This window comes from Streptomyces sp. NPDC004435 (assembly GCF_042873895.1).
Lineage (GTDB): Bacteria > Actinomycetota > Actinomycetes > Streptomycetales > Streptomycetaceae > Streptomyces.
This window is the reverse complement of the sequence record NZ_JBIAMB010000004.1, coordinates 111,563-165,841: the sequence shown is the minus strand read 5'-3', so window position 1 is coordinate 165,841 and position 54,279 is coordinate 111,563. Positions and strand designations below refer to the sequence as shown.

Annotated in this window: 58 protein-coding genes and 1 pseudogene (2 of these 59 only partly in view); 24 read left to right on the top strand and 35 right to left on the bottom strand. The window is 72.0% G+C overall.

The genetic code is table 11. From position 1 onward, the window contains the following. Positions 1-14, bottom strand: partial view of a winged helix-turn-helix transcriptional regulator gene (locus ACFYT9_RS08610; protein ID WP_387270871.1) — the beginning only. It extends 382 nt beyond the left edge of the window; 14 of the gene's 396 nt are visible here — the first part of the coding sequence; it begins with the start codon at positions 12-14; the stop codon falls past the left edge of the window. 101 nt (positions 15-115) lie between these two features. Between ACFYT9_RS08610 and ACFYT9_RS08605 the strand changes: the two genes are divergently transcribed. From ACFYT9_RS08605 to ACFYT9_RS08595, 3 genes are all read left to right on the top strand, one after another. Beyond that, the gene (locus tag ACFYT9_RS08605) at positions 116-991 is read left to right on the top strand and encodes an NAD(P)H-binding protein (protein WP_389161867.1); all 876 of its coding nucleotides are present in this window, start codon (positions 116-118) and stop codon (positions 989-991) included. A gap of 123 nt (positions 992-1,114) precedes the next feature. Continuing rightward, positions 1,115-2,197 (top strand): EamA family transporter RarD, encoded by a 1,083-nt coding sequence (rarD, locus tag ACFYT9_RS08600; protein WP_389161865.1) that lies wholly within the window; start codon positions 1,115-1,117, stop codon positions 2,195-2,197. Between the two features lie 58 nt (positions 2,198-2,255). Continuing rightward, positions 2,256-2,882, top strand: a complete 627-nt coding sequence (locus ACFYT9_RS08595) for a DUF4291 domain-containing protein (RefSeq protein WP_389161863.1) — start codon at positions 2,256-2,258, stop codon at positions 2,880-2,882. 62 nt (positions 2,883-2,944) lie between these two features. Here the strand turns inward: ACFYT9_RS08595 and ACFYT9_RS08590 are convergent, their stop codons facing one another. Further along, complete coding sequence (locus ACFYT9_RS08590; protein WP_389161861.1) at positions 2,945-3,526, bottom strand: TetR/AcrR family transcriptional regulator; 582 nt, start codon at positions 3,524-3,526, stop codon at positions 2,945-2,947. Between the two features lie 116 nt (positions 3,527-3,642). On the opposite strand from ACFYT9_RS08590, the gene ACFYT9_RS08585 reads away from it, so the two are divergent. Both ACFYT9_RS08585 and ACFYT9_RS08580 read left to right on the top strand, forming a co-directional pair. Next, entirely contained in the window at positions 3,643-4,083 is a 441-nt protein-coding gene (locus tag ACFYT9_RS08585; protein WP_389161859.1) for a VOC family protein, read from the top strand. 49 nt (positions 4,084-4,132) lie between these two features. Then, positions 4,133-4,678: a VOC family protein gene (locus tag ACFYT9_RS08580; protein ID WP_389161857.1), complete on the top strand. Its 546-nt coding sequence runs from the start codon at positions 4,133-4,135 to the stop codon at positions 4,676-4,678. A 39-nt stretch (positions 4,679-4,717) separates the two neighbouring features. Here the strand turns inward: ACFYT9_RS08580 and ACFYT9_RS08575 are convergent, their stop codons facing one another. The 6 genes from ACFYT9_RS08575 to ACFYT9_RS08550 form a co-directional block, all read right to left on the bottom strand. Then, positions 4,718-5,146 (bottom strand): RNHCP domain-containing protein, encoded by a 429-nt coding sequence (locus ACFYT9_RS08575; protein WP_376605494.1) that lies wholly within the window; start codon positions 5,144-5,146, stop codon positions 4,718-4,720. 1 nt (position 5,147) lies between these two features. Continuing rightward, positions 5,148-5,489, bottom strand: coding sequence for an RNHCP domain-containing protein (locus tag ACFYT9_RS08570; protein ID WP_376605492.1), 342 nt, complete (start codon positions 5,487-5,489; stop codon positions 5,148-5,150). A gap of 243 nt (positions 5,490-5,732) precedes the next feature. Beyond that, on the bottom strand, positions 5,733-6,215 hold the full coding sequence (locus ACFYT9_RS08565) for a DUF1203 domain-containing protein (protein ID WP_389161855.1): 483 nt from the start codon (positions 6,213-6,215) through the stop codon (positions 5,733-5,735). A 147-nt stretch (positions 6,216-6,362) separates the two neighbouring features. After that, positions 6,363-7,526 (bottom strand): esterase-like activity of phytase family protein, encoded by a 1,164-nt coding sequence (locus ACFYT9_RS08560; protein WP_389161854.1) that lies wholly within the window; start codon positions 7,524-7,526, stop codon positions 6,363-6,365. 85 nt (positions 7,527-7,611) lie between these two features. Beyond that, on the bottom strand, positions 7,612-8,034 hold the full coding sequence (locus tag ACFYT9_RS08555; RefSeq protein ID WP_389161853.1) for a VOC family protein: 423 nt from the start codon (positions 8,032-8,034) through the stop codon (positions 7,612-7,614). A gap of 26 nt (positions 8,035-8,060) precedes the next feature. After that, entirely contained in the window at positions 8,061-9,167 is a 1,107-nt protein-coding gene (locus ACFYT9_RS08550) for a hypothetical protein (protein ID WP_389161852.1), read from the bottom strand. Positions 9,168-9,326: 159 nt separating this feature from the next. Between ACFYT9_RS08550 and ACFYT9_RS08545 the strand changes: the two genes are divergently transcribed. Next, on the top strand, positions 9,327-9,791 hold the full coding sequence (locus ACFYT9_RS08545; RefSeq protein WP_389161850.1) for a MarR family transcriptional regulator: 465 nt from the start codon (positions 9,327-9,329) through the stop codon (positions 9,789-9,791). Between the two features lie 88 nt (positions 9,792-9,879). Then, positions 9,880-10,518, top strand: a complete 639-nt coding sequence (gene lepB, locus ACFYT9_RS08540; protein ID WP_376603291.1) for a signal peptidase I — start codon at positions 9,880-9,882, stop codon at positions 10,516-10,518. Here the strand turns inward: lepB and ACFYT9_RS08535 are convergent. The 3 genes from ACFYT9_RS08535 to ACFYT9_RS08525 form a co-directional block, all read right to left on the bottom strand. Next, positions 10,500-11,021, bottom strand: coding sequence for a hypothetical protein (locus ACFYT9_RS08535; protein WP_389161848.1), 522 nt, complete (start codon positions 11,019-11,021; stop codon positions 10,500-10,502). The genes lepB and ACFYT9_RS08535 overlap by 19 nt on opposite strands. Positions 11,022-11,067: 46 nt before the next feature. Continuing rightward, on the bottom strand, positions 11,068-11,445 hold the full coding sequence (locus ACFYT9_RS08530) for a hypothetical protein (RefSeq protein WP_389161846.1): 378 nt from the start codon (positions 11,443-11,445) through the stop codon (positions 11,068-11,070). Between the two features lie 97 nt (positions 11,446-11,542). Continuing rightward, the gene (locus ACFYT9_RS08525) at positions 11,543-12,919 is read right to left on the bottom strand and encodes a PQQ-binding-like beta-propeller repeat protein (RefSeq protein WP_389161844.1); all 1,377 of its coding nucleotides are present in this window, start codon (positions 12,917-12,919) and stop codon (positions 11,543-11,545) included. Between the two features lie 130 nt (positions 12,920-13,049). Between ACFYT9_RS08525 and ACFYT9_RS08520 the strand changes: the two are divergent. The 4 genes and pseudogenes from ACFYT9_RS08520 to ACFYT9_RS08505 all read left to right on the top strand — a co-directional run. Next, positions 13,050-13,184: pseudogene (locus tag ACFYT9_RS08520) on the top strand (DUF664 domain-containing protein); the annotation flags it as partial. Between the two features lie 137 nt (positions 13,185-13,321). Then, positions 13,322-13,882 (top strand): hypothetical protein, encoded by a 561-nt coding sequence (locus tag ACFYT9_RS08515; RefSeq protein WP_389161843.1) that lies wholly within the window; start codon positions 13,322-13,324, stop codon positions 13,880-13,882. A 37-nt stretch (positions 13,883-13,919) separates the two neighbouring features. Continuing rightward, a complete protein-coding gene (locus ACFYT9_RS08510; RefSeq protein ID WP_389161842.1) occupies positions 13,920-14,246 on the top strand; it encodes a hypothetical protein in 327 nt (108 codons plus the stop codon). A gap of 5 nt (positions 14,247-14,251) precedes the next feature. Further along, the gene (locus tag ACFYT9_RS08505) at positions 14,252-14,701 is read left to right on the top strand and encodes a hypothetical protein (protein WP_389161840.1); all 450 of its coding nucleotides are present in this window, start codon (positions 14,252-14,254) and stop codon (positions 14,699-14,701) included. On the opposite strand, the gene ACFYT9_RS08500 is transcribed toward ACFYT9_RS08505, so the two are convergent. Next, the gene (locus ACFYT9_RS08500) at positions 14,690-16,039 is read right to left on the bottom strand and encodes an MFS transporter (RefSeq protein WP_389161838.1); all 1,350 of its coding nucleotides are present in this window, start codon (positions 16,037-16,039) and stop codon (positions 14,690-14,692) included. The genes ACFYT9_RS08505 and ACFYT9_RS08500 overlap by 12 nt on opposite strands. A 208-nt stretch (positions 16,040-16,247) precedes the next feature. Between ACFYT9_RS08500 and ACFYT9_RS08495 the strand changes: the two genes are divergently transcribed. Then, a complete protein-coding gene (locus ACFYT9_RS08495; protein WP_389161836.1) occupies positions 16,248-16,955 on the top strand; it encodes a helix-turn-helix domain-containing protein in 708 nt (235 codons plus the stop codon). A 12-nt stretch (positions 16,956-16,967) separates the two neighbouring features. Here the strand turns inward: ACFYT9_RS08495 and ACFYT9_RS08490 are convergent, their stop codons facing one another. Next, positions 16,968-17,708: a class I SAM-dependent DNA methyltransferase gene (locus tag ACFYT9_RS08490; RefSeq protein ID WP_389161835.1), complete on the bottom strand. Its 741-nt coding sequence runs from the start codon at positions 17,706-17,708 to the stop codon at positions 16,968-16,970. An 84-nt stretch (positions 17,709-17,792) separates the two neighbouring features. Beyond that, positions 17,793-18,305, bottom strand: coding sequence for a DinB family protein (locus ACFYT9_RS08485; RefSeq protein ID WP_389161834.1), 513 nt, complete (start codon positions 18,303-18,305; stop codon positions 17,793-17,795). A gap of 98 nt (positions 18,306-18,403) precedes the next feature. Between ACFYT9_RS08485 and ACFYT9_RS08480 the strand changes: the two genes are divergently transcribed. Both ACFYT9_RS08480 and ACFYT9_RS08475 read left to right on the top strand, forming a co-directional pair. Beyond that, positions 18,404-19,003 carry a hypothetical protein gene (locus ACFYT9_RS08480; protein ID WP_389161833.1) on the top strand — a complete coding sequence of 200 codons (600 nt, stop codon included), beginning with the start codon at positions 18,404-18,406 and terminating at the stop codon, positions 19,001-19,003. A 27-nt stretch (positions 19,004-19,030) separates the two neighbouring features. Beyond that, complete coding sequence (locus ACFYT9_RS08475; protein ID WP_389161831.1) at positions 19,031-19,885, top strand: hypothetical protein; 855 nt, start codon at positions 19,031-19,033, stop codon at positions 19,883-19,885. A gap of 5 nt (positions 19,886-19,890) precedes the next feature. On the opposite strand, the gene ACFYT9_RS08470 is transcribed toward ACFYT9_RS08475, so the two are convergent. Both ACFYT9_RS08470 and ACFYT9_RS08465 read right to left on the bottom strand, forming a co-directional pair. Then, complete coding sequence (locus ACFYT9_RS08470) at positions 19,891-20,085, bottom strand: DUF397 domain-containing protein (RefSeq protein ID WP_389161829.1); 195 nt, start codon at positions 20,083-20,085, stop codon at positions 19,891-19,893. Beyond that, positions 20,082-20,948 (bottom strand): helix-turn-helix transcriptional regulator, encoded by an 867-nt coding sequence (locus ACFYT9_RS08465; protein ID WP_389161828.1) that lies wholly within the window; start codon positions 20,946-20,948, stop codon positions 20,082-20,084. The genes ACFYT9_RS08470 and ACFYT9_RS08465 overlap by 4 nt, the downstream gene beginning before the upstream one ends. A gap of 146 nt (positions 20,949-21,094) precedes the next feature. Here ACFYT9_RS08465 and ACFYT9_RS08460 point away from each other — a divergent pair, with 146 nt between their 5' ends. The 5 genes from ACFYT9_RS08460 (at position 21,095) to ACFYT9_RS08440 (ending at position 25,583) form a co-directional block, all read left to right on the top strand. Beyond that, entirely contained in the window at positions 21,095-21,514 is a 420-nt protein-coding gene (locus tag ACFYT9_RS08460; RefSeq protein WP_389161827.1) for an ATP-binding protein, read from the top strand. A 260-nt stretch (positions 21,515-21,774) separates the two neighbouring features. Next, positions 21,775-22,659, top strand: a complete 885-nt coding sequence (locus ACFYT9_RS08455; RefSeq protein ID WP_389161825.1) for a helix-turn-helix domain-containing protein — start codon at positions 21,775-21,777, stop codon at positions 22,657-22,659. An 18-nt stretch (positions 22,660-22,677) separates the two neighbouring features. Further along, complete coding sequence (locus ACFYT9_RS08450; RefSeq protein ID WP_389161824.1) at positions 22,678-23,238, top strand: VOC family protein; 561 nt, start codon at positions 22,678-22,680, stop codon at positions 23,236-23,238. Continuing rightward, on the top strand, positions 23,231-24,046 hold the full coding sequence (locus ACFYT9_RS08445; protein ID WP_389161822.1) for a MerR family transcriptional regulator: 816 nt from the start codon (positions 23,231-23,233) through the stop codon (positions 24,044-24,046). Before ACFYT9_RS08450 ends, ACFYT9_RS08445 begins: the two co-directional genes overlap by 8 nt. A 232-nt stretch (positions 24,047-24,278) precedes the next feature. Further along, complete coding sequence (locus tag ACFYT9_RS08440; RefSeq protein WP_389161820.1) at positions 24,279-25,583, top strand: M28 family metallopeptidase; 1,305 nt, start codon at positions 24,279-24,281, stop codon at positions 25,581-25,583. Between the two features lie 69 nt (positions 25,584-25,652). On the opposite strand, the gene ACFYT9_RS08435 is transcribed toward ACFYT9_RS08440, so the two are convergent. Then, positions 25,653-26,846 (bottom strand): outer membrane lipoprotein carrier protein LolA, encoded by a 1,194-nt coding sequence (locus ACFYT9_RS08435; RefSeq protein WP_389161818.1) that lies wholly within the window; start codon positions 26,844-26,846, stop codon positions 25,653-25,655. A gap of 181 nt (positions 26,847-27,027) precedes the next feature. Here ACFYT9_RS08435 and ACFYT9_RS08430 point away from each other — a divergent pair, with 181 nt between their 5' ends. Further along, positions 27,028-27,252 (top strand): DUF2283 domain-containing protein, encoded by a 225-nt coding sequence (locus ACFYT9_RS08430; RefSeq protein WP_376595958.1) that lies wholly within the window; start codon positions 27,028-27,030, stop codon positions 27,250-27,252. Between the two features lie 15 nt (positions 27,253-27,267). Here the strand turns inward: ACFYT9_RS08430 and ACFYT9_RS08425 are convergent, their stop codons facing one another. Next, complete coding sequence (locus tag ACFYT9_RS08425; RefSeq protein ID WP_376595959.1) at positions 27,268-28,278, bottom strand: polyprenyl synthetase family protein; 1,011 nt, start codon at positions 28,276-28,278, stop codon at positions 27,268-27,270. A 218-nt stretch (positions 28,279-28,496) separates the two neighbouring features. Between ACFYT9_RS08425 and ACFYT9_RS08420 the strand changes: the two genes are divergently transcribed. Both ACFYT9_RS08420 and ACFYT9_RS08415 read left to right on the top strand, forming a co-directional pair. After that, positions 28,497-30,014 carry a peptide MFS transporter gene (locus ACFYT9_RS08420; protein ID WP_389161815.1) on the top strand — a complete coding sequence of 506 codons (1,518 nt, stop codon included), beginning with the start codon at positions 28,497-28,499 and terminating at the stop codon, positions 30,012-30,014. A gap of 9 nt (positions 30,015-30,023) precedes the next feature. Then, entirely contained in the window at positions 30,024-32,066 is a 2,043-nt protein-coding gene (locus ACFYT9_RS08415) for a CocE/NonD family hydrolase (RefSeq protein ID WP_389161813.1), read from the top strand. Between the two features lie 41 nt (positions 32,067-32,107). Here ACFYT9_RS08415 and ACFYT9_RS08410 read toward each other — a convergent pair whose 3' ends face one another. Further along, the gene (locus tag ACFYT9_RS08410; protein ID WP_389161811.1) at positions 32,108-33,475 is read right to left on the bottom strand and encodes an LAETG motif-containing sortase-dependent surface protein; all 1,368 of its coding nucleotides are present in this window, start codon (positions 33,473-33,475) and stop codon (positions 32,108-32,110) included. Positions 33,476-33,755: 280 nt separating this feature from the next. On the opposite strand from ACFYT9_RS08410, the gene fahA reads away from it, so the two are divergent. Beyond that, positions 33,756-34,982 (top strand): fumarylacetoacetase, encoded by a 1,227-nt coding sequence (gene fahA, locus ACFYT9_RS08405; protein WP_389161809.1) that lies wholly within the window; start codon positions 33,756-33,758, stop codon positions 34,980-34,982. A 27-nt stretch (positions 34,983-35,009) separates the two neighbouring features. Here fahA and ACFYT9_RS08400 read toward each other — a convergent pair whose 3' ends face one another. The 16 genes from ACFYT9_RS08400 to ACFYT9_RS08325 form a co-directional block, all read right to left on the bottom strand. After that, positions 35,010-35,834, bottom strand: a complete 825-nt coding sequence (locus tag ACFYT9_RS08400) for a carbohydrate-binding protein (RefSeq protein ID WP_389161807.1) — start codon at positions 35,832-35,834, stop codon at positions 35,010-35,012. Positions 35,835-35,874: 40 nt separating this feature from the next. Further along, positions 35,875-36,789 (bottom strand): AraC family transcriptional regulator, encoded by a 915-nt coding sequence (locus ACFYT9_RS08395; RefSeq protein WP_376595965.1) that lies wholly within the window; start codon positions 36,787-36,789, stop codon positions 35,875-35,877. Positions 36,790-36,935: 146 nt separating this feature from the next. Continuing rightward, complete coding sequence (nuoN, locus tag ACFYT9_RS08390) at positions 36,936-38,585, bottom strand: NADH-quinone oxidoreductase subunit NuoN (protein WP_376595966.1); 1,650 nt, start codon at positions 38,583-38,585, stop codon at positions 36,936-36,938. Further along, positions 38,582-40,168: an NADH-quinone oxidoreductase subunit M gene (locus tag ACFYT9_RS08385; protein ID WP_389161804.1), complete on the bottom strand. Its 1,587-nt coding sequence runs from the start codon at positions 40,166-40,168 to the stop codon at positions 38,582-38,584. Before ACFYT9_RS08385 ends, nuoN begins: the two co-directional genes overlap by 4 nt. Positions 40,169-40,173: 5 nt before the next feature. After that, positions 40,174-42,069: an NADH-quinone oxidoreductase subunit L gene (nuoL, locus tag ACFYT9_RS08380; RefSeq protein WP_387270955.1), complete on the bottom strand. Its 1,896-nt coding sequence runs from the start codon at positions 42,067-42,069 to the stop codon at positions 40,174-40,176. An 11-nt stretch (positions 42,070-42,080) separates the two neighbouring features. Beyond that, positions 42,081-42,380, bottom strand: a complete 300-nt coding sequence (nuoK, locus tag ACFYT9_RS08375; protein ID WP_376595969.1) for an NADH-quinone oxidoreductase subunit NuoK — start codon at positions 42,378-42,380, stop codon at positions 42,081-42,083. Beyond that, on the bottom strand, positions 42,377-43,240 hold the full coding sequence (locus ACFYT9_RS08370; RefSeq protein ID WP_376595970.1) for an NADH-quinone oxidoreductase subunit J: 864 nt from the start codon (positions 43,238-43,240) through the stop codon (positions 42,377-42,379). The genes nuoK and ACFYT9_RS08370 overlap by 4 nt, the downstream gene beginning before the upstream one ends. Beyond that, the gene (gene nuoI / locus ACFYT9_RS08365; protein ID WP_376595971.1) at positions 43,237-43,815 is read right to left on the bottom strand and encodes an NADH-quinone oxidoreductase subunit NuoI; all 579 of its coding nucleotides are present in this window, start codon (positions 43,813-43,815) and stop codon (positions 43,237-43,239) included. Before nuoI ends, ACFYT9_RS08370 begins: the two co-directional genes overlap by 4 nt. Next, positions 43,808-45,133, bottom strand: a complete 1,326-nt coding sequence (gene nuoH, locus ACFYT9_RS08360) for an NADH-quinone oxidoreductase subunit NuoH (protein WP_376595984.1) — start codon at positions 45,131-45,133, stop codon at positions 43,808-43,810. Before nuoH ends, nuoI begins: the two co-directional genes overlap by 8 nt. A gap of 29 nt (positions 45,134-45,162) precedes the next feature. Further along, the gene (locus ACFYT9_RS08355) at positions 45,163-47,643 is read right to left on the bottom strand and encodes an NADH-quinone oxidoreductase subunit G (RefSeq protein WP_389161800.1); all 2,481 of its coding nucleotides are present in this window, start codon (positions 47,641-47,643) and stop codon (positions 45,163-45,165) included. Next, entirely contained in the window at positions 47,640-48,989 is a 1,350-nt protein-coding gene (gene nuoF / locus ACFYT9_RS08350; RefSeq protein ID WP_376595973.1) for an NADH-quinone oxidoreductase subunit NuoF, read from the bottom strand. The genes ACFYT9_RS08355 and nuoF overlap by 4 nt, the downstream gene beginning before the upstream one ends. After that, positions 48,989-49,744, bottom strand: a complete 756-nt coding sequence (gene nuoE / locus ACFYT9_RS08345) for an NADH-quinone oxidoreductase subunit NuoE (protein ID WP_376595974.1) — start codon at positions 49,742-49,744, stop codon at positions 48,989-48,991. The genes nuoF and nuoE overlap by 1 nt, the downstream gene beginning before the upstream one ends. Beyond that, positions 49,741-51,063, bottom strand: coding sequence for an NADH-quinone oxidoreductase subunit D (locus ACFYT9_RS08340; protein WP_376595975.1), 1,323 nt, complete (start codon positions 51,061-51,063; stop codon positions 49,741-49,743). Before ACFYT9_RS08340 ends, nuoE begins: the two co-directional genes overlap by 4 nt. Continuing rightward, a complete protein-coding gene (locus ACFYT9_RS08335; protein ID WP_387270961.1) occupies positions 51,060-51,815 on the bottom strand; it encodes an NADH-quinone oxidoreductase subunit C in 756 nt (251 codons plus the stop codon). Before ACFYT9_RS08335 ends, ACFYT9_RS08340 begins: the two co-directional genes overlap by 4 nt. Then, positions 51,812-52,366, bottom strand: a complete 555-nt coding sequence (locus ACFYT9_RS08330) for an NADH-quinone oxidoreductase subunit B family protein (protein ID WP_007383964.1) — start codon at positions 52,364-52,366, stop codon at positions 51,812-51,814. Before ACFYT9_RS08330 ends, ACFYT9_RS08335 begins: the two co-directional genes overlap by 4 nt. A gap of 17 nt (positions 52,367-52,383) precedes the next feature. Then, positions 52,384-52,743 carry an NADH-quinone oxidoreductase subunit A gene (locus ACFYT9_RS08325; protein WP_007490928.1) on the bottom strand — a complete coding sequence of 120 codons (360 nt, stop codon included), beginning with the start codon at positions 52,741-52,743 and terminating at the stop codon, positions 52,384-52,386. A gap of 691 nt (positions 52,744-53,434) precedes the next feature. Between ACFYT9_RS08325 and ACFYT9_RS08320 the strand changes: the two genes are divergently transcribed. Then, on the top strand, positions 53,435-54,279 hold the 5' portion of the coding sequence (locus ACFYT9_RS08320; protein WP_376595977.1) for a C40 family peptidase. Its footprint extends 118 nt past the window's final position; only the first 845 of its 963 coding nucleotides appear in the window; its start codon is at positions 53,435-53,437; the stop codon falls past the right edge of the window.

The following is a 54,279-nucleotide window of genomic DNA, read 5'->3' as shown; positions in this document are numbered from 1 at the left end:
ACACTTACCTCCATGACAGTACCTTACTTCAAAGTGGGTACTTTCGATTGGTTAGTGCCCGTCGTACGGTGAGCGTACTGGCCCTCACCGCACCGACCCCCGAAGGAAGCCCCCCATGAGCATCGTCGTCACCGGAGCCACCGGACAGCTCGGCCGTCTCGTCGTGGACGCCCTCCTCGCCGACCCGGCCGTGCCCGCCGGTTCCGTCGCCGCCGTCGTCCGCGACAAGGAGAAGGCCGCCGGCCTCGCCGACCGCGGCGTCGAGCTGCGGATCGCCGACTACAGCCGTCCCGAGACGCTCGCGGGCGCCTTCGAGGCGGGCGACCGGGTGCTGCTGATCTCCGGCAGCGAGGTCGGGCGGCGGGTGCCGCAGCACGCCGCCGTGATCGACGCGGCCAAGGCGGCGGGCGTGGCCCAGCTCGCGTACACCGGCGTCCTGGGCGGCCCGGACGCCGACTTCGACCTGGCGGCGGAGCACAAGGAGACCGAGGCGCTGATCCTCGCCTCGGGGCTGCCGTACACCTTCCTCCGCAACGGCTGGTACAGCGAGAACTACACCGCGAACCTCGCCCCCGTCCTCGCCCACGGCGCCGTCGTCGCCAACGCGGGCGAGGGCCGGGTCGCCTCCGCCTCGCGCGCCGACTACGCCGCCGCCGCGGCCGCGGTGCTGACGGGCCCGGCCTCGGAGCACCTGGGCAGGGCGTACGAGCTGAGCGGCGACGAGGCGTGGTCGCTCGCCGAGTACGCGGCGGAGGTGGCGGCCCGCAGCGGCCGGGAGATCACCTACACGAACGTGACGGCCGCGGCGCACCTGGAGATCCTGACCGGCGCCGGTGTGCCGGAGTTCTTCGCGGCGATCCTCGTCGACGTGGACGAGGCGATCGCGCGGGGCGCGCTGGCGGTCAGGACCGGCGACCTGGCACGGCTGACCGGCCGCCCGACCACCCCGATCGGGACGACGATCGGGGAGGCGCTGGCCGCCGCGGAGTGACCACCGGCCCCACCGCCCCCACCACTCCCGAGGTCATGACCGTGTAGCAGTACGCACATGACAGCCTGCCCTGTGCGGCGCTACCTTCATCGGAACAGCGCGGCGCGGGGCAGGAGGCTTTTCATGGGCGGAAGAGGCATGGGCGGGAGGGGCACGGCCGGGACCGGCACGCCGGGCACGGGGGCGGGCACGGGGTCCCCCGGCACGGGGTCCCCGGGCGCGGACGGCGGCGCGGACGGCGAGACCCGGTCCGGTCTGCTCTACGGCGTCGCCGCGTACGCGATATGGGGCCTGGTCCCGCTCTACTGGCCGCTCCTGAAGCCCGCGAGCGCGGGCGAGATCCTGGCCCACCGGATGGTGTGGTCGTTCGCCTTCGTCGGCCTCGCCCTGCTGGTGCTGCGCCGCTGGGGCTGGGTGAAGGAGCTGGCGGCCGAGCCGCGCAAGCTGGGCCTGCTGACGATCGCCGCGACCGTCATCACCGTGAACTGGGGCCTGTACATCTGGTCGGTCAACAACGGCCACGTCGTCGAGGCGTCCCTCGGCTACTTCATCAACCCCCTGGTGACGATCGCGCTCGGCGTCCTCGTCCTGAAGGAACGCCTGCGCCCGGCCCAGTGGGCGGCCGTCGGCATCGGCTTCGCCGCCGTGCTGGTCCTGGCGATCGGCTACGGCCACCCGCCGTGGGTCTCCCTCACGCTGGCCTTCTCGTTCGCCGTCTACGGCCTGGTGAAGAAGCAGGTCAACCTCGGCGGCCTGGAGTCGCTGGCGGCCGAGACGGCCGTCCAGTTCCTGCCGGCCCTCGGCTACCTGATCTTCCTCGGCTCGCAGTCCACGCTCGCCTTCGGCTCCGAGGGCGCCGGCCACATGGCCCTCCTCGCCTCGACCGGCCTCGTCACGGCGATCCCGCTGGTCTGCTTCGGCGCGGCGGCGATCCGGGTGCCGCTCTCCACCCTGGGCCTGCTCCAGTACCTGGCGCCGGTCTTCCAGTTCCTCCTCGGCGTCGTGTACTTCCACGAGGCGATGCCGCCCGAGCGCTGGGCCGGCTTCTCCCTGGTCTGGCTCGCCCTCACGATCCTCACCTGGGACGCCCTCCGCACCGCCCGCCGCAGCCGCGCCGCGATGGCCCGAGCGGCCGAGGAAGCGGCGAACCACCTCCAGCCCCCGGCCGAAACCCCCCACCCGACAACGACCGACGCCCGCACCTGACCCCGCCCGCCCCGGAATTCACTGGCCGGAGCGACCCCGCGCGATCCACCCTGTCCCCATGTCCCCCACGCCCGCTCCCCTCCCCCGGGCCGGCCACGAGCCGACGCACCGCGTCCGCGCCCGGCACACCGCCACCACGGTGACCGTCTACCAGGCGTACCCGCCGGAGATCGGCCTGCCCGCCGCACGGGACGGCCGCTTCCCCCCGACCTGGAAGCGGGACCGGATGACGTGGATCAAGCCGTCGTTCCTGTGGATGATGTACCGCTCCGGCTGGGGCACCAAGCAGGGCCAGGAGACCGTCCTCGCCGTGGAGATCACCCGCGAGGGCTTCGAGTGGGCGCTGCGGCGCGCCTGCCTCTCCCACTACGAGCGGGGCCTGCACCCCGACCGGGCGACCTGGCAGCGCGAACTGCGCCGGGCGCCGGCGCGGGTGCAGTGGGACCCGGAGCGGGATCTGCGGCTGGCGCCGCTGCCGTACCGGTCGCTCCAGCTGGGACTCGCGGGCGAGGCGGCGGGGCTGTACGCGGACCGGTGGACGGTCTCCGTGCGTGACGTCACCGGGCTCGCCCACGAGGTCCACGCCCTGGTGCGCGCGGGCGATCTTCCGGGCGCGGAGCGGCTGCTGCCCGAGGAGGCGCCGTACCCGGAGGCGGAGGGGCTCCTCGACCGCGTCAGGACGTGACCGTCCGGCCCTGACCGTCCGGCCCCGCCGTCACGTCGGCCCCGGGCGCCCGCGTCCCGTCGTCACGCCGGGGTGCGGAGGCCTGACAGGAGGCGGTCGAGGGAGTGGGTGGCGGCCTCGGGGTCGCCGCCTCGGGCGATCCAGAGGGCGGCCTCGTTCATGGCGCCCGAGAGGAGCCGGGCCAGGGGTTCCACGGGCTGGTCCGCGATGATCCCCGCCTCGGCGAGTGCCGCCAGCGCCTCCGTCAGGTGCCGGGCCGAGGACTCCTCGTCCAGGGCCCGCCACTCGTCCCAGCCGAGCACGGTCGGCGCGTCGACGAGGAGGATCCGCCGCACCGCCGGGTCGGTCCCGGCGTCCAGGAAGGCCCGGCAGCCGGCCCGCAGCTGCTCCCAGAGGTCGTCGTGGCGCTCGGCGGCCGTCGCGACGCGCTCCCCCAGCTCCCGCTGGACCTCGGCGACGACGGCCCGGAAGAGGCCCGCCTTGCTGTCGAAGTGGTGGTACGCGGCGCCCTTGGTGACGCCCGCGGCCCGCGCCACCTCGGCGAGCACCACGTGGTGGTAGCCGTCGGCGGCGAAGCCGCGCCGCCCCTCGTCCAGCAGGGCCCGCCGCGTGGCCGCCCGCTGTTCCGCCCGGTTGACCGCCATCCCGCGCACCTCCCTCTCCGTTCCCCATTTTCACATACCCGGGGTATGCTCACAGCATGATTCGCATACCTTGGGTATGCGAAAGTGAGCGTCACGAGGGACTCGGAGGTCTCGCCATGACACACCCCACCGCCACCGCGCTCCGCGGCTTCTACCCGGTGCTCGCCACCCGCGACGTGGCCGCCGCCGGTGACTTCTACACCCGCCACCTCGGCTTCGAGACGACCTTCGAGGCCGACTGGTACGTGAGCCTGCGCCGCCCGGACGCCCCCCAGTACGAGCTGGCGCTGCTCGACCCCACCCACCCGACCGTCCCCGACAGCCACCGGGCCGCCCTGCGCGGCGGGCTGCTGCTGAACTTCGAGGTGGACGACGTGGACGCCGAGCACCGGCGGCTCGTCACCGAGGCCGGTCTCACCGAGGTGACGCCGCTGCGCACCGAGGACTTCGGCCAGCGCCACTTCATCGTGGCCGGCCCGGACGGCGTGCTGATCGACGTCATCACCGTCGTGCCGCCGACCGAGGAGTTCGCCGCCCAGTACACCGACGGCGTCTGATCGCCGATTCCGGTGGCGGGGCCCGTCCGCGTGCACAAGGCTCAGGAGGATGGAGAAAGAGCCCGCGTCACAGCCGCAGTCACAGCCGCAGTCACAGCCGCAGTCACAGCCGCAGACGCCGTCACAGCCGCAGCCCCTGCACTGGAAGCTCGTCGTCGACTGCGCCGACCCGCACGCCCAGGCCGCCTTCTGGGCCGCCGCCCTCCGGTACGAGGAGGAGGACCACGGCGGCCTCGTGGGGAAGCTGCTGGCCGCCGGGGCCGTACCGGCCGAGGTGACCGCCACCGTCCACGCCGGTGAGGCGGGGGAACGGCTCGGGTGGCACGACCTCGCCGCCGTCCGGCACCCGGACGACCCCGTGTCGGAGGAGAACGGCGCCGGCCTCGGCCGCCGGATCCTCTTCCAGCGGGTGCCCGAGCCGAAGACCGTGAAGAACCGCGTGCACCTCGACGTGCACGCCCCGCCCGGCACCCGGGACGCCGAGGTGGAGCGCCTGGAGAAGCTGGGCGCGTCCGTCCGGCGGCGGGTGGCCGAGCAGGGCGGCTCGTGGGTGGTGATGACCGACCCCGAGGGGAACGAGTTCTGCGTGCAGTGAGCGCGCGGAGCCCGTACGCCCCCGGGGCCGGTCGCCGGCTCACAGGGCGAGCAGCGCCCCGTGGGCCACGCCCGGCACGCCCGGGTCCCGGAGCGGCCGCAGGGCGAGCCGCATCAGGGCGAGCGCGTTGTCGTCGCCGGCGATCCGGTTGGCGCTGAGCTCGCCGCAGGACCGGCACTCGTGGACGAGCAGCCACTCCCCGTCGGGCCGGACGGAGACGCTCAGCGGCACCATCCGGCCCCGGCAGGCGGCGGCCCGGTCGCCGGGGACCCGGCCGTCCACGTGCAGGCTGGCCAGACAGTTCGGGCAGTGGTTGCGGTGCGCCGTGCCCGGCGCGGCCAGCGGGACGACGAGCCGGCAGCCGACGCACCGGAAGTCCTGCTCCCGGTGGCCGCTCCGCTGCTCGTGCAGCACGTCCTTGCGCCGCTGGGTGCGGCGGCGGGCGTCGGTGCGCGTACGGCGGGCCATGTCACAGGTCCCCGAACGCTTCGAGCGGGAACGGCGGCTGTGCCAGCGGCCGTACCGCCATCCGCATCAGGATGAGCCGGTTGTCGTCCTCGGCGACGGGGCTGGAGGTCAGCTCGTCGCAGCGCACGCAGCGGTGGACGATCATCCAGTCCCCGGTCCGCAGCACGGCGATGGAGATCGGTGTCATCCGCGCCTTGCAGTCGCTCGCCCCGCCCTCGACGTGGTCGTGGACGTGCCGGGAGTGCAGGCAGGACGGGCAGTGGTTGCGCCGCTGCCCGGCGGCGTGGGCGTGGACGGTGAGTCCGCACCACACGCAGGTGAAGGTGTCGATGGTGATGGTCACCCGGAGGCTCCTTGCCGAGGAATCGTCACTGGCAGCAGGAGTCGGCCGAGCGGGCCTCGCGGGGTCGGCGCCTAGGCGGCGGCGACGGTGGGGCTGGGGCGATGCGCGCTCGGCGCGGGCCGGGTCATAGATGCACCCTCTCGGTGGGCCCGGTGGGGCCCGGTCGTACGGCGGACGGTCGGCGGCCCGAGAGTAGGCAGCCCGCCCCGCCCGCCGCCACCGCTTTTTCCGGGGGCGGGTCCGCTACGGGCGCCGGACCTCGAAGAGGAAGCAGCCGTACTCGACGGCCCTGACGTGCACGAGCGCGGTCGCCCGGTCGTCGAAGGCCGCCTCGAACGCCGCTTCCAGGCCGGGGAGTTCGACGAGCCGGCCGCCGAGGATGCGCCCGTCGGAGCCGTAGCGGCGGACGGTCCGCCGGGCCCCCGCGTGCTCGAAGGGGTATCCCGGGCCGCCCTCGGGACCCTCGCACGCCTCGGCGTGCACGAAGACGGGACCGACCTCGTCGTACGCCCCCGGCTCGGCCCCCGTGGCCGCCGCCCACCGCCGCAGCGGGGCGTACGAGACGAGCGCGATCCGCTCGCCGGCGCGTGCTCGGCGCAGACAGCAGCGCAGCGGCTCGCCGCCCTCGGGGGCGGTGAAGGGGCGGCACGGGCGCCCGGCGTCGTCGGCGGTCCGGAGCGCGGCGAGTACGGCGGGCTCGACGGCCCGGGGCGAGAAGAGGCTCATGGCTCCAGCGTCCGCCGGAAACCCCCGGGCCGCTGGCGGGATTCGGACCGCGCGCTGCGTACGGCGTGCCCGAGGGCCCCTGGCCCCTGGCCCCTGCGTACGGGACGCCCGGAGCCACGGGGCCCGCGCGTCCCGTGCGCCGCGGGGTCAGCGCAGGGCGAGCGCGACGAACTGGGTGACCGCCTCCGCGTCGAAGTTGTCGTCGCTGACGAGGATCAACGACCGCTCGCCGGACGGCAGGACGGGGCCCCAGGTCATGCCCTCGGTGTTGTCGACGGTGGAGAGGCCGAGGGTGTGGAAGTCCGCGACGAGCGTCTTGCGCATGGGCACGACGGGCCGTCCGGCCAGGGAGTCCACGGCCCGCACGTCGGTGGCGCCGCGTGTGGTGGCGTCGTACAGGCGGATCTTGTACCCGGAGCCGGCGACCCAGGTGCGTTCGAGCACGAGGTAGCGGTTCGGGTCGTCCGGGAAGGCGAGGAGGGACGGGACGCCGGTGTCGGGGCCCCACGGGCTGGTCGGGTCGGACTCGGCGAAGATCTTCTCGATCGGGTACGCGAACTGGCCGAGGACCCGGCCGTCGCGGGTCTGCCGGGTGACCCGGACGAGCGCGCCGCGCGTCGTGTCCGGCACCGGCCCGTCCTGGACGAGCGGGCCCTCGATCGCGCTGGTCACCACGGAGCCGCGGGCACCGAAGGTGAGGGCTTCGACGGCCTGGTTCCGGCGCGGTCCCCGGTCGGGCGTGATCGTGTAGTTCTCCGGAAGCCGCAGGGACCCGCGGTGGCTGCCGTCGGGGGCGGAGATCTCGATGGACGGCTGGATCACCGGCGGGCCCGCGACGGCGGGCCGGTCGCCCTCCTGGCCCCACCAGTAGCGGCAGGTGCGCGGGTCGACGCGGATCTCCTCCGGGTCGATGGCCTTGCCGTCGTTGAGGGCGGGCGACGGGTAGACCGTCCCGTCGGGCTGGAGGAGGGGGCGGGTGGCGGTGAAGTCGACGGAGTGCACGCCGGTGGCGTCGACGTCGAGTTCGGCGGTGTAGAAGCGGGCGGGCTGGAGGAAGGAGCGGTCGTCGCTGATGAGGACGTAGGCGCCGGTGCAGCGGTCGCGGTCGATGCCGGAGAGGCCGCCGACGGTGGTGCCCTGGAAGTCGAGCTTGTGGGGGACGATCTTCTCGCCGAGGAGGCGGGCCTGCACCGCGCGCCGCGACTCCGCCGCGGGGCCGCCGGGTGGGGCCGCGGCGGCCACCGCGGGGGCGAGCGCGGACGTGAGGAGCAGGGCCGCGACGCAGGCGCGGCGGATCAGGGAGGAGCTCATGCGGATGATCATGTCCCGGGCGGTGTCCGCCCCGCAGTCACCCACCCGAGTGCTCTCCGGCCCGCCCGGGACGACGAACGGATGATCAGCGCGGTGGCCGGTTCCGGGCGGCGGGGTCGGTGTCGCCGACCGGCTCGACGCGACGGTGGAGCAGGCAGAACTCGTTGCCCTCCGGGTCGGCGAGGACGTGCCAGCCCTCGTCCCCCTTCTGCCCGACGTCCGCGCGCACGGCGCCGAGCGCGAGCAGCCGCTCCAGTTCGGCGTCCTGGTCGCGGTCGGTCGCGCTGACGTCGATGTGCAGGGGGAGCTTGCCGGTCCTGGGGTCGGTGCTGGGGCTGAGGACGAGGGTGGGCTGCGGGCCGCCGAAGCCGGTGCCGGCCGGCCCGATCTCGATGCTCCCGTCCTCCTCCCGGTCCAGTTCGACGTAGTCCAGGACCTCGCTCCAGAAGGCGGCGAGGCGCTCGGGGTCGGCGCAGTCGAGGACCAGTTCACTGATGCGGCATGCCATGCGGGCCAGGGTAGTGAGCCGGCCCCCTACAGGCGGCGGACCACCGCCGCCTCGGCGCGCTCCACGGAGGCGCGGCCGTGGACGTGGACCAGGGCGAGGTGGAAGAGGGCGGGGGCGAGCGGCGCCCAGCGGTGGCGGCGCTCCGGGGACAGGAGGTGGCGGGCCACGTCGGCCGTGCGGAAGGGGACGTACTCCATGGCCGAGTGCTCCCAGCGGTCGGCGACGCCCCGGCTCGTGCGGGCCCGCAGCTGCTCGCCGGTCATGTCGGTGAGCCGGGCGTAGAAGTGGGCGCTCCACATCCGGTGCTCGACGTCGAGGACGAAGGCGAGGAGTTCGAGCCGGTACTCGTGGGGTTCCAGGGAGAGTTCCTCGCGCATGCCGCGCCGGGCGAGCGCGTGGAGGTCGGGGGCGTGGCGGCGGCCGGAGGCGTCGAGGTTCCGGGCCAGGCCCTCGTTCACGGAGGAGTTCCAGAGGCCGGGCGCCATCCGGACGCGGTCGCCGCGCCGGCTGATCACCAGCAGGTCGTCGGCGGTGACGACGGCGACGTTGGCGGCGAAGCTGCACTGGAGGAAGGCGGGAGCGGTGAGCGGGGCGTCGGGGTCGAGCCAGCGGCGGCGCGGGGTCGAGCCGTCGGGGAGCCGGCGGTCGAGCTGCTGGGCGGCGAGGAAGGTGTAGTAGTCGGTGGGCCGCAGCCGCAGGTGCACCTCGGGGGCCTCGTCGAGGGGGGTACGGGTCACGTCGACGGACTCGACCGCGTACCGCTCCCCGTTCCACACCGGCCGGCGCTCCCCGGCGGCCTCGGCCCGCGCTTCCTCCGCCTCGATCTCCGCCCGCCAGGAGGCGAGTTCGGCGGGCAGCTCGATCTCCCCGTCGAGGACCTGCACGTGGACGGAGTCGGGGGCGATCGGCCGGTCCCCGTCGCCCTCCACGATCAGCGCGGGGGTGTGCAGCGGCCCGAGCGAGAAGGTCCCCCAGCCCCCGCCCTCCCCGGGCCGGTACGTCAGGCTGCGCACCTTCCCGGCCGTGCGCCGCCGCACCTTGAACCACAGGTCCTGCGTCCACTGCTGGAAGAGGGTCGCGAACACGACGCCGAGGATGGCGCCGAGGATTCCGTTGCCGATGTCTATGTCCACGCGCAGCAGCCTAAGTTGTGGATCAACCGCGCCCGTCCGCGGCGAACTCGGCACGCTCGTAACCGGACTTGGCGCGCTCGACCGGTCTTGACCTCAAGCGGACTTGAGTTCCTACCGTCGTGGTGATCGGTCAGGCAGGCACGACTGGAGGAGGACGTCATGGGTGGGACGCTCAAGGAGTACGCACCGGAGCAGCTGGCCGCTCAGCCCATCGGCGCGTGGGCCGGCCGCGCGGCCCGGCTGATGGTCGGGGCGCTGCGGGAGCAGCTGGCGGTGGAGGACCTGACGCAGCCGCACTGGTGGACGCTGAACCACGTCGCCGCGAAGCCGGGCGCGTGGAGCCGGGCGGCGCTGGTCGAGCGGCTGGTGCCGTGGGACGACCGCGGGACCGACTTCGAGGCCGTCTTCGACGATCTGGTCGCCCGGGGGTGGATGACGGAGGACGCGGGCCGGATGACGCTGACCGAGGAGGGCGGGGCCGGCGCCGTACGGGCGAGGGAGCGCAACGCGCGGGTGCGCGAGCGGGCCCACCAGGGCGTCGCCGACGCCGACTTCGCGATCACGATCGACGTCCTGCGCCGGATGGTCGCGAACCTGGGCGGAGAGGGTGACCTTCCGGGGTGACGGGCGGTAACCTCCCGGAGTGACTGGGCGGTAACCTCCCGGCGGACGCGCCGGGCGAGGGCCCTGGCGGCACGGAGGGGGAACGTTCATGCAGCAGCGGGGTGCGGGCGCGCGGCTCAGGGTCGCGGCGTGGGTCATGGTTCCGCTCGGGCTGGCCCTGCTCCTGGGCGGCATCGTCTTCTACTTCATGACGCACCGGGGGGTCACCGTCGCGGGCGCGTCCATGGAGCCGACGCTCCGCATGGGCCAGCCGGCCGTCGTCCAGGACATCGACGCGGAGGACATCCGCAGGGGCGACGTCCTCCTCCTCCAGGTCCCCGGCCGCTACCAGGGCGCGCCCGTCATCCAGCGGGTGATCGGGAAGGGCGGCGACCACGTCGTCTCGGACGGCGAGCGCGTGACCGTGAACGGCGAGCCCCTCACGGAGCCGTACGTGAACCCGGAGCGCCTGCCCGTGACCCTGAAGCCGTACGACGTACGGGTCCCGGAGGGCCGCCTCTTCCTGCTGGGCGACAACCGGGGCAACGCCAACGACTCCCGCTACTTCCTCGACGAGCAGTCGGGCAGCGTCGCCACCGCCGGTGTCCGCGGCCGCGTGAACGAGGGCCTGCCCCCGACGCTCGTCACCACCACGGCCCTGGGCGCCGCCTTCATCCTCGGCGGAGCCGGCGTCGGCTTCGCGGCCTGGCGGCGGGGCCGGAGGGCTGCTCAGCCGGCCGTCGGGTAGTCCTGGCCGAAGCGGTAGGGCCGCAGGCAGTAGTCGAAGCCGGACTCGCGGAAGAGGTCCAGGTCCTCGCGGCGCGTGTGCTCCGCGAGGCCGTCGGCGACATGCCAGCCCGCGCCGTCGTACCAGAAGACCCCGCCCGCGTAGTGGATCGTCCGGCCGGTGGCGGGGTCGGTGAGGTTCAGCGACTCGTAGTTCTCGGGGCGGTCGCGGACGAGGTCGACGAGGGGCGCGGGGACGCCCTCGTAGAAGGACTCCTGAAGGTCGAAGTCCTCCTCCGCGTAGAGGTTCAGCTCCGACTCGTGGTCGAAGGTCAGCAGCAGCGCGCGGCCGTCGTCGGCGAAGTACCAGACGGCGGACTGCCCGCCGCCGTCGTTCCAGGCCAGCCGCTCGGCGCCGGGCACCTTCACCGGCTCGATCCCGACGAGTTCGTCCACGAGGCCCGCACGGCGCCGTACTTCCGGAAGGGGCGTCGCCGCGAGGGCGGCCCATGTCGCGTTGCTCATACCGCCACGGTAACCGCCCCCTCCGACAGCGCCTCCGCCGCCGGCCTCAGGGCTCGTCATGGCACGTGGACGGATCCTTGACGACCGCCTCGCAGGCCACGAGGCCCGCGGCGTACTTCATCGCGTCCGACTCGCCGCTCACGTCGAGCTGCCGGACGGCCGCCCGCACCACCGACAGCGTGGCGAACGGATAGCAGTCCTGGCCGCGGAGCACGAGGTCGGACGCCGCCCGCACCTTGACGGGCCCCACCATGTCGTTGCTGTCCAGCTCCGACCACTGAGCGAAGAGCTCTTCGGCCTTCGTCCGCACCTCGGCGCAGGACGGCTCGCTCCGGCCGCCCGTCCGGTCCCCCACCACGTATCCGGCTGCTCCCAGGACCACGGCACCGGCCGTGGCCAGGGCGAGCCCCCACCCTCGCTTCATGAGCGGTCACCTTAGAGCCCACCCCGCCGCGCGGCCACAGCTTTCCGGGGCCGGGCGGCGGGACGACCGTCAGAGGAGCCGCGCGGCCGGGCGGCCGTCAGACGGGCTGGGTGGTGAAGACGAAGAGGCCGTCGGTGGTGCGGACGACGGCGTGGCCGTCGGTCGTGAACTCGGGCATGTTCTCGATCCCGGAGGCCAGCAGCTTCTTGTCGTCGGCGCCGAGGGCGGCGCCGTTGCCGTCCAGGTACGCGTACAGGACGCCGTTGCCCGGGAGGGCGTCCGGCCTGATCGACACCTCGTCCTCGGCCTGGCGCCACAGCTCCTTGCCGGTCTCCGTGTTCCAGGCGACCGCTCCACCGCCGTACTGCGTCACGGCGGTCTTGCCGTCCGGGGCGACGGCGCTGCCGTCGTCGTCGATGGTGACGGTGACGTCGATGGCCGGGCCCTCGGCGAGCCGGCGCCCGCTCTTGAGGTCGATCAGCGTCATGACCACCTCGGAGTCCCCGTACAGGGCCCATTCGAGGAGTCCCTTGTCGCCCTGGTGGGGCATCAGCCGTGCGCTGGTCGCCTTGTCCTCCGTGATCTTCCCGGCGAGGGCCGCCGGCGGGGCGAGGGTCTTGGTGTTCCACAGCTTGGCGCCGGTACGGACGTCCTTGGCGGTCAGCCACTCCGCGTAGGGCTGGAAGGAGACGTCCTGCTCGGAGGAGTAGCCGAAGCCGGGGCCGATGGCGTTCTTGAGGTCGACGGAGAGCTCGGTCTCCACCGGCGCACCGCCGCCGATCGGGGTGAAGGTGGTGCCGGAGCCGCTGCTCTCCACGAGGTGGCCGTTGCGGAGCGGGGTGGACATGTGGTCCTCCCCCTCGAAGGAGGAGCTGCCCAGCTTCTCCCCGGACGGCGCGTACATGGTCAGCTCGGCCTTGGTGGTCGCCTTCTTCAGGCCGTCCTCCGGGGTCTCGATCAGCTTGCGGACCAGCACGGCCGGGGAGCCGTCCGTCCACTCGCCCACCTGCACGACGGCGCGCGTCGGGTTGTACGTGGACCCCTCGACATCCGGGTCGGGCAGCTCGAACTTCGCGCGCTCCTGACCGGTCTTGGCGTCGAGCAGACGGGCGACGAGCATCTCCTCGGCCCCCTCGCCCGAGAAACGGGTGAGGATGACGGCGTCGCCGACCGTGCAGATGTCGCCGTTCGCCGTCTCCTTCTCGGACGCCTTGGTCACGCAGTTCCCGGCCTCCTTCGAGGACAGGCTCCAGGCCGGCTTCTCGGCCAGCCCGGGCACCGGCTTGTCCTGGAAGACGGGCTCCTTCGGCGCGGCGGAAGCCGACGCGGAGGCCGACTCGGTGGCCGCACCCGTCGCCGACGCCGACTCCGCGCCGCCGGGGGCCTTGGCCTCGGCGTCCGCGCCGCCGCCGGAGCAGCCCGCCACGAGACCCGCGGACAGCACCAGACCGAGCGCCGCCGTCTTCGTACGCATGTGATTGCGATTCAACTTGCTTCCCCGTTTTCCTCTTTGCGTGTTCACGCCCAACGGGTCAGCTTACTTCGGACATGATCATGCCCATCGCGGGCACCCGCGCCCCGGAGGTCCGCGCCTTGGGGCCGCGATCGGCACGAACCTCCTCGGCCTGGTCAAGCACGTGGCGACCGTCGAGGCCAGGTACCTCGGCGAGGTCTTCGGCCGCCCCTCCCCCGAACCCCTGCCCCGGTGGCAGGACTCCGACGGCGGCGACCGGTGGGCGCGGATCGAGCGGGCGGCGAGGGCGGCGGGGCGCGACGGCATCCGGTCGCTCGACCTGGGGTGACGCACGGGATGACGGGCCTGCGGAGGCCCTGGGGTGGCCGCGAGGGCGGGCGGCCCGCCGCGTACGGTCAGTTCATGAACGACCGACGAGAACAGGACCCGCGTTCCGGCACGGTGGCGCCCGAGCAGCGCGTCCTCGGTGCCGAGGGCACCGCGGAGGGCGAGGCGGTGGTCTTCGTCTGCGTGACCTGTGACGTCCCCCTGACGAGCCCCCTCACGCGACTGCCCGCGGTGCCCGAACTACCTGCCTACGAGTTGTGGGCCGACCAGGAACCCGGCCCATTGCCGCCGACCGTGCCGTCGGGCCGCTATGCCGTCGAGACAGAGCCTTACGGTGCTCCCCTGGTGGTCTCCGAGGTGCCCGTGGGGGCGATGCCGCGCTACGGGATCGTCAGTTACGAGCACGGGCGGTATCTCGTGTCACGAGGCCCGCGCGGCAACATCGTCGTCAACCCGGACGACGCCCACGGCCTGGAGTACCACCACGCGTCCCCTGCCTGCTGCGGCGCGACTCCGACCGGCGGGCTGAACCAGCGGTGTGCCTGCGGCACCCTCGTCGCCACGCTCAGCTCCGACTGCGGCGTTCCGTACGAACTGCATCTCTCGCCCGACCACGTCCGCGCCGTTTCCCCGTGACTTGATGTGTGCGCGGTGCGCCCGCGATTCTGGGGCGATGCCAGGACAGGGGAAGCGGAAGCGCCAAGAAGCGGCGGCACGGGACCGTGAGGCCGCGCGCACCGATTCGGGCGCCGGGCGGTGGGACGCGGTGCTGGAGACGGCGGACCGGGCGGAGTTGCGCGCGTGCCTGCGGCGTCTGCGGGAGGCGGGGGTCGCCGACGAACTGATGCGGATCGACCTGCTGTGCCGGCGTCCCGTGGAGCACAGCACCTACCGGCTGAGCCGGTTCGTGGAGGACACCGCCGGCGTGGAGGACCGTGACGTCTCGGTCCGCAGGCGGGTGCCGGGCGGGTGGGCCGGGGCGCGGTCGGAGAGGGGATGAGGGGCTTGGAGCGGAGCGAGGACGAGATCCTGGCCGAGGGGCTTGCCGCTCTCGGTGCGGGCGGCGGGGGCCTGGTCCGGATGGTGGCCAGGCTGATGGGGAAGAACGTCCACGAGATCGAGCTGCTCGCTCCCCTGCCCTTCGACGACGCCGTGCGGCGCGTCTCCGGTGTGCTCGCGCGGGCGGGCCGCGCCGTCGGGTCCTCTCCCGTGCACCCCGGTGAGGCCGCGACCCTCCGCATCGTCACCGGCGGCGGCGCCGGCGGTCTGAATCCCGTGGTGGTGACCGTGCAGGTGCGGAGGGCCGGGGCGGACGGCTCGGAGGTCCTGCTCCGTGCCGCCGCCAAGGAGGGGCTGATCAAGCAGCGAGCCGGGGAGAAGACGGCCGTCCGTCTCGCCGCCGAGTTGAGCAGGGCGACGGGTGCCGGCGCGGCGGGCGGGTCCTCACCCGCCTGACCCCGTACGCGCGAGGGCCGGGCCCGCCGCCGCCCCCTCCTTCGGCCGCGACACGCGCGCCACGAGCAGGAGCACCACGCCGCAGGCGGCGACCAGGACCCAGCCGGGCCGGGACGCCTGCGCGAGCCCGGACGGGCTCGTGCCCGCGACCAGACCGCCGGCGAGGGCGATGCCGAGCGCGGAGCCGAGCTGCCGCGCGGTGGAGGTGATCGCCCCGGCGACCCCGGCGCGGGCGGGCGGCAGTCCGTTGACGGCGGTGTTGGTGATCGGCGCGTTGGCGAAGCCGAACCCGATGCCGATGAGGAGGTACGCGGCCAGGAACAGCGGTACGGGCGTGTGCGGGGTGAGCCCGACCAGGAGGAGCCCGCCGGCCGTGAGGAACCCGCCCGCGAGCAGCAGCGGCGGACGCGGCCCCGCGCGGCCGACCATCCGGCCGGCCCAGGGGGCGCAGACGGTCGCCCCGAAAGCCAGGGGCAGGGTCGCCACACCGGCGGCCAGCGGCGTCCACCCCCGGGTCTGCTGGAGGTAGAGCGTGTTCAGGAGCAGCGTGACGCTCAGGGCGACGAAGACCGCCACCGCGCCCACGACGGCGCCGCTGAAGACGGGGCGGCCGAAGAGCCGCAGGTCCATCAGCGGTTCGGGCCGGTGGGACTCCACCCACACGAATGCAGCCGCCGCCACGACGGCCCCCGCGTATCCCGCCAGTGCCGCCGGCGACGTCCAGCCGATGCGCGGCCCCTCGATGAGGACGCCGACCGCCACCGCGAGGACCACGGTCAGCAGGACCTGGCCGGGCAGGTCGAGCCGCCGGGCCCGGGGCGCCCGGGACTCCGGCACGTACACCGCGCTGAGCAGCAGGGCGACCGCGATGACGGGGGCGTTGATCCAGAACAGCGCCCGCCAGTCGAGCCCCGCGAGCAGCGCGCCGCCCACGACGGGCCCGGCGGCCATGCTCAGACCGAACACCGACGCCCAGACGCCGATCGCCCGCGCCCGCTCCTTGGGATCCGGCGTCGCGTTCACCACGATCGCGAGCGCCACGGGGCTGAGCATCGAGCCGCCGACGCCCTGGAGGGCGCGGGCCGCGACGAGGACGCCCGCCGACGGGGCGACCGCGCAGAGCAGCGAGGCCGCGCCGAAGACGACCAGCCCCCACTGGAACACCCGGCGCCGCCCGAAGCGGTCCGCCAGCGCGCCGGAGGAGATCAGCAGAGCCGCCAGGACGAGCGTGTAGGCGTCCACGATCCATTCGAGACCGCGCGTGTCGGCGCCCAGCCCGCGCCCGATGGCCGGCAGACCCACGTTGACGACGGTGGTGTCCAGGCCCACCAGGAACATGCTCAGACAGCAGACCGCCAGTACGGTCCGGCGCCCGCGCGCACTCAGCGCGGGAGGAACAGGGTGTGTCGTCGCAACCACGGTCTACCTCTGACGTCCGGGAACAGGGCCCGGCCAGGCTCGGCCCGGTCCACGGCCACGGCCCACCGTTTTTGCGGAGACCGCAAGAACTCGCCGCCTGGACGCCAGATCCGTGAACACTGGCTCCATGACCACAGGATCCGCGCACACGTGCTCCGCGCGCACAGGCTCCGCGCACACGGGCTCCGCGCACACGGGCTCCGCGCGCACAGCCTCCGGCGACGCCGAGCTGGAGCTGATCCTCGACGCCATCGGGCCCCGGCTCCGCCGGCTCCGCCGCGACCGGGGCCTCACGCTCGACGCCCTCGCGGCCACGACCGGCATCTCGGTCAGCACGCTGTCCCGGGTGGAGTCGGGCCTGCGACGCCCCACCCTGGACCTGCTGATCCCGCTCGCACGGGCGCACCGCGTCGCACTCGACCAGCTGGTGGCCGCACCGGCCAGCGGCGACCCCCGGGTCCACCTCAGGCCGCTGCGCAAGGAGCGCGGCAGCGTCCTCGTACCCCTGACGCAGTACCCGGGCCGGGTGCGGGTCTTCAAGCAGGTCCTGGCCCCCCGCGCGCCGGAACTGGTCACGCACGAGGGCTACGAATGGCTGTACGTCCTCGCCGGCCGGCTCCGCCTCGTCCTCGGGGAGAAGGACGTCACGCTGCGGCCCGGCGAGGTGGCCGAGTTCGACACCACCGAGCCGCACTGGTTCGGCCCCGCCGACGCGAACGCCGTGGAGATCCTGCACCTGTTCGGCCCGCGAGGAGACCAGGCCGTCGTCCGCGCCGGACCGTCCACGCCCCCCGCACCGCCGACGACACCGAAAGCTTCGGCCACGACCGCCTGAAAAGCCCTGCCCTCAGGCCGGCTTGCGCCACACGGAGACGTGCTTGGCCGAGTCCTGGGTGAACGGAGCCCCGTCCCAGTCCGCGACCCGGCGTTCCAGAGTGAGCCCGGCGATCCGCGCCATCAGGTCGAGCTCCGCCGGCCAGGCGTACCGGTGACGGGAGTTCCCGCGGCGGTAGCGGCCGTCGTCGCCGTCGCGGGTGAAGTGGTGCGAGACGAGCATCTGCTCGACCACGTCGAAGGTGTCGAAGCCGAGGTGTCCGTCGGAGACGTCGAACGGCACCGCGACCTGTCCGGGCGGCAGGAAGCGCAGCGGCGGCACGAGCAGTTCGATCACGAACCGCCCGCCGGGCTCCAGGTGCCGTGCCGCGTTGCGGAAGCACTCGACCTGCTCGTCCTGCGTGAGCAGGTTCGAGATCGTGTTGTAGACGAGGTAGACGAGGGTGAAGCGACCGGGAGCGGTGGTGGTGGCCATGTCTCCCATGACCACCGGGAGGGTGTCCTCGTCGGCCTTGCGGCGCAGCACCGCCGCCATGTGCGCGGACAGTTCGATGCCGGTCACCGGCACGCCGCGCTCCCGCAGCGGGACTCCCACCCGCCCGGTCCCGATGGCGAACTCCAGCGCCCGGCCGTCCCCGGCGAGTTCGGCGAGGAAGTCGAGGGTCGGCCGGAGGAAGGCCGCCGAGGACAGCGCGGCCTCCTCGGCGTCGTAGCGTTCGGCGGTGTCGTGGTCCCACAGTTCGCTGCTCGTCATGGGCGGCCACTCTGCCGGGCGCCGGGAGCGGCTGTCGACGCGTTTTCGTACCGCTCCGCCGCCCTGTGCGCGACGAACCCGGCGCTAAACGCCGGTGGTGCCGTCGATACGTTCCCGGAGCAGGTCCGCGTGCCCGTTGTGGCGGGCGTACTCCTCGATCATGTGGACGTAGATCCAGCGGAGGCTGACGTCCTGCTCCATGAAGCGGCCGGTGTCGGCCAGGGCACGGCCGGCGCAGAGCTCGCGGGCGCGGGCGATCTCCGCCTGCCAGGTGGCGAGAGCGTCGCGCAGGGTGGCGCCCTCGGCCAGGTCGAAACCACCGTCGGGGCCGTCAGGGTCGGCCTGCGGGTCGTGGATGGGCGGGGCCTGTTCCCCGGCGAACACGCGGCGGAACCAGTTCCGCTCCACCTCCGCCATGTGCTGGACCAGGCCCGTCAGAGTGAAGCCGGACGGCGGCACGGACGCGGCGGCGGCCTGCTCGTCGTCCAGTCCTTCGCACTTCATGGCGAGTGTCGTGCGGTGGAAGTCGAGCCAGCTTTCGAGCGTGGTGCGCTCGTCGGCGTTCAGGGGCGGCACAGTGCGTTCGAAGGCGCTCATGGGTCGATTGTCCCCAGCGGCCGAAGCGATCGACGGGCAGGGCCTCGCACCAGCCGGCCGAGCCGGGGTCGTCCCGCACGACTTCCTATGCTTGGGCCATGGCTGATGAGACGTGGGAGGCCCTGCGAGGCACTCCCCCCGGTGAGGTACGCAGACGGGTGGCGGCCGTCAGCGAGACGCTCGGCCCCGGTTTCGTCAGAGAGGTGCGCGGCGCGCGGCGCTACGAGTTCGACGAGGGCATCGGGCAGTGGGCGGTGTGGTACTTCACCCCGGACCGGCGGGTTCTGTTGCTGACCTACGAGGGGCTCGCGGACACCACGCCTGCCCCGGACGACTACTCCACGATGGAGCTGTTCTACCGGGACGTCCCCGACGACCTCGTCGCCCTCCTGCGCAACGACGACGCACTGCGCACGACCGTCACCGACGAGGACAGTGGCGAGACCCTCCACCGGGCCAGCAGCGTGTTCTGGTGCGACGGCAGCACATGGTGGATCTCGGAGGGCTTCCTCGACTTCTGCGAGGAGGAGGGCTACGACCCGTTGACGCACTCCTGCTTCCAGGACCCGCTGTTCCCGTACGCCTTCGGGCGGGAGCTGACGGCCGAGTCGGTCGCCCGCCTGTCGGCCGACGAGGACGACGAGTGGTTCGGCGACGTGGTGGCCGAGGTACGCGAACGGCTGCGGCGTCAGTACTGAAAGGGCATGGAGGGGGAGGTGACTCCGTTGTCCTCACCGCGGCCGGTGCCTCTTGCCGACGGCACTCCCGAGGCCATCCAGCCGTGGCTGGAGAGGTACTGCTCGACCGAGGTCGTCACGGCGCTCAACCCCGACATCAGCCAACAGCGGAGGAATGCGGCAGTGGCCGACACCGGATACCCGACGCCGTCGGAGGACGGCGGCACCGCGCGGGGCGACGCACGGCGGGCGGCGGAGGCGCTGGGCAGACAGTTGGGCCACGGGTTCCGCGCGGAGAGCGACGGCCCCGGCATCGTGTGGACCGACGGACCGACCGTGGAGGCGGTACGCCGGGCAGCCGCCGAGGTGCCCGGAGCAGATGCTCCCGGCCTTGGCCTCCGCCGCGAACTCTCCGCCTCAGCGGTCGCCCTGGGCGCCGTCCGCATCGCGGCCGGCACGCGAACACCCGTACCAGGTGGCGACATCACCCCGGGCTCCGTGACCACCTTCTGGCAGAACACCACCCTCCCCACGCCCACCACCGAGCGGGAAAGGGACCTGGTCTACGCGGTGATCTACGAGGTCCGTGACGACCGACGCAGCAACACGGCCCGCCCTGCGGACATTTGCGACCTGGTCACCTCGGGCCTGGGCCGCCTCGCACGCCGACTCGACCTGTCACCACTGGAGCGGCTGACGGACCGATACGCCACCGGTGCCGCCCGGCGTGCCTGGCACCGCGCCCTCGTGCCGATGCCCCCCGAGGATGCGCTCCTCGCCGTGCACGGGGACCCCTGCGCCAGACCCGAACACGTGAGAGCGGCCCTCACCGTGTTCTCCGCCCCTCCCCCGCACCTGGCAGCCGCGGCCGCCTCCCTCCGCGCTCGCCTCCGGCAGAGCTGACAGCCCTACTCTCCCGCGCTGTACGCGACGAATCCGGCCCACGCGGCGGGGCCGAAGGCGAGGCGGGGGCCGGTGGTGTTCTTGGAGTCGCGGACGTGGACGGTGGCGGGGGTGGTGGCGACCTCGACACAATCCGACTCGCCGTTGCCGCTGTCGCTGTAGCTGCTCTTGAACCAGTCCAGCTCGGGGGTGCCGATCATGTCTCTCCCAGCAGTTGCTCGATGAAGTCCCGCGACTCCGCTGGAGTGAGGGCCTGGGACCGGATGATGCCATAGCGCAGGTCCAGGACCCGGAGTCGTTTGAGGTCAGAGACGGGGCGACCTCCGAAGTCGCCGTCCATGCGCCCCACTGCCGTACCGTCCACGAACTTCAAGAGCGCGATGCGTCCGCCGTTCCCAGGGTGGTCGGCGCGGACAGTCGGCATCACCTGAATCTCGACGTGGGGCAACTCGCTCACCTCCAGAAGGTGTTCAAGCTGGCGACGTAGCACCATCCTCCCCCCGATGGGTCGTCGCAGCGACACCTCTTCCTGGACGAAGCTGAACTCGGGCGCCGGGTTCTTCTCCAGCACCGCACGACGTGCCACACGCGCCGCCAGGTACCTCTCCAGTTGCTCCGGCCTGAACGCCGGACGCCAGGTCTGCATGATCGCGCGGGAGAACTCGTCGGTCTGCAGAAGACCATGGACATTGAAGTTCGAGTACATACAGAACTCCACCGCCCGCCCCTCCAGCTTCGCCAGGTCCCGGATCGGCTTCGGGTAGCGCACCTCCGCGATGTCCTGCCGCATCTCCGCCACGAGCCCGTTCGCGTCCAGCACCGTGTCCGCCCGGTCCAGGAACTCCGGGCGCGGGATGCGGTCGCCCCGCTCCAGCTTGCGGATCATGTCCTCGCCGTAGCCGGTCAGGCCGCCGAACTCCGCCGCGCTCATGCCCCTGGCCTCCCGCCAGGTCTTGAGCTGGCGCCCGACCGTGGCCAGGATCGCCTTCCCCGGCTCGTCGCCGGGGTCCACCTCCCAGCCCGCGTCCTCGACGACGACACCGTCCACCTCGTCCACGCTCATGCGTGCCCCACCTTCCTCGTGGCAGCCCCTCTACCCGGAGCGCGGCCCGAGACAGTCGAGACAAGTCGGGACAGTCGCGGGACAGTGACCGTACGTAAGGGTCTTTCCCGCCCGCAGCGTAGGCAGCGGTCGACACGCTTACCTCCATGAATCCGGAAACCAGCCAACTCATGGCGAGTGCACGCCATTTCACCCTCCAGCTCTCCTCGACGCCCCGTGGCGCCCGGCTCGCGCGGCTTCTCGCCGTCGAGCAGCTGCGTTCCTGGGGGCTGGAGGGCGTGACCGAGGCGGCCGGGCAGCTCGTGGCCGAGTTGGCGAACAACGCCGTGACGCACGGGCATGTGCCGGGGCGGGACTTCCGGCTGCGGGTGATCGCCACGGGGGCGGCCCTGCGGATCGAGGTCACGGACACGCGGGGTGACCGCGTGCCGCGCGCCGGCGGCCACTCCCCCACCGCCGAGAGCGGGCGCGGGCTGCTCGTCGTGGATGCTCTGGCCCGCAGCTGGGGGGTCAGTTCGGGGCCCGCACCGCAGAAGACCGTCTGGGTCGAACTGCCGTTGCCATGAGGGCGTTCACCGCGACGCGACAGCCGCGACGCGGTGGCTCACGACGTAAAAGACCAAAGACCGGGACAACCACCACCCCACCCCTCCCACCTCCCCCCGGCGGCCCGTCACCCGCACGGGTGACTTGCCTCAACTGGGCTGGATTTGGGGCGGGTTGCCTGGCATATGCTCCGCTCACAACATCAGACATGCGTCGGCCCCCGGCCGGGACTCGCAATCCCGATCGGGGGCCTGACCACCGAGGAAGGTAGCTCTTCCCGATGGCTTCCGTGCACCCTAACGCGCGCCCGCCCGCCCATGGGCTCGTTCACCGCAACGTCCGGCTCACCTCCCGGTACGTCGTCATCAGCAACGACCTCGCCCGGCATCCGCGTCTCACGGTCCCGGCGATCGGGCTCGCCGTCGTCATCCAGTCGCTGCCCGCCGGCACGCCCGTCGGGATCAAGGCGCTCGCCCTGCGCACCAACGGGCTGAGCGAGATGAGGATCGCCGCGGCCCTGCGGGAGCTGGAGGCGGCCGGCTTCCTCGCGCGCCGACGGGAGCGGCTGCCGGACGGCCGGTTCGTGCAGTACACGGTCTCGTACAACCGGCCGGGGGCTGACCCCGGTCCCGTACGGGAGACCCCGGCACCGCGCACGCGGCGAGAGCCCCCCGCTCAGAAGCCGCCGACCTCAGGGGGCGAGCCGCCGCACCCCGCCGAGGAGCCACCGGACCCCGCCCCGGAACGGCCCGCCCCCGTCCCCGCGCCGCTCCCCGAGGCCCATCACCCCGCCGCCGCCCTCCTCGCCGGGCTCCGGGCGCACGAGCCCCGCCTGCTGCTGTCGGAGCGGGACGTACGGCGGCTGGCGCCGGGGGTGACGGCCTGGCTGGAGCGCGGGGCGCATCCGGACGCCGTGTCCCGGACGCTGCGCGCGGACCTCCCGCCCGACCTGGCGAACCCCTACGGGCTGCTCGCCCACCGGCTGGAGGCGCTGCTCCCGCCGCCTCTCCCCGCCCCGCCGCCCGTACGGGCCGTCCCGGCGCCCCGCCTCGTCTGCGACGGGTGCGAGCGGCCCTTCCCGGCGTCGGTGACGACGCCGGGGCGGTGCCTGGACTGCCGGGCGGAGGAAGCGGAGACGCTCGCGCTTGACCCTCACGTAGCGTGAGGCCGAACAGTGGTCCGCATGAGCGACGACCACTCCATCGACCACCACACCGGCACCCACTACAACGCGTTCGAGATGAGCCCCGTGCCCGCCCCCGGGGCGGACGCCGTGCCGCCCGAGCCGTTCCACGGCATCTACGGCATGCCGTCCTTCGTGACCATCCCCACGGCCGACCTGGCGGAGTCCGTGGACTTCTGGGTCCGGGGGCTCGGCTTCTTCGAACTGTTCAGCATCCCCGGCACCCTGGTGCACCTGCGCCGCTGGGCCTTCCAGGACGTGCTCCTCGTCGCGGCGGAGAGCGTCCCCGCGCGGCCGCCGGCCATGAGCTTCAGCTTCGCGGGCGTCCTCTCGCAGGTCGAGGAGGTCAGGGAGGCGTGCCTCAAGCTGCGGCCCGAGGCGGTCTCCGGCCCCCGCGACACCGCCTGGAACACCCGGGACGTGGAGGTGATCACCCCCGAGAACGCCCGGATCGTCTTCACCGCCGCCAAGCCCTTCGACCCCGCGAGCCAGGAGGCGCGGAACCTCGCGGACATCGGGATCACCCCGCCGGACGGCGGCGAGAATGGAGGACATGCCTGAGGACGAGTACGACGACACGGACGCGGACGGGCTGACCGTCGGCCAGGCCGCCGCGCGGCTCGACGTGACCGTCCGCGCGCTGCACCACTGGGACGAGATCGGCCTGGCGCCGCCGTCGCTCCGCACGGGGGCCGGCTACCGGCTCTACACGGCCGCGGATCTGGAACGCCTGCACCGCGTCGTCGTCTACCGCGAGCTCGGGCTCGGCCTGGAGAAGATCCGGGCCGTGCTGGACGACTCCGCCCCGGACGTGACCGGCGCGCTGCGCGCCCAGCGCGCCCAGGTCGGCGAGCGGATCGAGCGTCTCCGGCGGCTCGGCGAGGGCCTCGACCGGATGATCGAGGCGCACGAGAGGGGGGTGCTCCTCAGCTCCGACGAGCAGGCCGCGGTCTTCGGCCCCGGGTGGGATCCGGAAGGCCCGGCGAAGGCGCGGGCCCTGTACGGGGACACCCGGCAGTGGCGTCAGTACGCCGAGCGCTCGGCCTCCCGCACGCCCGAGGAGTGGCAGGCCGTCTCCGACGCCACGGCCGCCCTGGACCGCGAGCTCGCGGCGGCGGCGGAGGCGGGCGTCGCACCGGGGAGTCCGGAGGCGGACGCGCTCGTGGAGCGGCACCGGGCCGTGTTCTCGGCGTACTTCCCGCTCAGCAGGGAGATGCAGGTGCTGCTGGCCCGCCGGTACGAGACGGATCCCGGCTTCGCCGCGCACTACGACGCGATCCGCCCGGGCCTGGCGCGGTGGTTCCGCCTCGCGGTCGAGGCGAGCGCGCGAGCCCATGGGATCGACCCCGAAACGGCCGCCTGGCGGTAGGCCGCGACGCGCGAGGTGACGGCCCGTCGTCCGCTGAGCGAACCCTACTGACCGGATTGAGGTCTTGACGGGACATCGTCACGTCACTGAGCATTCAGCACGCGCACCCACCACGGGGATCCCCTTCGCACCCCCGCGGGCGCACCCGTACAGCTCCAACGCCTCGCGCCACCCACGGTGCGAGGCGCTCGCACGTTCCGTCCCATCCCTGTTCGGAATCCGGAGCCCCCACATGAAACTCTCCGCGAGACTCGCCGCCCTGGCCGGATCCTCGGCCCTCGTCATCGGCGCCCTCGCCGGCGCCGTGCCGGCCACCGCGGCCCCCGCCGGCGCCACCGCGGCGCCGGACATCTCGGTCGCCAACGTCAAGCAGCACCTGACGGACCTCTCGACCATCGCCGCCAACAACGGCGGCAACCGCGCGCACGGCCGGCCCGGCTACAAGGCGTCCATCGACTTCGTGAAGGCGAAGCTGGACGCGGTCGGCTTCACCACGAGCGTCCAGCAGTTCACGTACAACGGCACCACCGGCTACAACCTGATAGCCGACTGGCCGGGCGGTGACCCCAACCAGGTCATCATGTCCGGCGCGCACCTCGACTCGGTCACCTCGGGCGCGGGCATGAACGACAACGGCTCCGGGTCCGCGGCGGTCCTGGAGGCCGCGCTGACGGTCGCCCGCTCCGGCTACCAGCCGTCCAAGCACCTGCGCTTCGGCTGGTGGGGCGCGGAGGAGCTGGGCCTCGTCGGGTCCAAGTACTACGTGAACAACCTGCCCACGGCCGAGCGCTCGAAGGTCAAGGGCTACCTCAACTTCGACATGATCGGCTCGCCGAACCCGGGCTACTTCGTCTACGACGACGACCCGACGATCGAGCAGACCTTCAAGACCTACTTCTCGGGCATCGGGGTCCCCACCGAGATCGAGACCGAGGGCGACGGCCGCTCCGACCACGCCTCCTTCAAGAACGTCGGCATCCCGGTCGGCGGGCTGTTCACCGGCGCCAGCCGGGTCAAGTCCAGCGCCCAGGTGTCCAAGTGGGGCGGCACGGCCACGGCCTTCGACCGCTGCTACCACTCCTCGTGCGACACCCTGGCGAACATCAACGACACGGCCCTGGACCGCAACAGCGACGCCATCGCGCACGCGATCTGGACGCTGTCGGGCACGAGCACGCCGCCCACCGGCAAGGTCTTCGAGAACACCGCCGACGTGGCCATCCCGGACTCCCCCGGCGCCGCGGTCACCTCGACCGTGAACGTCACCGGCGTCACCGGCAACGCGCCGAGCAACCTCTCCGTCGGCGTGGACATCGTCCACACCTACAAGGGCGACCTCGTCGTCGACCTGATCGCGCCCGACGGCTCGGTCTACAACCTCCACAACCGCACCGGCGGCAGCGCCGACAACATCGTCCAGACCTACACCGTGAACGCCTCCTCCGAGGTCGCCAACGGCGCCTGGAAGCTCCGCGCGCAGGACATCGCGTCCGCCGACACCGGCTACATCAACGGGTTCAAGCTGACCTTCCCGTAAGCCGGCGGCACGAGCCACCCGGGTGGGCCGGTGACCTGCTCCCGGCCCACCCGGGCACCAACTCCCGTGCTACTTGGCCGCGTTCGCCGCGTCCACCAGGGCCTCCGGGGTGACCGCGCCGACGTAGACCTTGCCGTCGTCCGTCATCAGCGCGTTGACGATCTTGGTCTTGAAGACCGTGCCGGAGCCGAACTTCCCGCTGACCTTCTCGCCGAGCGAGTCCAGGAAGCCCTGGACCTCCTTCGGCGCCTCGTCCGTCTTCGGGGCCGGTGCGCCGGAGTCGAAGCGGGCGATGCTCGTCCAGCCCTCCCCGATCACGTTGACGTCGCCCTCGCCGAAGCCTCCGGCGCCGCCGAGGCCCAGGTCCCCGAGCCCGCCGAACTCCTTCTCCAGGTCCTTCTCCACGTCCTTGTGCGACGCCTCGACGTCGTCGCCCTCGGTGACCTTGGCGCCCTTCGGGACGGTGAAATCGAACTCCGAGGCCGCCGGCCTGCCGAAGTCGACCTTGGTGAAGCCCGCGTCGAGGACCGGCTTGCCGCCGCTGGTGGAGTCGAGGGTGAACTTCAGCGGGGTGCCGGTGGCCGCGTCGACCGCGATGGTGATCGCGTCGACCGTGGAGCCCTGCTGCTTCGGCTCGATCACCAGGCGGTAGGCGTCGCGGCCGGCCACGTTCGCCGTGCCGCCGACGGTGATCGAGGTGGTGTCGCCGGCGGCCTTCAGGACCTCGCCGGCGAGGTCCTTGGGGCTGGCCGGCAGCTCCTTCTCGGGAGCCGGGGCGTCCTCGCCGGGACCGCCGTCGACGCCCTTCTCGTGGAAGACCTCGTTGGACCGGGAGTCGTACGCCCACACCTCGTCGCCGTTGTGGACGAGGCTGTACTGCTCCTTGCCGTCGAGCAGCGTGAGCTTCTGGCGCTCGGGGCCGTCGGCGGCGATCTTGAGGGTGTGCGTGCCGGAGACCAGCTTGGTCAGCTGCGCGGCCGGGTCGGCGGAACCCTCGCCCTCGCCCTGGGCGGCGCCGCCCGCGAGCCCGCCGAGCAGCCCGTCGAAGGCGGGCAGACCGAGGTCGGTGGAGACCTTGAAGGTGCCGGACAGGGTCTGGGTGTCCGAGGCCGCGATCTTCTCGATGAGCTGCTGGGCCGTGATCTCCGGCAGGTCCGGGTCGCCGGACGCGGCGAGCGCCGGGACGAGGCCGATGGTCGCGGCGGCGATTCCGGCCACCGCGACCGGGACGACGTACCGACTCGTCTTTCGCTGTGCTGCCATGGTCTGTGATCCCTCCGTGCCCTGGCGGACTGCTTCTCTATGTCCCCTATCCCACCAGGACGGGGCCCGCGAAGCGTCAGCCTGGGGGCTCAACCTCGTGTACCCCTCCGGGATGACGTCCCCTAGGGTCGCCCCCGTCGGACCCGCACCCGAAGGGTCCGGGACACCAGGGAGCGTCACCATGCACATCGCCTACGACCAGGAGAACGACACCGCCTACGTCGCCCTCGCCGCGCGCGTCGGAGACGGGGCCGCCGTACGGCAGGTCACGGTCGCGGCACCGGGCGGCGCGGCCGAGCTGAACCTCGACTTCGACGCGTCGGGGCGTCTGCTCGGCATCGAGGCCATCGGAGCCCGGGCCGCGCTGCCCGCCGCACTCCTCCGTGACGGAGATCCCCGGGCCTAGCCACTCGCGGACGGGTCAGCCCGCGCGGTGGACCACCGCGTCGCACAGTTCCTGGAGGGCCGACTTGGCGTAGCCGTCGGGGAGGGGGGTCAGCATGGCCCTGGCCTCCTCGGCGTAGCGGACGGTGTCGCGGCGGGCCTGCTCCAGGGCGGGGTGGACGCGGAGGAGGCGGAGCGCCTCGGCGTGCCGGGCGTCGTCGGTGAGGTCGCCGTCGACCAGGGCGACGAGCGCGAGGTCCTCGGGGCGGCCGTGGGCGGCCGCGGCGGCCCGGAGGCGGAGGACGGGGAGGGTCGGGACGCCCTCGCGGAGGTCGGTGCCGGGGGTCTTGCCGGACTCGTGGCCCTCGGAGGCGATGTCGAGGACGTCGTCGGCGAGCTGGAAGGCGACGCCGAGCCGCTCGCCGTACTGGGTGAGGATGTCGACGACGGACTCGTCGGCGCCGGACATCATGGCGCCGAAGCGGCAGGAGACGGCGACGAGGGAGCCGGTCTTGCCGCCGAGGACGTCGAGGTAGTGGTCGACCGGGTCGCGCCCGTCGACGGGGCCCGCGGTCTCCAGGATCTGGCCGGTGACCAGCCGCTCGAACGCCTCGGCCTGGATCCGAACGGCCTCGGGGCCGAGGTCCGCAAGGGTGTGCGAGGCGCGGGCGAAGAGGAAGTCACCCGTGAGGACGGCGAGCGAGTTGCCCCAGCGGCTGTTGGCGCTCGGCACACCCCGGCGGACGGCCGCCTCGTCCATGACGTCGTCGTGGTAGAGCGTGGCCAGGTGGGTGAGCTCCACGACGACGGCGGCGGGCACCACGCCGGGCGCGTAGGGGTCACCGAACTGGGCGGCGAGCATCACGAGCAGCGGCCGGAACCGCTTGCCGCCGGCGATCACCAGGTGCTGGGCGGCCTCGGTGATGAAGGGGACATCGCTCTTGGTGGCGTCGAGGAGGCCGGCCTCGACGGCCGCCAACCCGGTCTGGACATCGGCCTCAAGAGCCTGGTCCCGCACGCTAAGCCCGAACGGCCCGACGACGGTCACGAGGGGGTCTCCTGTCTGCTGACGCCTGGTGTCGGTCACATGGTGACGATCACACGGTCGGGGTGGTGATCACATGGTGTCGGTGGTCACACGGCTGGTCGCTGTGTCGCTGGAATGCACTCCAGCCAGCGTATCCGGTCACGTTTCGATCACCGTGGGCGCCTTCCCGTCACCCCCGGTATGTTCGTGATCAGCTGATACGACATGGAGTGCGTGAATTGTCTCGAACAGCGATCGACAAGGACGACTGGGACGACGGTGACGGGGAGCGACCGCCCCCCGAGGACGACCGCGCCTTCCTGGGCCATCCGCGCGGCCTCCTCGCGCTCTCCGGCCTGGAGGTCTGGGAGCGGTTCTCGTTCCTCGGTATGCAGGCCATCCTCGTCCTGTACTTCGCCGCGGCCGTGTCCGACGGCGGCCTCGGCATGGCGGCCGGCACCGCCGCCTCCGTCTCCGCCGCCTACGGCACCCTCGTCTACCTGGTCTCGGTGGCCGGCGGCTGGCTCGCCGACCGGATCCTCGGCTCGTACCGGGCGGTCCTGTGGGGCGGCATCCTCATCGCCTGCGGCCACTACGCCATGGCGGTGCCGACCGCCGCGATGACCTGGGTCGGCCTCGGCCTGATCAGCGCCGGCACCGGCCTGCTCAAGCCGAACGTGGCCACCATGGTCGGCAAGCTGTACCGCACCGACGACGACCGCCGCGACGCCGGTTTCGCCCTCTACTACATGGCGATCAACATCGGCGCCTTCGCCGGACCGCTGATCACCGGCTGGCTCGCCGACCACAAGGGCTACCACTGGGGCTTCTCGGCCGCCGCCATCGGCATGACCTTCGGCCTGATCCAGTACGTCGCCGGACGCCGCCACCTCGCGGGCAAGCGGCACGCCGCCGAGTTCCCGCTCGCGCCGGACGCCCTGCGGCGCGCGTGGCTCCTGATGGGCGCGGGCGCCGTGGTCGTCGCCGCGGCGGCCGTCGCGCTGGCGGCGGCGGGCTGGCTCACCATGGACCGGTTCGTGGACCTGCTGACGCTGATCTCGGTGATCGCGCCGGTCGTCTACTTCTGGGTGATGTTCACCAGCCCCCGGGTCAGCGCCGAGGAGCGCGGCCGCCTCAGGCCGTACATCGTGCTCTTCCTGGCCTCGGTGGCGTTCAACTTCATCCTCTTCCAGGCGTACTCCACGATGATGCTGCTGGCCCAGTCCAACGCCCGCACGACCATCCTCGGCTTCGACTTCCCGCCCAGCTGGTACGCCTCCGCCCTCGGCGCCTTCGAGGTCGCCCTGGCACCCGTGGTGGCCGCCGTCTGGGCCCGGATGGGGCACAAGCAGCCGCACGCCTCCAACAAGATCGCCTTCGGTGTGATCCTCGGCGGTCTGTCCTTCCTCCTGATGGTCCTGCCGACCTCGGGCCACGCCGACGACACGTACGAGATGGCGGCCTGGTGGATCGTCGGCTCCTACCTCCTGCTCGGCCTCGGCGACGTGCTCCTGGAGACCTCCGGCATGTCCGCCACCAGCAAGCTCGCCCCCAAGGCGTTCTCCAGCCAGACCATGTCGCTCTGGTTCCTCTCCCTCGCCCTCGCCAACGGCATCCAGGCACAGACCGTGAAGCTCTACGACGACGTCTCCAAGCCCGCCTACTTCGGCGTCAACGGCGCCATCGCCGTCGCCGTGGGCCTCGCCGTGATGGCCCTGGCGCCCTGGCTGCGCCGCACCATGCACCCCGTCCACTGAGGTGACCCGATGACGAAGATCCGTACCGACTTCCCGTACGAGACCCGGCACGAGGACATCCGCATCCCGCTGCCGGACGGCACCAGGCTGTACGCGCGCGTGTGGCGGCCGCTCACCGACGAGCCCGTCCCCGCCCTCCTGGAGTACCTGCCCTACCGGCTCACCGACTGGACCGCGCCCCGCGACTGGCAGCGCCACCCCTGGTACGCGGGGCACGGCTACGCCTCCGTGCGCGTGGACGTCCGCGGCCACGGCAACAGCGAGGGCCTGCCCGGCGACGAGTACGACGCCACCGAGCTCGCCGACGGCGTCGCCGTCGTGAACTGGCTCGCCGAGCAGCCCTGGTGCACCGGCAAGGTCGGCATGTTCGGCATCTCCTGGGGCGGCTTCAACAGCCTCCAGATCGCCGCCCTCGCCCCCGAACCGCTCAAGGCGGTCGTCACCGTCTGCTCCACCGACGACCGCTACGACAACGACGTCCACTACATGGGCGGCTCCGTCCTCGGCGTCGACATGCACGCCTGGGCCGCCACCATGCTCGCCTTCGTCAGCCGCCCCCCGGACCCGGAGTACGCCGGCGAGGAGTGGCGGGAGCTGTGGCTGCGCCGCCTGGAGGCCGTCGAGCCCTTCGTCCACACCTGGCTCTCCCACCAGACCCGGGACGACTACTGGAGACACGGCAGCGTCTGCGAGGACTACTCGGCGATCCGGGCCGCCGTCCTCGCCGTCGGCGGCTGGCACGACCCGTACCGGGACACCGTCCTCCGTCTGGTCGAACACCTCCCGCAGGACCGGGTCCGCGGCATCATCGGCCCCTGGTCCCACCAGTACCCCGACCGCGGGCTGCCGCCCGGCCCCGCCATCGGCTTCCTCCAGGAGACCCTCCGCTGGTGGGACCACCACCTCAAGGACGCGGGCGGGTCCGACAGCGGCTCCGGCGCGGGCGACGTCATGGCCGAGCCGCTGCTCCGCGCCTGGATCAGCGAGTCGCACCCGCCGGCCACCGTCTACGCGGAGCTGCCGGGGCGCTGGGTCGCCGATCCCTCCTGGCCCTCGCCGCACGTCACGCCGGTCACGTACGGCTTCCAAGGCGAGCACGTCGTCGTCGACTCGCCGCAGCAGACCGGCATCGACGCCGGCCGCTTCTTCCCCTTCGGCAACGACGCCGACCTGCCGCCCGACCAGCGCGACGAGGACGCCCACTCCGCCTGCTTCGACTTCCCGGTGCCCGCCGGGTCCGAGGGCGGCACCCCGATCGAGATCCTCGGCCGCCCCTCGGTGAGCCTCCACCTGATGACGGGGGCGCCCACCGGGCAGATCATCGCCCGGCTCTGCGACATCGCCCCGGACGGCTCCTCCACCCTGGTCACCCGCGGCGCCCTGAACGTCTCCGCCCGCTACGGCCGCGACCGGGCCGTGGAGGCGCAGCCCGGCGAGTGGGAGACGTACGGCTTCGAGCTGAACGGCATCGGGCACACCTTCCCGCCCGGCCACCGGGTCCGGCTCGCGATCTCCTCCGCGTACTGGCCCTGGATCTGGCCGCAGCCCGACGCGGCCGGCTTCACCCTCGACCCGGCCGGCTCCTCCCTCACCCTTCCGGTCCGCGCCCACACGGACGACGCGGTCTCCTTCGAGGAACCCGAGCAGTCCCCGCCGCTCGGCGTGTCGTCCCCGGCGCCCCTGAGGACCCCGGAGGAGACCCGCCCCGAGCGGCTGGTGCTCCGGGACGTCGCCAAGGGCGAGTGGACCCTCCAGGTGGACCCGAAGTACGGCGGCACGCGCGTGTACCCGGACGGCCTGGAGTTCACCGAGGACGCCGTGGAGACGTACACGATCGCCGAGGACGACCCGCTCTCCGCCCGCACCCGCTCGGAGTGGCACATCCGGCTGCACCGCCCGGAACTCGCCTGGGACGTCACGGTCGACACCCGCTCCGAGATCAGCTGCGACGCCGACAGCTTCCACACCTCCGACGAGGTGGTGTGCAAGGAGGGCGGCGAGGTCGTCTTCCACCGCACCTGGGAGAAGCGGATCCCCCGCACGGCGGGCTGAGCCCTGGGCCGTACGGGGGATCGCGGTGGTGCGGGTGACTCCTAGGCGCCGGCCTTGCGGCGGCGGGACAGGAACAGCGCGCCCACGCCGAGCACGAGGGCGGCGCCGGCCGCCGCCACGAGCTTCGGCATGGCGTCGCCCGAACCGGTCTCGGCGAGCTCACCGTTCACCGAGGTGTTCGAGGAGCCGCCCTGCGCGGTGGTGTTGCCGCCCGTCGTGCCCGTCGTGGCCGCCGGGGTGGGGGTGGCGGTCGACGGGGACGGCTCCGGGGACGGGGACTCCGTCTCCGAGGTCGGCTTCTCCGACGGGGTCGGCTCGCCCTTGTCGGTGCCGGTGACGTCGAACCACGCCTCGACGGTCTTGTCGCTGATGCCGCAGGAGAGGTCGTCGTTCTCGTACATCGCCGAGGCGTGCAGCACGCCCTGGTTCAGCGGCGCGTCGCCGTCGACGGTGACCCGCAGCTTGACCTCGGACGTGTGGCCCTTGTCGATGCCGCCGAACTCGGCGGTGTCGAACTCGTCGGTCAGCGGGGTCCACTCCAGGACGTCCTTGGAGGACCACTCGACCGTGGCGCGCTCCAGGGCCGGCGGGTGCTCCGGGTCCAGCTCGTCCTCGTCCGGAGTACCGAAGATCGCGACGCCGGGCCACGCCTGGACGTCGTCCAGGGGGCGGTCCGAGACGTTGGTCAGGGACAGCGTGAAGACGCCGCTGCCGCCGGCCGCGATCTTGTCGGGTCCGGTGAGGGAGAAGGAGAGCGAGGAGTCCTCCTCGCACCCCTCCCCGATCGACTCCCAGAACTCCAGGTCCTCCTTGGCCTGGGCGAGCTCCTCCTCGGCGGTCTCCAGCTCCTCGCCGAGGCGGGTGTGCTCCCGGGTCAAGGCCTCGTGGGCGTCGATCCGGGCCTTGTCCGCGGCGTCGAAGCGCTCCTTGGCGGTCTTCTCGGCCGCCGTGGCCTCGTCCCGCTTCTTCACCGCGTCCTCGACGGCCTTCGCGGCGTCGGACTTCTGCTGCTCGGTGGAGGCCGGGTCCTCGGTGACCTTCCTGAGCTCGGCCTCGGCCGCGGTCACCGCCTCGACGGCGGTGGCGGTGGCGGCCTTCGCCTCGTCGTACGCCTTCTTCGCGGCGTCGTACTCGGCCTGCACGGCCGCGTCGACCTTCTCGTCGGCGATGTCCTGCTTCAGCTTCGCGCGCTTGTCCTTGAGGTCGTCGACCTTCGCCTGCGCGGTCTCGACGGCCTCTTCCAGCTCCCCGATGGTCGGGACTTCGTCGTCCTCGTGGTCGGCGGTGCCCGCGGTCTGCTTCTGGGACGGCTTCGGGGTGTCCGCGACGGCCGTGCCGGCGGACAGGAACACGACCGGCGTCGTGACGGCGGCCGCCACGGCGGTCGCGAGAATACGGCGGATCTTCACGTGGGGACCTTTTCCTGGTCAGGGAAGAAGTGAGTGCGGCGCGCCTGCGGACGTCCTCACGCGGGGCGACACCGCCCTGATCGTATGGCCCGAAACAGCCCGTCGGCAGAGGTGTTTTCGCAGCTCGGACGGAGAGTCGTCACCACCTCGCTGACGAATCGGGCCAATCAGCGCAGTTGCTCACGGAGCCCCCGGTTTCTCTGTGATCCATGTCATCCTCGCGCGGCGGCCCGCCCCGTAACGTGTCCCTCACCCATCATCGAAAGCGAGGCACGCACCGATGTCCGAGCCCAGCCCGCTCGACCTGGCCGAGGGCGACCCCTTCGGCCCGCACAACCTCCCGTACGGCGTCTTCGCCACCGCCGACGAGCCCGGCCACCGCCGGCTCGGCGTCCGGATCGGCGGGCACGTCCTGGACGCGGGGGCCGCCGCGCACGCGCTCGGCTCCCCGTACGCCTCCCTCCTGGCGCAGCCGAGCCTCGACCCGCTGCTCGCCGCCGGGCGGACCACCTGGCGGGACGTCAGGCGCGCCCTGACGGCCTGGGTGACGGTCCCGGCGCACCGCGCCGAGATCGAGCCGCTGCTGCACCCGCTGGACGCGGTGACGCTGCACCTGCCGTACACGGTCGCGGACTACGTGGACTTCTACGCGAGCGAGCACCACGCGACCAACGTGGGCCGGATGTTCCGTCCCGACGGCGAGCCGCTGACGCCCAACTGGAAGCACCTGCCGATCGGTTACCACGGGCGGGCGGGCACGGTCGTGGTCTCCGGCACGGACGTGGTGCGTCCCTCAGGCCAGCGGAAGACGCCCGCCGACGCGGCGCCGGTCTTCGGCCCGTCGGTGAAGCTGGACATCGAGGCGGAGGTCGGCTTCCTCGTCGGCACCCCCTCGGAGCTGGGCCGCCCCGTGCCGCTCGCCGCCTTCCGCGACCACGTCTTCGGTCTGACGCTGCTGAACGACTGGTCGGCGCGGGACGTGCAGGCGTGGGAGTACGTGCCGCTGGGCCCGTTCCTCGGCAAGTCCTTCCAGACCTCGGTGTCGGCGTGGGTGACGCCCCTGGAGGCCCTGGACGCGGCCCGTACCGCGCCGCCGGCCCGGGACTTCCCGCTCCTCCCCTACCTGGACGACGCGGCGGAGGAGGAGCCGGGCGGCTTCGACGTGCGGATCTCTGTGGAGATCAACGGGGAGGTGGTGGCGGAGCCGCCGTTCTCCACCATGTACTGGACGGCCGCGCAGCAGCTCGCCCACATGACGGTGAACGGCGCCTCCCTCCGTACCGGCGACCTCTACGGCTCCGGTACGGTCTCCGGCCCCGAGGTCGGCCAGCGCGGCTCGCTCCTGGAGCTGACCTGGAACGGCCGGGACGCGATCGAACTCGCGGGCGGCAAGCGGACGTTCCTGGAGGACGGCGACGAGGTCGTCCTCACCGCGTGGGCGCCGGGCCCGGACGGCACGAAGGTCGGACTCGGCGAGGTCCGGGGCCGGATCGCGCCCTCTGCCTGACCCTGGGGCCCGTCTGTCCGACGGGCCCTAGCCGACCCGCCACAGGGCGGGGACGTTCGGCGGCTCCCAGCCGGCGATGGCGGTGTGGGCCTGGAGGCACACGTAGCCCACACCGCCGTACGTGACCCTGTCCCCCGCCGTGTACGTCCGTCCGGCGGTCCAGGTGCCGCCGGGCGGAGCGGTGGTCGGCGTGGGGGTGGGCGACGGGCCCGGGTTCTGCGGCACGTCGAGCACGAAGTCGAAGGCGGCCTCGCGCGCGCCGCCGGAGTCCCGGACGGTCATCAGCAGGCGCGGGTCGAAGAGCGAATCGGTGTTGTTCCGGGGCTCGTTCGGGAAGTACAGCTGCGTGGTGAGGACCGGACGTCCGGGCGCCTGCACCTTGACGTGGATGTGGCGGGTCCGCCCCGGGTAGAGCCCGGGGACGATGGTGGTCAGCTTGAACGCCCCGTCCGCGCCGGTGAACTGGTGCCCCCGGAACTTGAACCCCGTGTTGTCGTAAGCGCCGTTGACGTCCGCCTGCCAGAAGTCCAGCAGGACCCCGGATATCGGCCGGCAGGCCCGCCCGAAGACGTACCCGCTGACCGTCAGCCGCGTGCCCGGCCCGTCCGGCATGCTGCTGCGCAGCGGCGAGTTGGGCTTGAAGTACGGCCCTTCCATCTGCGGCGGGGTGGGGTCGTCGCCGTCGTCGCAGGTCGGGGTGAGGTCGAGGGCGGTCCCGCTGTCGCTCAGCGTGCGGGCGAGCGCCGGGACGCCCATCAGGACGGCGGGCGCGGCCATCCCGGCCGCGAGCGCCGCCCGCAGCACGGCCTTGCGCGTGACGTGCCCGGTGCTGTTGGTGCTCTCGGTGTCCATGTGCCTGGCTCCTCAGGTGGGGGCTGGGGTCGGCACGAACCTACGAGTTCCCCTCCGTGCCTTCGATGGACGGAACGGGGCGGTCGTGGTGTTTTCGAAAGTCCCCCGGGCTGCGCCCGACCTCCCGCCGGAAGAAGCGGCAGAAGTAGGCGGGATCCTCGAAGCCGACCCGCGCGGCCACCTGCCGCACGGACAGTCCGGTGGCCACGAGCAGCCGCTGCGCCTCCCGCACCCGGGCCTCCCGCAGCAGCGCGGCGGGCGTCCGCCCGGTGGCCTGGCGCACGACCTCGGTCAGGTGCCCGGGCGTGACGCCCAGCCGCTCGGCGCAGTGGCGTACGGACACCCCTTCGGTGGCCTGTCCCGCGAGCCCGAGGAACTCCTCGGCGAGGCCCCGCGCCGGCCCGACGACCCGCCCGCCCGGCACGCGCGCGGCCCGCACGAGCAGCACGTGCAGCAGGGACCGCAGCACCCCGGCGAAGCCGTCGTCGCCGTGCCGGTACTCCTCGGCCAGTTCTTCCATCAGCAGCGAGGTCCGCGCGTGCGCGGCGTCGTCCAGGTCCGCCCACGGCCGCTCCCCGAGGCGTCGCAGCAGCGCGAGGTCGTCCGCCCCGTCGACGAGGAACTCGGGGGTGAAGAGCACGAGCGAGCCCTCCAGACCGCGCACGCCCTCCCAGCGGTGCACCTGGCCCGGCAGGATCACGCCGAGCTGCGGCGGCCGCAGGGCGTACCGCCCGGTGTCGATGACGTGGACCCCGCTGCCCTCCACGACGTGGACGATCTCGTAGAAGGTGTGCCGGTGCGGGTAGTCGGCCCGGGACATCGGCCCCATGGCGTCGAACCCCCCGGCCGCGAAGGGCACCTGCTCGGGCAGCCGCAGCTCCAGCCGGTGCACCGGCGGCTCGCCCTCCCGGGGCGCCTCGCACGGCACCCCGGGTAAGACCGTCGTCCCGCGCACGGAATCCCCTCCCCGACAGGTACAGACCATTCGCCCCGTCCACGATCCCACGCGGACCGCCGCCTGTCAGGAGGACCGGGGACGCCCTCCCCGGGCACGCGGAAGGGCCCGGCTCGCCCCCGAGCCGGGCCCTGTCCGTGGGTGCGTCAGCGGACGAAGACGCTCGCCTGGCTCGCCAGGTCCAGGAAGTACTGCGGCGCGAGGCCGAGGACCAGGGTGACGACCACGCCCGCGGTGATGGCGAGGGTGGTCATGACCGAGGGCACGGCGACCGTGGGGCCGTCCGCCTTCGGCTCGCTGAAGAACATCAGCACGATCACCCGGATGTAGAAGAACGCCGCCACCGCCGAGGCGATGACGCCGACGACCACGAGCGCGCCCGCGCCGCCCTCCGCCGCCGCCTTGAAGACCGCGAACTTGCCGGAGAAGCCGGAGGTCAGCGGGATGCCGGCGAAGGCGAGGAGGAAGACCGCGAAGACGGCCGCGACCAGCGGCGAACGGCGGCCCAGACCGGCCCACTTGGAGAGGTGGGTGGCCTCGCCGCCCGGGTCCCGCACCAGCGTGACGACGGCGAAGGCGCCGATGGTCACGAAGGAGTAGGCGCCCAGGTAGAAGAGGACGGACGAGATGCCGCTCGGCGTCGCGGCGATGACGCCCGCGAGGAGGAAGCCCGCGTGCGCGATCGACGAGTAGGCGAGCAGCCGCTTGATGTCGGTCTGGGTGATGGCGACGACCGCGCCGCCGAGCATCGTGACGATCGCGACGCCCCACATGACCGGGCGCCAGTCCCAGGTGAGGCCGGGCATCACGACGTACAGCAGGCGGAGCAGCGCGCCGAAGGCGGCGACCTTGGTGGCGGCGGCCATGAAGCCGGTCACCGGGGTCGGGGCGCCCTGGTAGACGTCCGGGGTCCACATGTGGAAGGGGACGGCGCCGACCTTGAAGAGCAGGCCCGTGAGGAGCAGCGCGAAGCCGATGAGCAGCAGCACGTCGTTGCCCATGGTCTCGGCGAGCGCCGGGTTCACGGTAGCGACGGCGCCGTCGACGACGTCGGCGATGGCGGCGTACGAGACGGAGCCCGCGTAGCCGTAGAGGAGGGCGATCCCGAAGAGCAGGAAGGCCGAGGAGAAGGCGCCGAGGAGGAAGTACTTGACCGCCGCCTCCTGGGAGAGGAGGCGCTTGCGGCGGGCGACGGCGCAGAGCAGGTAGAGCGGGAGGGAGAAGACCTCCAGCGCGATGAAGAGGGTCAGGAGGTCGTTGGCGGCCGGGAAGACCAGCATGCCGGCGATCGCGAAGAGGGCGAGCGGGAAGACCTCGGTGGTGGTGAAGCCGGCCTTGACGGCCGCCTTCTCGTGGTCGCCGCCGGGGACGGCGGCGGCCTCGGCGGCGAAGGAGTCGACCTTGTGGCCGTGGTCGGCCGGGTCGAGCCTGCGCTCGGCGAAGGTGAGGACGGAGACGATCGAGGCGAGCAGGATCGTGCCCTGGAGGAAGAGGGCGGGGCCGTCGACGGCGATGGCGCCCATCGCCGCGATGCCGGCCTTGGTGGTGCCGAAGCCGCCGGCCGCGAGGCCGACGACGGCGGCGAACGCGGCGGCGAGGGCCAGGACCGACAGGAAGACCTGGGTGAAGTAGCGGCCCTTGCGGGGCACGAATGCCTCCACGAGGATCCCGAGGATCGCCGCGCCGACGACGATCAGCACCGGGGCGAGCTGGGTGTATTCGATCTTCGGTGCCGGGATCTTGTCGAGCGGCTCGGCGGCCGTCGTCCACAGGGTGTGGACAGCGAGGGCGTTCACTTGGCCGCCTCCACGTTCTGGACGGGGACTTCAGGGGTGGGGTCGGTGCGCTGGACGTCCGACATGGTGTGCCGGACGGCCGGGTTGACGACGTCCGTCAGCGGCTTCGGGAAGACGCCGAGGAAGATCAGGACGGCGATGAGCGGGGCGACCACGGCGAGCTCGCGCGGCCGCAGGTCGGGCATCGTGCGGACCTCCTCCTTCACCGGGCCTGTCATCGTCCGCTGGTAGAGGACGAGGACGTAGAGCGCGGCGAGGACGATGCCGGTGGTGGCGACGATCCCGGCCACCGGGTAGCGGGCGAAGGTGCCCACCAGGACCAGGAACTCGCTGACGAACGGGGCGAGTCCGGGCAGCGACAGGGTCGCCAGACCGCCGATGAGGAAGGTGCCGGCGAGGACCGGGGCGACCTTCTGCACACCGCCGTAGTCGGCGATGAGCCGCGAGCCGCGCCGGGAGATGAGGAAGCCGGCGACCAGCATCAGGGCGGCGGTGGAGATGCCGTGGTTGACCATGTAGAGCGTGGCGCCCGACTGGCCCTGGCTGGTCATCGCGAAGATGCCCAGGATGATGAAGCCGAAGTGGGAGATCGACGCGTAGGCGACCAGCCGCTTGATGTCCCGCTGGCCGACCGCGAGCAGCGCCCCGTACACGATGCTGATCAGGGCGAGCACGATGATCGCGGGGGTGGCCCACTTGCTCGCCTCGGGGAAGAGGCCGAGGCAGAAGCGGAGCATCGCGAAGGTGCCGACCTTGTCGACCACCGCGGTGATGAGGACGGCGACCGGGGCGGTGGCCTCCCCCATCGCGTTCGGCAGCCAGGTGTGCAGCGGCCACAGCGGGGCCTTCACCGCGAAGGCGAAGAAGAAGCCGAGGAAGAGCCACTTCTCCGTGGCGGACGCCATCTCCAGCGAGCCGTTCGCCCGTGCCTCGGCGATCTCCGTGAGCGAGAAGTTCCCCGCGACCGTGTAGAGCCCGATGACGGCGGCCAGCATGATGAGCCCGCCGACCAGGTTGTAGAGGAGGAACTTGACCGCCGCGTAGGAGCGCTGGGCCGCCGCGTTCTCGTCGGAGCCGCTGTGCGCGCGGTCGCCGAAGCCGCCGATGAGGAAGTACATCGGGATGAGCATGGCTTCGAAGAGGATGTAGAAGAGGAAGACGTCGGTGGCCTCGAAGGAGAGGATCACCATCGCCTCGACCATGAGGATCAGGGCGAAGAAGCCCTGCGTCGGCCGCCACCGCTTGGAGGAGGTCTCCAGGGGGTCGGCGTCGTGCCAGCCGGCCAGGATGATGAAGGGGATCAGCAGCGCGGTGAGCGCGATCAGCGCCACCCCGATGCCGTCGACGCCCAGTTCGTAGCGGACGCCGAAGTCCCTGACCCAGGAGTGGGACTCGACCAGCTGGTAGCGGTCGCCGCCCGGCTCGAAGCGGGCGAAGACGAGCCCGGCGAGCACGAGCGTGACCAGGGAGACGGTCAGCGCCAGCCACTTGGCTGCGGTGCGGCGGGCGGCGGGAACGGCGGCGGTGAGGATCGCACCGACCGCCGGTACCGCTGCCGTCAACGTCAGAAGGGGAAAGGACATCGGCGTCACACCGCCCTCATCAGCAGGGTCGCGGCGATGAGGACCGCCGTACCGCCGAACATGGAGACCGCGTACGAGCGGACGTGGCCGTTCTGGAGCTTGCGCAGCCGGCCGGAGAGGCCGCCGACGCTCGCCGCCGTGCCGTTGACCACGCCGTCCACGAGGGTGTGGTCGACGTAGACCAGCGAGCGGGTCAGGTGGGTGCCGCCGGTGACGAAGACGGCGTGGTTGAGGTCGTCCTGGAGCAGGTCGCGGCGGGCCGCCCGGGTGAGCAGCGAGCCGCGCGGGGCGACCACGGGCACCGGCCGGCGGCCGTACTGGAGGTAGGCCAGGCCGACGCCGATCACCATCACGGCGACGGTGGCCGAGGTGACGGCCATGGCGCTGATCGGCGGGTGGCCGTGCTCGTAGTCGGTGACGGGCTTCAGCCAGTTCACGAACCGGTCGCCGATGCCGAAGATGCCGCCGGCGAAGACCGAGCCGAAGGCCAGCACGATCATGGGGATCGTCATGGACTTCGGGGACTCGTGCGGGTGCGGCGGCTCGCCCTTCTCGTCGGGCTGCCAGCGCTTCTCGCCGAAGAAGGTCATCAGCATCACGCGGGTCATGTAGTACGCGGTGATGGCGGCGCCCAGCAGGGTGACCCCGCCGAGGATCCAGCCCTCGGTGCCGCCCTTGGCGAAGGCCGCCTCGATGATCATGTCCTTGGAGAAGAAGCCGGACAGGCCCGGGAAGCCGATGATCGCGAGGTAGCCGAGGCCGAAGGTGACGAAGGTGACCGGCATGTACTTCCGCAGGCCGCCGTACTTCCTCATGTCCACCTCGTCGTTCATGCCGTGCATGACCGAACCGGCGCCGAGGAAGAGCCCGGCCTTGAAGAAGCCGTGCGTCACCAGGTGCATGATCGCGAAGACGTAGCCGATGGGGCCGAGGCCGGCCGCCAGGATCATGTAGCCGATCTGCGACATCGTCGAGCCGGCGAGGGCCTTCTTGATGTCGTCCTTGGCGCAACCGACGATCGCACCGAAGAGGAGGGTGACGGCGCCGACGATGGTGACGACGAGCTGGGCGTCCGGTGCCGCGTTGAAGATGTCGGCGGAGCGGACGATCAGGTAGACGCCGGCGGTGACCATGGTCGCCGCGTGGATGAGGGCCGAGACCGGGGTCGGGCCCTCCATGGCGTCCCCGAGCCAGGACTGGAGCGGCACCTGGGCCGACTTGCCGCAGGCCGCGAGGAGCAGCATCAGGCCGATCGCGGTGAGCGTGCCCTCGGACGCCTCGCCGGCCGACTCCAGGACGGGGCCGAAGGCGAAGGTGCCGAAGGTGGTGAACATCAGCATGATCGCGATCGACAGGCCGATGTCACCGACCCGGTTGACCAGGAACGCCTTCTTCGCGGCGGTGGCCGCGCTGGGCTTGTGCTGCCAGAAGCCGATGAGGAGGTACGAGGCGAGGCCGACGCCCTCCCAGCCGAAGTACAGCAGCAGGTAGTTGTCGGCGAGGACGAGCAGCAGCATCGCCGCGACGAACAGGTTCAGGTAGCCGAAGAAGCGGCGGCGCCGCTCGTCGTGCTCCATGTACCCGATCGAGTAGACGTGGATGAGCGTGCCGACGCCGCTGATCAGCAGCACGAAGGTCATCGACAGCTGGTCGAGCTGGAAGGCGACGTCCGCCTGGAAGCCCTCGACGGGGATCCAGGTGAACAGGTGCTGGTACATCGCCCGGTCGTCGGCGCTCTTGCCGAGCATGTCGGCGAAGAGCACGAGACCGATGACGAAGGAAGCGGCCGCGAGGAGCGTGCCGAGCCAGTGCCCGGTCTTGTCGAGCCGGCGGCCGCCGCACAGCAGGACGGCCGCTCCGAGCAGGGGCGCCGCGATGAGCAGCGCAATCAGGTTGTCCACGGTTCAGCCCCTCACAGCTTCATCAGGCTGGCGTCGTCGACCGAGGCCGAGTGGCGGGATCGGAAGACGGACACGATGATCGCGAGCCCGACGACGACCTCCGCGGCGGCCACGACCATCGTGAAGAAGGCGATGATCTGGCCGTCGAGGTTGCCGTGCATGCGGGAGAAGGCGACGAACGCGAGGTTGCAGGCGTTGAGCATGAGCTCCACGCACATGAAGACCACGATCGCGTTCCGCCGGATCAGCACCCCGACCGCACCGATGGTGAACAACAGGGCGGCGAGGTACAGGTAGTTGACGGGGCTCACCGGTTGGCCTCCTCTCCGTTGCGAGCGTCGTCGCGGGCGTCGTCCCGGGTCTCGTCCCGGTCGCGTCCGAGCCGCTCCGAGGAGCGCTGCTCCAGGGCCTTGAGGTCGGCGAGCGCCTCGCCCGACACGTCCCGCACCTGGCCCCGCTTGCGCAGGGTGGAGATGACGGTGAGCTCGGACGGGGTGCCGTCGGGCAGCAGGCCCGGCACGTCCACGGCGTTGTGCCGGGCGTAGACGCCGGGGGCGGGCAGCGGCGGCAGGTGCTTGCCCTCGCGGACGCGCTGCTCGGCCAGCTCGCGCTGGGTCCTGGCCCGCTCGGTGCGCTCCCGGTGGGTGAGGAGCATCGCGCCGACGGAGGCGGTGATGAGCAGGGCGCCGGTGATCTCGAAGGCGAAGACGTACTTGGTGAAGATGAGGGCCGCCAGGCCCTCCACGTTGCCCCCGTGGGCCGCGTTCGCCGCGCCGAGGCCGGCGAACTCGGTCAGGGCCGCGTTCCCGATGCCGGCGAAGAGCAGGACGCCGAAGCCGAGGCCGCAGGCGGCGGCCCACCAGCGCTGGCCCTTGATGGTCTCCTTCAGCGAGTCCGCGGCCGTGACACCGACCAGCATGACGACGAAGAGGAAGAGCATCATGATCGCGCCGGTGTAGACGACGATCTGCACGATGCCGAGGAAGTACGCGCCGTTGGCCAGGTAGAAGACCGCGAGGACGATCATCGTGCCGGCCAGGCAGAGGGCCGAGTGCACGGCCTTCTTCATGAGGATGGTGCACAGCGCGCCGACGACGGCGACGGTGCCGAGCACCCAGAACTGGATGGCCTCGCCGGTGGAGGTCGCGTAGGCCGCGAGAGTCGCCGTCATGCCTCCGCCCCCTCCGGCTCGGGCTTCTCTCCCTTGGACACGGCGACCTGGGGCTCGGTCCCGGGGGCGGCCTCGACGACCAGGCCCCGGTAGTAGTCCTGCTCGGTCATGCCGGGGAAGATCGCGTGCGGGGTGTCGACCATGCGCTCGTCGAGGCCCGCGAGCAGCTGCTCCTTGGTGTAGATCAGGTTCTCGCGGGAGGAGTCGGCCAGCTCGAACTCGTTGGTCATCGTCAGCGCGCGGGTGGGGCACGCCTCGATGCACAGCCCGCACAGGATGCAGCGGGCGTAGTTGATCTGGTAGACGCGGCCGTACCGCTCGCCGGGCGAGTAGCGCTCCTCGTCCGTGTTGTCCGCGCCCTCCACGTAGATGGCGTCGGCGGGACAGGCCCAGGCGCACAGCTCGCAGCCGACGCACTTCTCCAGGCCGTCCGGGTGGCGGTTGAGCTGGTGCCGGCCGTGGAAGCGGGGTGCCGTCGTCTTCGGCTGCTCCGGGTACTGCTCGGTCAGCCGCTTCTTGAACATGGCCTTGAAGGTCACGCCGAAGCCGGCCACCGGATTCTGGAAGTCAGACACGATCCGTCCCCCTTTCGTCACTCTCGGTAGCAGTATCGGGGCCACCACTGACAACGAGGTCCCGCTGGTGTCGGGGCCTGCGCCGGGGCACGGGCGGCAGGGTCTGTCCGGGCTTGGGCGGTACGGGGAAGCCGCCGGCCATCGGGTCGAACTCCGGCTCGGCGGGCCCGGCCGCCGTCTCCTTCCCCTTCCGGTCGCGGAAGAGGTCGGCGACGAAGGAGAGCAACAGCACCACCAGGACGGCACCGGCCACGTACAGCACGATGTTGGTGAAGGCGATGTTCTCGTTGCGCAGCGCCCGGACGGTGGCGACCAGCATCAGCCAGACCACGGAGACCGGGATGAGCACCTTCCAGCCGAGCTTCATCAGCTGGTCGTAGCGGACGCGGGGCAGGGTGCCGCGGAGCCAGATGAAGAAGAAGAGCAGCAGCTGCACCTTGAGGACGAACCACAGCATCGGCCACCAGCCGTGGTTGGCGCCCTCCCAGAAGGTGGAGATGGGGTAGGGGGCCCGCCAGCCGCCGAGGAAGAGCGTCACCGACACCGCGGAGACCGTCACCATGTTCACGTACTCGGCGAGCATGAACATCGCGAACTTGATGGACGAGTACTCGGTGTTGAAGCCGCCGACGAGGTCGCCCTCGGACTCCGGCATGTCGAAGGGGGCGCGGTTGGTCTCGCCGACCATCGTCACGATGTAGATGAGGAACGACACCGGCAGCAGGATCACGAACCAGCGGTCCTGCTGGGCCTCGACGATCGCCGAGGTCGACATCGAGCCGGAGTAGAGGAAGACGGAGGCGAACGCGGCGCCCATGGCGATCTCGTAGGAGATCATCTGCGCGCAGGAGCGGAGGCCGCCGAGGAGCGGGTACGTGGAGCCGGACGACCAGCCGGCGAGCACGATGCCGTAGATGCCGACGGAGGCGACCGCGAGGATGTAGAGCATCGCGATCGGCAGGTCGGTGAGCTGCATCGTGGTGCGCTGGCCGAAGATCGACACCTCGTTGCCGGCCGGCCCGAAGGGGATCACGGCGATGGCCATGAAGGCGGGGATGGCGGCGACGATCGGGGCCAGGACGTAGACGACCTTGTCGGCCCGCTTGACGATCACGTCCTCCTTGAGCATCAGCTTGATGCCGTCCGCGAGGGACTGGAGGAGGCCCCAGGGGCCGTGCCGGTTGGGGCCGATGCGCAGCTGCATCCAGGCGACGACCTTGCGCTCCCACACGATGGAGAAGAGCACGGTGACCATCAGGAACGCGAAGCAGAAGACGGCCTTGACCGCGACGAGCCACCAGGGGTCCGTCCCGAACATGGAGAGGTCTTCGGCGGCGAGGAGGGTGTTCACGCCTGCGCCTCCTTCGGGGTGGCCGGGCCGATGCGGACCAGGTCGCCGGGGCGGGCACCCGTGGCGGTCAGGACGCCGGGGGCGGTGGAGTTCAGCGGGAGCCAGACGACGCGGTCGGGCATGTCGGTGACCCGGAGCGGGAGGGCGACCGCGCCGGCGGGGCCGGTGACCTCCAGCAGGTCGCCGTCCTTGACGCCGGTGTCGGCGGCGGTGGTGGCGGAGAGCCGGGCGACCGCCGCGTGGCGGGTGCCGGCCAGGGCGGTGTCGCCCTCCTGGAGGCGGCCCAGGTCGAGCAGGAGCCGGTGGCCGGCGAGGACCGCCTCGTCGTCGCCGGGCCGGGGGGCCGGGACGGCGTGGGCGGTGGGCTCGGAGGCCCGCTCCTCGGTCCACCGGCCGAGCCGGTCCAGCTCGCGCCGGGCCGCCTTCAGGTCGGGCAGGGCGAGGTGGGCGTCCATGGCGTCGGCCAGCATGTGCAGGACCCGGGCGTCGGTCGGGGCGAGCGGCCGGGTCATCTGCTCGGGCTTGAGCGCGGCCTCGAACATCCGGACACGGCCTTCCCAGTTGAGGAAGGTGCCGGACTTCTCGGCGACCGCGGCGACCGGCAGGACGACGTCCGCGTGCTCGGTGACGGCGCCGGGGCGCAGTTCGAGGGAGACGACGAAGGCCGCGCCGAGCGCTTCGCGCGCGCGTGCCGGGTCGGGCAGGTCGTCGACGCCGACGCCGCCCACGAGGAGTCCGGCAAGTTCGCCGGTGGCGGCCGCCTCCACGATCTGGCCGGTGTCGCGGCCGTAGCCGTGCGGGAGTTCGCGGACGCCCCAGGCGGCGGCGACCTCCTCACGCGCGCGGGGGTCGGTCGCGGGCCGGCCGCCGGGGAGCAGGCTCGGCAGCGCGCCGGCCTCGATCGCGCCGCGCTCGCCGGCCCGCCGCGGGATCCACACCAGGGCCGCGCCGGTGGCGGCGGAGGCGCGGAGCGCGGCGGTCAGCGCGCCGGGGACCGCGGCGAGCCGCTCGCCGACGGCGATGACGGCGCCGTCCTGGCGCAGGGCCTCGGAGGCGGCCCAGCCGGTGGAGTCGAGGCCGACCCGGGAGGTGAGGGCGTCGAGCCACTCGGTCTCGGTGCCGGGGGCGGCGGGCAGCAGGGTGCCGCCGGCCTTCTCCAGGCCGCGGGTGGCGTGGGTGGCGACGGCGTACGTCCTCTGCCCGTGCTTGCGCCAGGCCTTGCGGAGCCGCAGGAAGACGCCGGGGGCCTCCTCCTCGGACTCCAGGCCGACGAGCAGGACCATGGGGGCGGCTTCGAGGGTCGTGTAGGTGACCCCCGAGCCGTCCAGGTCGCGGCCGCGGCCGGCGACGTAGGAGGCGAGGAAGTCGGCCTCCTCGCCGGAGTGGATCCGGGCGCGGAAGTCGACGTCGTTGGTGTCGAGGGCGACGCGGGCGAACTTGGCGTAGGCGTAGGCGTCCTCGACGGTGAGCCGGCCGCCGGCGAGGACGCCGGTGCGGCCGCGGACGAGCCCGCGGGCGGCGGCGTCCAGGGCCTCGGGCCAGGAGGCCGCTTCGAGGACCCCGTCGGCGTTGCGTACGAGGGGGGTCGTCAGCCGGTCGCGCTGCTGGGCGTACCGGAAGGCGAACCGGCCCTTGTCGCAGATCCACTCCTCGTTGACCTCGGGGTCGTTCTGCGCGAGGCGCCGCATGACCTTGCCGCGGCGGTGGTCGGTGCGGGTGGCGCAGCCGCCGGCGCAGTGCTCGCACACCGAGGGCGAGGAGACGAGGTCGAAGGGGCGGGAGCGGAAGCGGTAGGCGGCGGAGGTGAGGGCGCCGACCGGGCAGATCTGGATGGTGTTGCCGGAGAAGTACGACTCGAAGGGGTCGCCCTCGCCGGTGCCGACCTGCTGGAGGGCGCCGCGCTCGATGAGTTCGATCATCGGGTCGCCGGCGACCTGGTTGGAGAAGCGGGTGCAGCGGGCGCAGAGGACGCACCGCTCGCGGTCGAGCAGCACCTGGGTGGAGATCGGGACCGGCTTCTCGTAGGTCCGCTTGACACCCTCGAAGCGGGAGTCGGCCTGTCCGTGCGACATGGCCTGGTTCTGCAGCGGGCACTCGCCGCCCTTGTCGCAGACCGGGCAGTCCAGCGGGTGGTTGATGAGCAGCAGCTCCATCACGCCGTGCTGGGCCTTCTCGGCGACCGGCGAGGTGAGCTGCGACTTGACGACCATGCCGTCGGTGCAGGTGATGGTGCAGGAGGCCATCGGCTTGCGCTGGCCCTCGACCTCGACGATGCACTGGCGGCAGGCGCCCGCGGGGTCGAGGAGGGGGTGGTCGCAGAAGCGGGGGATCTCGATGCCGAGCTGTTCGGCGGCGCGGATGACCAGGGTCCCCTTGGGGACGGAGATCTCGGCGCCGTCGATGGTCAGCGTGACCAGATCCTCGGGCGGTACCGCCGGGCTTCCGCCGCCGGACGGGCCGGCCGTGGTGACCGTCATGCCGTCACCTCCTTGTGGTTGTCCGCCCAGGCGGTCGACTTGGCCGGGTCGAAGGGGCAGCCCCGGCCGGTGATGTGCTGCTCGTACTCCTCGCGGAAGTACTTGAGCGAGGAGAAGATCGGCGAGGCGGCGCCGTCGCCGAGGGCGCAGAACGACTTGCCGTTGATGTTGTCGGCGATGTCGTTGAGCTTGTCGAGGTCGGCCATCTCCCCTTCGCCGGCCTCGATGTCGCGCAGGAGCTGGACGAGCCAGTAGGTGCCCTCGCGGCAGGGGGTGCACTTGCCGCAGGACTCGTGGGCGTAGAACTCGGTCCAGCGGGTGACGGCCCGGACGACGCAGGTGGTCTCGTCGAAGCACTGGAGGGCCTTGGTGCCGAGCATGGAGCCGGCGGCGCCGACGCCCTCGTAGTCGAGCGGCACGTCGAGGTGCTCGTCGGTGAACATGGGGGTGGAGGAGCCGCCGGGCGTCCAGAACTTGAGCCGGTGTCCGGGGCGCATCCCGCCGCTCATGTCGAGGAGCTGGCGCAGGGTGATGCCGAGGGGGGCCTCGTACTGGCCGGGCGAGGCGACGTGCCCGCTCAGCGAGTAGAGCGTGAAGCCCGGGGACTTCTCGCTGCCCATCGAGGTGAACCACTCCTTGCCGCGCTGGAGGATCGCGGGAACGGAGGCGATGGACTCGACGTTGTTCACCACGGTGGGGCAGGCGTAGAGGCCGGCGACCGCGGGGAAGGGGGGCCGCAGCCGGGGCTGGCCGCGGCGGCCTTCGAGCGAGTCGAGCAGGGCGGTCTCCTCGCCGCAGATGTACGCGCCGGCGCCGGCGTGCACGGTGAGTTCGAGGTTCAGTCCGCTGCCGAGGATGTTCCGGCCGAGGTAGCCGGCGGCGTACGCCTCGCGGACCGCCTCGTGGAGGCGGCGCAGGACGGGGACGACCTCGCCGCGCAGGTAGATGAACGCGTGCTCGGAGCGGATCGCGTAGCAGGCGATGATCATTCCCTCGATGAGGGAGTGCGGGTTGGCGAAGAGGAGGGGGATGTCCTTGCAGGTGCCGGGCTCGGACTCGTCGGCGTTGACGACGAGGTAGTGCGGCTTGCCGTCGCCCTGCGGGATGAACTGCCACTTCATGCCGGTGGGGAAGCCGGCGCCGCCGCGTCCGCGCAGGCCGGAGTCCTTCACGTAGGCGATGAGGTCGTCGGGGCTCATGGCGAGCGCCCGCCTCAGGCCCTCGTAGCCCTCGTGGCGTTCGTACGTCTCCAGGGTCCAGGAGTCCGGCTGGTCCCAGAAGGCGGAGAGGACCGGGGAGAGCAGTTTCTCGGGGCTGCTGCTGTTGATCTCGGCCGCCAACGTCATCACGCTCCCTCCTGACCGGCTGCCTCGCCGCGCGGGTGGACGATTCGGGTGTGCGGGGTCTCGCCCTTGGCCAGGCGGAGGCCGACGAGGGAGGCGGGGCCCGCGCCGCCGGTGGCCGCGACGGCGCCGGGGCGCTCGTCGGGGAAGCCGGCGAGGATCCGGGCGGTCTCCTTGAAGGTGCAGAGCGGGGCGCCGCGGGTGGGTTCGACGGTGCGGCCCTCGCGGAGGTCGTCGACCATCTTCTTGGCCGACTCGGGGGTCTGGTTGTCGAAGAACTCCCAGTTGACCATCACCACGGGGGCGTAGTCGCAGGCCGCGTTGCACTCGATGTGCTCAAGGGTGATCTTGCCGTCGTCGGTCGTCTCGTTGTTGCCGACGCCGAGGTGCTCCTTGAGCTCCTCGAAGATGGCGTCGCCGCCCATGACCGCGCAGAGGGTGTTGGTGCAGACGCCGACCTGGTAGTCGCCGGACGGCCTGCGGCGGTACATCGTGTAGAAGGTGGCGACCGCGGTGACCTCGGCGGTGGTCAGGCCGAGCAGGTCGGCGCAGAGCTGCATGCCGGTGCGGGTCACGTGGCCCTCCTCCGCCTGCACGAGGTGCAGCATCGGCAGGAGCGCGGAGCGGGAGTCGGGGTAGCGGTCGATGATCGCCTTCGCGTCCGCCTCCAGCCGGGTCCGGACGTCGTCCGGGTAGGCGGGGGCGGGCAGCTGGGGCATCCCGAGGCTGACGTTCCCGGTCGTCGGGGTCTCCGTCATCGGTCGACGCCTCCCATCACGGGGTCGATGGAGGCGACGGCGACGATGACGTCGGCGACCTGGCCGCCCTCGCACATCGCGGCCATGGCCTGGAGGTTGGTGAAGGACGGGTCGCGGAAGTGGACCCGGAAGGGGCGGGTGCCGCCGTCGGAGACCACGTGCACGCCGAGTTCGCCCTTGGGGGACTCGACGGCCGCGTACGCCTGGCCGGCCGGGACCCGGAAACCCTCGGTGACCAGCTTGAAGTGGTGGATCAGGGCCTCCATGGAGGTGCCCATGATCTTCTTGATGTGGTCGAGGGAGTTGCCGAGGCCGTCGGGGCCGAGGGCGAGCTGGGCGGGCCAGGCGATCTTCTTGTCGCCGACCATGACCGGCCCGGGTTCCAGGCGGTCGAGGCACTGCTCGACGATCCGCAGCGACTGGCGCATCTCCTCCAGGCGGACGAGGAAGCGGCCGTAGGAGTCGCAGGTGTCGGCGGTGGGGACCTCGAAGTCGTACTGCTCGTAGCCGCAGTACGGGTCGGTCTTCCGCAGGTCGTGCGGGAGGCCCGCCGACCGGAGGATCGGTCCGGTGGCGCCGAGGGCCATGCAGCCGGTGAGGTCGAGGTGGCCGACGCCCTGCATGCGGGCCTTGAAGATGGGGTTGCCGGTGGCGAGCTTGTCGTACTCCGGCAGGTTCTTCTTCATGGTCTTCACGAACTCGCGCACGGCGTCGACGCCGCCGGGCGGGAGGTCCTGGGCGAGGCCGCCGGGCCGGATGTAGGCGTGGTTCATGCGCAGGCCGGTGATCAGCTCGTACAGGTCCAGGATCATCTCGCGGTCCCGGAAGCCGTAGATCATGATCGTGGTGGCGCCGAGCTCCATGCCGCCGGTGGCGATGCAGACCAGGTGCGAGGAGAGCCGGTTGAGCTCCATCAGGAGGACCCGGATGACGCTGGCCCGGTCGGGGATGTCGTCGGTGATGCCGAGCAGCTTCTCCACGCCGAGGCAGTACGCCGTCTCGTTGTAGAACGAGGTGAGGTAGTCCATGCGCGTGACGAAGGTGGTGCCCTGCGTCCAGGTCCGGTATTCGAGGTTCTTCTCGATGCCGGTGTGGAGGTAGCCGATGCCGCAGCGGGCCTCGGTGACGGTCTCGCCGTCGATCTCCAGGATGAGCCGGAGCACGCCGTGGGTGGACGGGTGCTGGGGGCCCATGTTGACGACGATCCGCTCGTCGTCGGCCTTGGCCGCGGACTGGACGACCTCGTCCCAGTCTCCGCCGGTGACCGTGTAGACGGCCCCTTCGGTGGTCTCGCGGGGGCTGGATGCGGTGCTGTTCACGAGTACGACCTCCGCTGGTCCGGAGCCGGGATCTGGGCGCCCTTGTACTCGACGGCGATGCCGCCGAGCGGATAGTCCTTGCGCTGCGGGTGGCCCTGCCAGTCGTCCGGCATCATGATCCGGGTGAGGGCCTGGTGGCCTTCGAAGACGATCCCGAAGAAGTCGTACGTCTCCCGCTCGTGCCAGTCGTTCGTCGGGTAGACGTCCGTCAGCGAGGGGATCCGCGGGTCGTGGTCGGGGGCCGAGACCTCCAGCCGGATCAGGCGGCCGTGGGTGAGCGAGCGCAGGTGGTAGACGGCGTGCAGCTCGCGGCCCTTGTCGCCCGGGTAGTGGACGCCGGAGACGCCGGTGCAGAGCTCGAAGCGGAGCGCCGGGTCGTCGCGCAGGGTGCGGGCGACCCGGACGAGGTGCTCGCGCTCGATGTGGAAGGTGAGCTCGCCGCGGTCGACGACCGTCTTCTCGATCGCGTTCCCGGGGACGAGCCCCTGCTCCTCCAGGGCGCCTTCGAGCTCGTCCGCGACCTCGTCGAAGTATCCATATGCGTCTCCGCCGCGTGGGCCGCCGTAGGGGCGGGCGGCGGGGCCGGGGAGGCGGATCGAGCGGACGAGGCCGCCGTAGCCGGAGGTGTCGCCGCCGTTGTTCGCGCCGAACATGCCGCGCTGGAGCCGTACCTCCTCCCCGTGGTCACCGCGCTGACCGGGCAGGTTCTGCTCGCTCAGCTCCTTCTCGGGGTTCGGGGTTTCGTCGCTCAACGGAGCAGACCCTTCATCTCGATGGTCGGCAGCGCCTTGAGTGCCGCCTCCTCCGCCTCGCGGGCCGCCTCCTCGGCGTTCACGCCGAGCTTGGAGCTCTGGATCTTCTGGTGGAGCTTGAGGATCGCGTCCATCAGCATCTCCGGGCGCGGCGGGCAGCCGGGCAGGTAGATGTCGACCGGCACGATGTGGTCGACGCCCTGCACGATCGCGTAGTTGTTGAACATGCCGCCCGAGGAGGCGCAGACGCCCATGGAGATGACCCACTTGGGGTTGGGCATCTGGTCGTAGACCTGCCGCAGGACGGGCGCCATCTTCTGGCTGACCCGGCCGGCGACGATCATCAGGTCGGCCTGGCGCGGGGAGCCGCGGAAGACCTCCATGCCGAAGCGGGCGAGGTCGTAGCGGCCGGCGCCGGTCGTCATCATCTCGATGGCGCAGCAGGCGAGGCCGAAGGTCGCGGGGAAGACGGACGCCTTCCGGACCCAGCCCGCGGCCTGCTCGACGGTGGTCAGCAGGAAACCGCTGGGCAGCTTCTCTTCGAGTCCCATGGGTGCTCCTCAGCCCCTCAGTCCCATTCCAGGCCGCCGCGCCGCCACACGTACGCGTAGGCGACGAAGACGGTGAGCACGAAGAGCAGCATCTCCACGAGCCCGAAAAGCCCCAGGGCGTCGAAGGTGACGGCCCAGGGGTAGAGGAAGACGATCTCGATATCGAAGATGATGAAGAGCATCGCCGTCAGGTAGTACTTGATCGGGAAGCGGCCTCCCCCGGCGGGAGTGGGCGTCGGTTCGATACCGCACTCGTATGCCTCAAGTTTCGCCCTGTTGTACCGCTTTGGCCCGATAAGCGTGGCCATGACCACGGAGAAGATCGCAAACCCCGCTCCCAGGGCACCGAGCACGAGGATGGGTGCGTACGCATTCACGCTCCTCGCTCCTTCCAGTCGTCCTTGACCGTTGGACCGCACTGTCGGCTCGCGGAGCCCCGCGGCGACCTCCGGGAAGATCGCCCACATGTGAGGCAGTTCACAAGCCCGACGTCCGCGTATCTTAAGCCCGCCCCTCTGTGATCTGCGACACGGGGGTCGCCAACGGATTTGTGATCTCTACCACCTGACGAAGGATCATGAAGTCGGATGAGCGGTGATCTTGTCGCGTGAAGCGCCCAGGTGATCACGAGGTGTGACATTCGGACCGGAAATCGCTGGTCGGAGCGGGTGGCCCTCTATCAAGAGATGGAGCATGCAAGCAAATTGGCAGTGGACGCATACGGGTGATATAGGCATCGGCGTCGCCCGTCCGAGGGGCCGGCGGGACGGAAGTGGACGTCTCGACTCCGTGTGCACGCGTTCACGAGACGGGCGTGTGACCTGCGCCACACCGTCGGAGCCCGAAAAAATCGGGGCTTGGCCATCCGTGTCAAGAGGTGGTAAGCGAAGGGCAATTCGGGCATCTCATCGAAAACCCATGATCAAGGGCGCAATGAACCTCGTCCGATTTGCCCGTTACGGCGTCAATAAGGGCGTCGGGGAAGCGGATTGTGGGGTTCCGGTCGTAACTGTGGCGCAACCCACGTTTCTTGAAGGGAACCGTGAAGCCCTGATAGCGGTTGTACCCATGTCCCACACCGCTCACATACCCAGCCACCGGAAGCCCCGCCGGAGCGCTTCGAAGCTCGCGCTCCGCGCCGGAGTTGCCGGTGGCGTCCTCAGCACCATCGCGGTGGCCGGTGCTGCCGGACCGGCGAATGCCGAGCCGGTGACCGAGACCATCGAGATGCCCACGCTGGGATCGCTCGGCACTGACCTCTCCAGCGCCGTGGCCGCCTCCGCCGAGGCGTCCCAGCAGGAGGCCCTCGGCCAGAGCCTGGAGGCCCAGGAGACCGCGGCCCTCCAGAAGGCCGCCAAGGAGGCCAAGAAGGCCAAGGCCGAGGCCGACCGCAAGGCCGAGGCCGAGCGCGCCGAGAAGGCCCGCCAGGAGGCCGAGGCGAAGGCCGAGCGCGAGCGCGCCGAGGCCGAGGCCCGCGCCGAGGCTCAGGCCCGCGCCTCCCGCGACAGCGCCCGCACCCAGCTGACCTCCACCTCGGCGTCTGACTCGTCCCGCTCATCCGGTTCGTCCGCCTCGGACTCGGGCTCCTCCTCCGGTTCGTCCTCCTCGGACTCGGGCTCCTCCGCCTCGGACTCGGGTTCGTCCTCCTCGGCCTCCGACTCGACGCAGGCCCCCTCCGGCACCGCCGCCGCGATCGTGGCCTTCGCCCGCGCCCAGGTCGGCGACGCGTACGTCACCGGTGGCACCGGCCCGAACTCGTGGGACTGCTCGGGTCTCGTGCAGGCCGCCTACGCCAACGCCGGCATCGACCTGCCGCGCATCTCGTACCAGCAGTCGAGCATGGGCAGCTCGGTCTCCCTGAGCAACCTCCAGCCGGGCGACATCCTCTACTGGGGCAGCCGCAGCGGCTCGTA

Bases quoted from the DNA above. Each gene is read 5' to 3' on its own strand.
- ACFYT9_RS08605 (WP_389161867.1), top strand. From the start codon at position 116: ATGAGCATCGTCGTCACCGGAGCCACCGGACAGCTCGGCCGTCTCGTC.
- rarD (WP_389161865.1), top strand. From the start codon at position 1,115: ATGGGCGGAAGAGGCATGGGCGGGAGGGGCACGGCCGGGACCGGCACG.
- ACFYT9_RS08595 (WP_389161863.1), top strand. From the start codon at position 2,256: ATGTCCCCCACGCCCGCTCCCCTCCCCCGGGCCGGCCACGAGCCGACG.
- ACFYT9_RS08590 (WP_389161861.1), bottom strand. From the start codon at position 3,526: ATGGCGGTCAACCGGGCGGAACAGCGGGCGGCCACGCGGCGGGCCCTG.
- ACFYT9_RS08585 (WP_389161859.1), top strand. From the start codon at position 3,643: ATGACACACCCCACCGCCACCGCGCTCCGCGGCTTCTACCCGGTGCTC.
- ACFYT9_RS08580 (WP_389161857.1), top strand. From the start codon at position 4,133: ATGGAGAAAGAGCCCGCGTCACAGCCGCAGTCACAGCCGCAGTCACAG.
- ACFYT9_RS08575 (WP_376605494.1), bottom strand. From the start codon at position 5,146: ATGGCCCGCCGTACGCGCACCGACGCCCGCCGCCGCACCCAGCGGCGC.
- ACFYT9_RS08565 (WP_389161855.1), bottom strand. From the start codon at position 6,215: ATGAGCCTCTTCTCGCCCCGGGCCGTCGAGCCCGCCGTACTCGCCGCG.
- ACFYT9_RS08560 (WP_389161854.1), bottom strand. From the start codon at position 7,526: ATGAGCTCCTCCCTGATCCGCCGCGCCTGCGTCGCGGCCCTGCTCCTC.
- ACFYT9_RS08555 (WP_389161853.1), bottom strand. From the start codon at position 8,034: ATGGCATGCCGCATCAGTGAACTGGTCCTCGACTGCGCCGACCCCGAG.
- ACFYT9_RS08545 (WP_389161850.1), top strand. From the start codon at position 9,327: ATGGGTGGGACGCTCAAGGAGTACGCACCGGAGCAGCTGGCCGCTCAG.
- lepB (WP_376603291.1), top strand. From the start codon at position 9,880: ATGCAGCAGCGGGGTGCGGGCGCGCGGCTCAGGGTCGCGGCGTGGGTC.
- ACFYT9_RS08535 (WP_389161848.1), bottom strand. From the start codon at position 11,021: ATGAGCAACGCGACATGGGCCGCCCTCGCGGCGACGCCCCTTCCGGAA.
- ACFYT9_RS08530 (WP_389161846.1), bottom strand. From the start codon at position 11,445: ATGAAGCGAGGGTGGGGGCTCGCCCTGGCCACGGCCGGTGCCGTGGTC.
- ACFYT9_RS08525 (WP_389161844.1), bottom strand. From the start codon at position 12,919: ATGCGTACGAAGACGGCGGCGCTCGGTCTGGTGCTGTCCGCGGGTCTC.
- ACFYT9_RS08515 (WP_389161843.1), top strand. From the start codon at position 13,322: ATGAACGACCGACGAGAACAGGACCCGCGTTCCGGCACGGTGGCGCCC.
- ACFYT9_RS08510 (WP_389161842.1), top strand. From the start codon at position 13,920: ATGCCAGGACAGGGGAAGCGGAAGCGCCAAGAAGCGGCGGCACGGGAC.
- ACFYT9_RS08500 (WP_389161838.1), bottom strand. From the start codon at position 16,039: ATGTTCCTGGTGGGCCTGGACACCACCGTCGTCAACGTGGGTCTGCCG.
- ACFYT9_RS08495 (WP_389161836.1), top strand. From the start codon at position 16,248: ATGACCACAGGATCCGCGCACACGTGCTCCGCGCGCACAGGCTCCGCG.
- ACFYT9_RS08490 (WP_389161835.1), bottom strand. From the start codon at position 17,708: ATGACGAGCAGCGAACTGTGGGACCACGACACCGCCGAACGCTACGAC.
- ACFYT9_RS08485 (WP_389161834.1), bottom strand. From the start codon at position 18,305: ATGAGCGCCTTCGAACGCACTGTGCCGCCCCTGAACGCCGACGAGCGC.
- ACFYT9_RS08480 (WP_389161833.1), top strand. From the start codon at position 18,404: ATGGCTGATGAGACGTGGGAGGCCCTGCGAGGCACTCCCCCCGGTGAG.
- ACFYT9_RS08470 (WP_389161829.1), bottom strand. From the start codon at position 20,085: ATGATCGGCACCCCCGAGCTGGACTGGTTCAAGAGCAGCTACAGCGAC.
- ACFYT9_RS08465 (WP_389161828.1), bottom strand. From the start codon at position 20,948: ATGAGCGTGGACGAGGTGGACGGTGTCGTCGTCGAGGACGCGGGCTGG.
- ACFYT9_RS08460 (WP_389161827.1), top strand. From the start codon at position 21,095: ATGAATCCGGAAACCAGCCAACTCATGGCGAGTGCACGCCATTTCACC.
- ACFYT9_RS08455 (WP_389161825.1), top strand. From the start codon at position 21,775: ATGGCTTCCGTGCACCCTAACGCGCGCCCGCCCGCCCATGGGCTCGTT.
- ACFYT9_RS08450 (WP_389161824.1), top strand. From the start codon at position 22,678: ATGAGCGACGACCACTCCATCGACCACCACACCGGCACCCACTACAAC.
- ACFYT9_RS08445 (WP_389161822.1), top strand. From the start codon at position 23,231: ATGCCTGAGGACGAGTACGACGACACGGACGCGGACGGGCTGACCGTC.
- ACFYT9_RS08440 (WP_389161820.1), top strand. From the start codon at position 24,279: ATGAAACTCTCCGCGAGACTCGCCGCCCTGGCCGGATCCTCGGCCCTC.
- ACFYT9_RS08435 (WP_389161818.1), bottom strand. From the start codon at position 26,846: ATGGCAGCACAGCGAAAGACGAGTCGGTACGTCGTCCCGGTCGCGGTG.
- ACFYT9_RS08430 (WP_376595958.1), top strand. From the start codon at position 27,028: ATGCACATCGCCTACGACCAGGAGAACGACACCGCCTACGTCGCCCTC.
- ACFYT9_RS08415 (WP_389161813.1), top strand. From the start codon at position 30,024: ATGACGAAGATCCGTACCGACTTCCCGTACGAGACCCGGCACGAGGAC.
- fahA (WP_389161809.1), top strand. From the start codon at position 33,756: ATGTCCGAGCCCAGCCCGCTCGACCTGGCCGAGGGCGACCCCTTCGGC.
- ACFYT9_RS08400 (WP_389161807.1), bottom strand. From the start codon at position 35,834: ATGGACACCGAGAGCACCAACAGCACCGGGCACGTCACGCGCAAGGCC.
- ACFYT9_RS08385 (WP_389161804.1), bottom strand. From the start codon at position 40,168: ATGTCCTTTCCCCTTCTGACGTTGACGGCAGCGGTACCGGCGGTCGGT.
- ACFYT9_RS08370 (WP_376595970.1), bottom strand. From the start codon at position 43,240: ATGACGGCGACTCTCGCGGCCTACGCGACCTCCACCGGCGAGGCCATC.
- nuoH (WP_376595984.1), bottom strand. From the start codon at position 45,133: ATGTTCGGGACGGACCCCTGGTGGCTCGTCGCGGTCAAGGCCGTCTTC.
- ACFYT9_RS08355 (WP_389161800.1), bottom strand. From the start codon at position 47,643: ATGACGGTCACCACGGCCGGCCCGTCCGGCGGCGGAAGCCCGGCGGTA.
- nuoF (WP_376595973.1), bottom strand. From the start codon at position 48,989: ATGACGTTGGCGGCCGAGATCAACAGCAGCAGCCCCGAGAAACTGCTC.
- nuoE (WP_376595974.1), bottom strand. From the start codon at position 49,744: ATGACGGAGACCCCGACGACCGGGAACGTCAGCCTCGGGATGCCCCAG.
- ACFYT9_RS08330 (WP_007383964.1), bottom strand. From the start codon at position 52,366: ATGGGACTCGAAGAGAAGCTGCCCAGCGGTTTCCTGCTGACCACCGTC.